Annotated in this window: 58 protein-coding genes and 1 tRNA gene (2 of these 59 running past the window's edge); 30 read left to right on the top strand and 29 right to left on the bottom strand. The window is 69.7% G+C overall.

Going from position 1 to position 54,302, the window contains the following annotated elements:
- From modC to JOE48_RS04660, 3 genes are all read left to right on the top strand, one after another.
- Window positions 1–529: the 3' portion of a molybdenum ABC transporter ATP-binding protein gene (gene modC / locus JOE48_RS04670; protein ID WP_210028320.1), read on the top strand. Its footprint begins 575 nt before the window's first position; 529 of the gene's 1,104 nt are visible here — the last part of the coding sequence; its start codon lies beyond the left edge, outside the window; it ends in the stop codon at window positions 527–529.
- Window positions 530–847: 318 nt separating this feature from the next.
- Window positions 848–1,315, top strand: a complete 468-nt coding sequence (locus JOE48_RS04665) for a nuclear transport factor 2 family protein (protein WP_210028313.1) — start codon at window positions 848–850, stop codon at window positions 1,313–1,315.
- Window positions 1,316–1,320: 5 nt separating this feature from the next.
- The gene (locus tag JOE48_RS04660; RefSeq protein WP_210028311.1) at window positions 1,321–1,869 is read left to right on the top strand and encodes a TetR/AcrR family transcriptional regulator; all 549 of its coding nucleotides are present in this window, start codon (window positions 1,321–1,323) and stop codon (window positions 1,867–1,869) included.
- Window positions 1,870–1,896: 27 nt separating this feature from the next.
- Here JOE48_RS04660 and JOE48_RS04655 read toward each other — a convergent pair whose 3' ends face one another.
- From JOE48_RS04655 to JOE48_RS04635, 5 genes are all read right to left on the bottom strand, one after another.
- Window positions 1,897–3,057: a M20 aminoacylase family protein gene (locus JOE48_RS04655; RefSeq protein ID WP_210028309.1), complete on the bottom strand. Its 1,161-nt coding sequence runs from the start codon at window positions 3,055–3,057 to the stop codon at window positions 1,897–1,899.
- On the bottom strand, window positions 3,054–4,337 hold the full coding sequence (locus JOE48_RS04650) for a GNAT family N-acetyltransferase (protein ID WP_210028307.1): 1,284 nt from the start codon (window positions 4,335–4,337) through the stop codon (window positions 3,054–3,056). Before JOE48_RS04650 ends, JOE48_RS04655 begins: the two co-directional genes overlap by 4 nt.
- A 131-nt stretch (window positions 4,338–4,468) precedes the next feature.
- On the bottom strand, window positions 4,469–4,870 hold the full coding sequence (locus JOE48_RS04645; RefSeq protein WP_312893072.1) for a lysozyme inhibitor LprI family protein: 402 nt from the start codon (window positions 4,868–4,870) through the stop codon (window positions 4,469–4,471).
- Complete coding sequence (locus JOE48_RS04640) at window positions 4,867–5,616, bottom strand: glycerophosphodiester phosphodiesterase family protein (RefSeq protein ID WP_210028299.1); 750 nt, start codon at window positions 5,614–5,616, stop codon at window positions 4,867–4,869. The genes JOE48_RS04645 and JOE48_RS04640 overlap by 4 nt, the downstream gene beginning before the upstream one ends.
- Window positions 5,617–5,618: 2 nt before the next feature.
- Window positions 5,619–6,092, bottom strand: a complete 474-nt coding sequence (locus tag JOE48_RS04635) for a RidA family protein (protein ID WP_210028297.1) — start codon at window positions 6,090–6,092, stop codon at window positions 5,619–5,621.
- 273 nt (window positions 6,093–6,365) lie between these two features.
- On the opposite strand from JOE48_RS04635, the gene JOE48_RS04630 reads away from it, so the two are divergent.
- The 5 genes from JOE48_RS04630 to JOE48_RS04610 all read left to right on the top strand — a co-directional run bounded on the left by JOE48_RS04630 (window position 6,366) and on the right by JOE48_RS04610 (window position 12,955).
- A complete protein-coding gene (locus tag JOE48_RS04630) occupies window positions 6,366–7,556 on the top strand; it encodes an aspartate aminotransferase family protein (RefSeq protein WP_210028295.1) in 1,191 nt (396 codons plus the stop codon).
- A 168-nt stretch (window positions 7,557–7,724) separates the two neighbouring features.
- A complete protein-coding gene (argF, locus tag JOE48_RS04625) occupies window positions 7,725–8,705 on the top strand; it encodes an ornithine carbamoyltransferase (protein ID WP_210028292.1) in 981 nt (326 codons plus the stop codon).
- 304 nt (window positions 8,706–9,009) lie between these two features.
- Entirely contained in the window at window positions 9,010–10,035 is a 1,026-nt protein-coding gene (locus tag JOE48_RS04620) for an Hsp33 family molecular chaperone (RefSeq protein ID WP_210028290.1), read from the top strand.
- A gap of 170 nt (window positions 10,036–10,205) precedes the next feature.
- The gene (locus tag JOE48_RS04615; RefSeq protein WP_210028280.1) at window positions 10,206–11,426 is read left to right on the top strand and encodes a hypothetical protein; all 1,221 of its coding nucleotides are present in this window, start codon (window positions 10,206–10,208) and stop codon (window positions 11,424–11,426) included.
- Window positions 11,427–11,707: 281 nt separating this feature from the next.
- A complete protein-coding gene (locus tag JOE48_RS04610; protein ID WP_210028277.1) occupies window positions 11,708–12,955 on the top strand; it encodes a hypothetical protein in 1,248 nt (415 codons plus the stop codon).
- A 56-nt stretch (window positions 12,956–13,011) separates the two neighbouring features.
- Here JOE48_RS04610 and JOE48_RS04605 read toward each other — a convergent pair whose 3' ends face one another.
- Window positions 13,012–14,493 (bottom strand): PLP-dependent aminotransferase family protein, encoded by a 1,482-nt coding sequence (locus JOE48_RS04605; protein ID WP_210028275.1) that lies wholly within the window; start codon window positions 14,491–14,493, stop codon window positions 13,012–13,014.
- Between the two features lie 101 nt (window positions 14,494–14,594).
- On the opposite strand from JOE48_RS04605, the gene JOE48_RS04600 reads away from it, so the two are divergent.
- The gene (locus JOE48_RS04600) at window positions 14,595–15,221 is read left to right on the top strand and encodes an FMN-binding negative transcriptional regulator (RefSeq protein ID WP_210028273.1); all 627 of its coding nucleotides are present in this window, start codon (window positions 14,595–14,597) and stop codon (window positions 15,219–15,221) included.
- Window positions 15,218–15,934 carry a GNAT family N-acetyltransferase gene (locus JOE48_RS04595; protein WP_210028264.1) on the top strand — a complete coding sequence of 239 codons (717 nt, stop codon included), beginning with the start codon at window positions 15,218–15,220 and terminating at the stop codon, window positions 15,932–15,934. Before JOE48_RS04600 ends, JOE48_RS04595 begins: the two co-directional genes overlap by 4 nt.
- Before the next feature lie 18 nt (window positions 15,935–15,952).
- Here the strand turns inward: JOE48_RS04595 and JOE48_RS04590 are convergent, their stop codons facing one another.
- Both JOE48_RS04590 and JOE48_RS04585 read right to left on the bottom strand, forming a co-directional pair.
- A complete protein-coding gene (locus tag JOE48_RS04590) occupies window positions 15,953–17,512 on the bottom strand; it encodes a GMC family oxidoreductase (RefSeq protein WP_210028262.1) in 1,560 nt (519 codons plus the stop codon).
- Window positions 17,509–18,933, bottom strand: a complete 1,425-nt coding sequence (locus JOE48_RS04585) for an alpha/beta hydrolase (protein WP_210028260.1) — start codon at window positions 18,931–18,933, stop codon at window positions 17,509–17,511. The genes JOE48_RS04590 and JOE48_RS04585 overlap by 4 nt, the downstream gene beginning before the upstream one ends.
- Window positions 18,934–19,056: 123 nt before the next feature.
- Here JOE48_RS04585 and JOE48_RS04580 point away from each other — a divergent pair, with 123 nt between their 5' ends.
- Window positions 19,057–19,806, top strand: coding sequence for a GNAT family N-acetyltransferase (locus tag JOE48_RS04580; RefSeq protein WP_245252708.1), 750 nt, complete (start codon window positions 19,057–19,059; stop codon window positions 19,804–19,806).
- A 16-nt stretch (window positions 19,807–19,822) separates the two neighbouring features.
- Here JOE48_RS04580 and xseA read toward each other — a convergent pair whose 3' ends face one another.
- The 6 genes from xseA to JOE48_RS04550 form a co-directional block, all read right to left on the bottom strand.
- Entirely contained in the window at window positions 19,823–21,517 is a 1,695-nt protein-coding gene (gene xseA / locus JOE48_RS04575) for an exodeoxyribonuclease VII large subunit (protein WP_210028258.1), read from the bottom strand.
- 50 nt (window positions 21,518–21,567) lie between these two features.
- The gene (locus JOE48_RS04570; RefSeq protein ID WP_210028250.1) at window positions 21,568–23,040 is read right to left on the bottom strand and encodes an MDR family MFS transporter; all 1,473 of its coding nucleotides are present in this window, start codon (window positions 23,038–23,040) and stop codon (window positions 21,568–21,570) included.
- Window positions 23,041–23,360: 320 nt separating this feature from the next.
- Entirely contained in the window at window positions 23,361–24,680 is a 1,320-nt protein-coding gene (locus tag JOE48_RS04565) for an MFS transporter (RefSeq protein WP_210028248.1), read from the bottom strand.
- Window positions 24,680–24,895 (bottom strand): Rmf/CrpP family protein, encoded by a 216-nt coding sequence (locus JOE48_RS04560; RefSeq protein WP_210028246.1) that lies wholly within the window; start codon window positions 24,893–24,895, stop codon window positions 24,680–24,682. Before JOE48_RS04560 ends, JOE48_RS04565 begins: the two co-directional genes overlap by 1 nt.
- Before the next feature lie 65 nt (window positions 24,896–24,960).
- On the bottom strand, window positions 24,961–25,218 hold the full coding sequence (locus JOE48_RS04555; protein ID WP_210028238.1) for a DUF6894 family protein: 258 nt from the start codon (window positions 25,216–25,218) through the stop codon (window positions 24,961–24,963).
- A 112-nt stretch (window positions 25,219–25,330) separates the two neighbouring features.
- Complete coding sequence (locus JOE48_RS04550; protein WP_210028236.1) at window positions 25,331–25,594, bottom strand: hypothetical protein; 264 nt, start codon at window positions 25,592–25,594, stop codon at window positions 25,331–25,333.
- Window positions 25,595–26,296: 702 nt separating this feature from the next.
- Between JOE48_RS04550 and JOE48_RS04545 the strand changes: the two genes are divergently transcribed.
- Window positions 26,297–26,662 (top strand): cytochrome c family protein, encoded by a 366-nt coding sequence (locus tag JOE48_RS04545; RefSeq protein WP_210028234.1) that lies wholly within the window; start codon window positions 26,297–26,299, stop codon window positions 26,660–26,662.
- A gap of 68 nt (window positions 26,663–26,730) precedes the next feature.
- Here JOE48_RS04545 and JOE48_RS04540 read toward each other — a convergent pair whose 3' ends face one another.
- From JOE48_RS04540 to JOE48_RS04530, 3 genes are all read right to left on the bottom strand, one after another.
- A complete protein-coding gene (locus JOE48_RS04540) occupies window positions 26,731–27,249 on the bottom strand; it encodes a MarR family winged helix-turn-helix transcriptional regulator (RefSeq protein ID WP_210028227.1) in 519 nt (172 codons plus the stop codon).
- 131 nt (window positions 27,250–27,380) lie between these two features.
- Window positions 27,381–28,289, bottom strand: a complete 909-nt coding sequence (locus tag JOE48_RS04535; protein WP_245253092.1) for a site-specific tyrosine recombinase XerD — start codon at window positions 28,287–28,289, stop codon at window positions 27,381–27,383.
- A 32-nt stretch (window positions 28,290–28,321) separates the two neighbouring features.
- Window positions 28,322–28,474 (bottom strand): histidine kinase, encoded by a 153-nt coding sequence (locus JOE48_RS04530; protein WP_192708576.1) that lies wholly within the window; start codon window positions 28,472–28,474, stop codon window positions 28,322–28,324.
- Window positions 28,475–28,729: 255 nt separating this feature from the next.
- Between JOE48_RS04530 and JOE48_RS30110 the strand changes: the two genes are divergently transcribed.
- The 3 genes from JOE48_RS30110 (at window position 28,730) to JOE48_RS04520 (ending at window position 30,680) form a co-directional block, all read left to right on the top strand.
- A complete protein-coding gene (locus JOE48_RS30110) occupies window positions 28,730–29,332 on the top strand; it encodes a shikimate kinase (RefSeq protein WP_245253091.1) in 603 nt (200 codons plus the stop codon).
- Between the two features lie 18 nt (window positions 29,333–29,350).
- Window positions 29,351–30,496 (top strand): 3-dehydroquinate synthase, encoded by a 1,146-nt coding sequence (gene aroB / locus JOE48_RS30105; RefSeq protein ID WP_312893070.1) that lies wholly within the window; start codon window positions 29,351–29,353, stop codon window positions 30,494–30,496.
- A gap of 108 nt (window positions 30,497–30,604) precedes the next feature.
- Window positions 30,605–30,680: transfer RNA gene (locus JOE48_RS04520), tRNA-Thr, on the top strand.
- A gap of 39 nt (window positions 30,681–30,719) precedes the next feature.
- Here JOE48_RS04520 and JOE48_RS04515 read toward each other — a convergent pair.
- The 8 genes from JOE48_RS04515 to JOE48_RS04480 form a co-directional block, all read right to left on the bottom strand.
- The gene (locus JOE48_RS04515; protein ID WP_210028225.1) at window positions 30,720–30,968 is read right to left on the bottom strand and encodes a DUF6894 family protein; all 249 of its coding nucleotides are present in this window, start codon (window positions 30,966–30,968) and stop codon (window positions 30,720–30,722) included.
- A 210-nt stretch (window positions 30,969–31,178) separates the two neighbouring features.
- Window positions 31,179–32,933, bottom strand: coding sequence for a complex I subunit 5 family protein (locus JOE48_RS04510; RefSeq protein ID WP_210028223.1), 1,755 nt, complete (start codon window positions 32,931–32,933; stop codon window positions 31,179–31,181).
- Window positions 32,930–33,331: a sodium:proton antiporter gene (locus JOE48_RS04505; protein WP_210035561.1), complete on the bottom strand. Its 402-nt coding sequence runs from the start codon at window positions 33,329–33,331 to the stop codon at window positions 32,930–32,932. The genes JOE48_RS04510 and JOE48_RS04505 overlap by 4 nt, the downstream gene beginning before the upstream one ends.
- A gap of 2 nt (window positions 33,332–33,333) precedes the next feature.
- The gene (locus tag JOE48_RS04500) at window positions 33,334–34,110 is read right to left on the bottom strand and encodes an MnhB domain-containing protein (RefSeq protein ID WP_210028221.1); all 777 of its coding nucleotides are present in this window, start codon (window positions 34,108–34,110) and stop codon (window positions 33,334–33,336) included.
- A complete protein-coding gene (locus JOE48_RS04495) occupies window positions 34,107–34,358 on the bottom strand; it encodes a DUF4040 domain-containing protein (protein WP_210028211.1) in 252 nt (83 codons plus the stop codon). Before JOE48_RS04495 ends, JOE48_RS04500 begins: the two co-directional genes overlap by 4 nt.
- Window positions 34,355–34,639 (bottom strand): monovalent cation/H(+) antiporter subunit G, encoded by a 285-nt coding sequence (locus JOE48_RS04490; protein WP_210028209.1) that lies wholly within the window; start codon window positions 34,637–34,639, stop codon window positions 34,355–34,357. Before JOE48_RS04490 ends, JOE48_RS04495 begins: the two co-directional genes overlap by 4 nt.
- Complete coding sequence (locus JOE48_RS04485; RefSeq protein WP_210028207.1) at window positions 34,636–34,887, bottom strand: monovalent cation/H+ antiporter complex subunit F; 252 nt, start codon at window positions 34,885–34,887, stop codon at window positions 34,636–34,638. The genes JOE48_RS04490 and JOE48_RS04485 overlap by 4 nt, the downstream gene beginning before the upstream one ends.
- Window positions 34,884–35,375, bottom strand: a complete 492-nt coding sequence (locus JOE48_RS04480) for a hypothetical protein (RefSeq protein WP_210028206.1) — start codon at window positions 35,373–35,375, stop codon at window positions 34,884–34,886. The genes JOE48_RS04485 and JOE48_RS04480 overlap by 4 nt, the downstream gene beginning before the upstream one ends.
- A 150-nt stretch (window positions 35,376–35,525) precedes the next feature.
- Here JOE48_RS04480 and JOE48_RS04475 point away from each other — a divergent pair, with 150 nt between their 5' ends.
- The 3 genes from JOE48_RS04475 to JOE48_RS04465 all read left to right on the top strand — a co-directional run bounded on the left by JOE48_RS04475 (window position 35,526) and on the right by JOE48_RS04465 (window position 39,169).
- On the top strand, window positions 35,526–36,095 hold the full coding sequence (locus tag JOE48_RS04475) for an NUDIX domain-containing protein (protein WP_210028197.1): 570 nt from the start codon (window positions 35,526–35,528) through the stop codon (window positions 36,093–36,095).
- 121 nt (window positions 36,096–36,216) lie between these two features.
- Window positions 36,217–37,935: an IlvD/Edd family dehydratase gene (locus JOE48_RS04470; protein ID WP_210028195.1), complete on the top strand. Its 1,719-nt coding sequence runs from the start codon at window positions 36,217–36,219 to the stop codon at window positions 37,933–37,935.
- Between the two features lie 64 nt (window positions 37,936–37,999).
- Window positions 38,000–39,169, top strand: a complete 1,170-nt coding sequence (locus tag JOE48_RS04465; RefSeq protein ID WP_210028187.1) for an acetyl-CoA acetyltransferase — start codon at window positions 38,000–38,002, stop codon at window positions 39,167–39,169.
- 155 nt (window positions 39,170–39,324) lie between these two features.
- Here JOE48_RS04465 and JOE48_RS04460 read toward each other — a convergent pair whose 3' ends face one another.
- The 3 genes from JOE48_RS04460 to JOE48_RS04450 form a co-directional block, all read right to left on the bottom strand.
- Entirely contained in the window at window positions 39,325–40,617 is a 1,293-nt protein-coding gene (locus tag JOE48_RS04460; protein WP_210028186.1) for an O-acetylhomoserine aminocarboxypropyltransferase/cysteine synthase family protein, read from the bottom strand.
- Window positions 40,618–40,675: 58 nt separating this feature from the next.
- Window positions 40,676–41,062 (bottom strand): response regulator, encoded by a 387-nt coding sequence (locus JOE48_RS04455; RefSeq protein WP_210028184.1) that lies wholly within the window; start codon window positions 41,060–41,062, stop codon window positions 40,676–40,678.
- An 87-nt stretch (window positions 41,063–41,149) separates the two neighbouring features.
- A complete protein-coding gene (locus JOE48_RS04450; protein ID WP_192708591.1) occupies window positions 41,150–41,806 on the bottom strand; it encodes an alpha/beta hydrolase in 657 nt (218 codons plus the stop codon).
- 272 nt (window positions 41,807–42,078) lie between these two features.
- Between JOE48_RS04450 and JOE48_RS04445 the strand changes: the two genes are divergently transcribed.
- The 11 genes from JOE48_RS04445 (at window position 42,079) to JOE48_RS04395 (ending at window position 52,876) form a co-directional block, all read left to right on the top strand.
- The gene (locus JOE48_RS04445) at window positions 42,079–43,248 is read left to right on the top strand and encodes a cysteine desulfurase family protein (RefSeq protein WP_210028175.1); all 1,170 of its coding nucleotides are present in this window, start codon (window positions 42,079–42,081) and stop codon (window positions 43,246–43,248) included.
- Between the two features lie 68 nt (window positions 43,249–43,316).
- Window positions 43,317–44,786 carry a Fe-S cluster assembly protein SufB gene (sufB, locus tag JOE48_RS04440; RefSeq protein WP_210028173.1) on the top strand — a complete coding sequence of 490 codons (1,470 nt, stop codon included), beginning with the start codon at window positions 43,317–43,319 and terminating at the stop codon, window positions 44,784–44,786.
- A gap of 10 nt (window positions 44,787–44,796) precedes the next feature.
- Window positions 44,797–45,054 carry a DUF1640 domain-containing protein gene (locus tag JOE48_RS04435; protein WP_210028171.1) on the top strand — a complete coding sequence of 86 codons (258 nt, stop codon included), beginning with the start codon at window positions 44,797–44,799 and terminating at the stop codon, window positions 45,052–45,054.
- Window positions 45,055–45,098: 44 nt separating this feature from the next.
- A complete protein-coding gene (sufC, locus tag JOE48_RS04430; RefSeq protein WP_210028169.1) occupies window positions 45,099–45,851 on the top strand; it encodes a Fe-S cluster assembly ATPase SufC in 753 nt (250 codons plus the stop codon).
- Between the two features lie 3 nt (window positions 45,852–45,854).
- Window positions 45,855–47,177: a SufB/SufD family protein gene (locus JOE48_RS04425; protein ID WP_210028167.1), complete on the top strand. Its 1,323-nt coding sequence runs from the start codon at window positions 45,855–45,857 to the stop codon at window positions 47,175–47,177.
- Between the two features lie 199 nt (window positions 47,178–47,376).
- Window positions 47,377–48,621: a cysteine desulfurase gene (locus tag JOE48_RS04420; RefSeq protein ID WP_210028165.1), complete on the top strand. Its 1,245-nt coding sequence runs from the start codon at window positions 47,377–47,379 to the stop codon at window positions 48,619–48,621.
- A 51-nt stretch (window positions 48,622–48,672) separates the two neighbouring features.
- A complete protein-coding gene (locus tag JOE48_RS04415) occupies window positions 48,673–49,056 on the top strand; it encodes an SUF system Fe-S cluster assembly protein (RefSeq protein ID WP_210028163.1) in 384 nt (127 codons plus the stop codon).
- A gap of 1,090 nt (window positions 49,057–50,146) precedes the next feature.
- Window positions 50,147–50,458: a hypothetical protein gene (locus tag JOE48_RS04410; protein WP_210028160.1), complete on the top strand. Its 312-nt coding sequence runs from the start codon at window positions 50,147–50,149 to the stop codon at window positions 50,456–50,458.
- A 288-nt stretch (window positions 50,459–50,746) separates the two neighbouring features.
- Window positions 50,747–51,001, top strand: coding sequence for a hypothetical protein (locus JOE48_RS04405; RefSeq protein ID WP_210028158.1), 255 nt, complete (start codon window positions 50,747–50,749; stop codon window positions 50,999–51,001).
- Window positions 51,002–51,164: 163 nt separating this feature from the next.
- A complete protein-coding gene (locus tag JOE48_RS04400; RefSeq protein WP_210035560.1) occupies window positions 51,165–52,100 on the top strand; it encodes an ABC transporter ATP-binding protein in 936 nt (311 codons plus the stop codon).
- A 14-nt stretch (window positions 52,101–52,114) separates the two neighbouring features.
- Window positions 52,115–52,876 (top strand): ABC transporter permease, encoded by a 762-nt coding sequence (locus tag JOE48_RS04395; protein WP_409518628.1) that lies wholly within the window; start codon window positions 52,115–52,117, stop codon window positions 52,874–52,876.
- Between the two features lie 4 nt (window positions 52,877–52,880).
- Here the strand turns inward: JOE48_RS04395 and JOE48_RS04390 are convergent, their stop codons facing one another.
- The gene (locus JOE48_RS04390) at window positions 52,881–53,645 is read right to left on the bottom strand and encodes an alpha/beta fold hydrolase (protein WP_210028155.1); all 765 of its coding nucleotides are present in this window, start codon (window positions 53,643–53,645) and stop codon (window positions 52,881–52,883) included.
- A 117-nt stretch (window positions 53,646–53,762) separates the two neighbouring features.
- On the opposite strand from JOE48_RS04390, the gene JOE48_RS04385 reads away from it, so the two are divergent.
- Window positions 53,763–54,302, top strand: partial view of an FkbM family methyltransferase gene (locus tag JOE48_RS04385; protein WP_210028148.1) — the 5' portion only. It continues 285 nt past the right edge of the window; only the first 540 of its 825 coding nucleotides appear in the window; it begins with the start codon at window positions 53,763–53,765; the stop codon falls past the right edge of the window.

The following is a 54,302-nucleotide window of genomic DNA, read 5'->3' as shown; positions in this document are numbered from 1 at the left end:
CGTCTCGGAAGTGGCACGGCTCGCCACCACGGTGGTCGTGCTGGAGGCAGGACGCGTGGCCGCCGCCGGCCCGGCGGAGGCGATCCTCCGCCGGGCCGACCTCGTGCCGATCCACGAGGCCGAGGCCGGCGCCCTGCTCGACATGGTCGTCGCGGATCAGGATCCGGAGACCGGCCTGACGCGCCTGACTGGGACCGCCGGGCAGTTGCTGGTGCCGGGGCTGTCGCGGCCGCCCGGCACGCGGCTGCGGATCCGGATCCCCGCGCGCGACGTGCTGGTCGCCACCGAGCGGCCCCGGGGACTCAGCGCGCGCAACATCCTCACGGGCCGTGTCAGCGGCCTGACGCCGTCCGGCACGGAGATCCTGGTGGAGATCGACTGCAGCGGGGCGCCGCTCGCCGCGCGCCTGACCACAGCAGCCGTCCGCGAGCTCGGCCTCGTGCCGAACAGCCCCATCTACGCAATCATCAAGAGCGTGGCTTTCGATCCCGCGGGGATCGGCACGCTGAAGGCTCCCGTCGCGATCTGAATGAAAGCCGCGCCGACCGATCCCGGTCTAACCGAGCTGCGTCAGCAGCGTGAAGGCGCCGAAGATCAAGACCGCACCGACCGAAGCCGCCAGCAGGATGAGAGCGGCGCGCGACTCCCGTATTTCCGGCGACATGGCCCCCCTCCGGTCTCGGCGCGCGTTGGTCCGCGGCACGACAGGTTTGAGATTCGCACCGTTCCGCCGGCCTGTCGACACGCACGGCACCAAACCACCCGACAGGGCGAACCATTTGACGCGCGCAGTCGAATCGGATCATGTTTGTACCGATCGGTACAAACATGCGCATGGACCAGCACGATGTCGGACCGCCCCCCATTTCCGCCCTTCACTGCCGAAACCGCGGTCCAGAAGGCCCGCATGGCGGAGGATGCCTGGAACGGGCGCGACCCGGAGCGGGTCTCGCTCGCCTACACGCCGGACAGCGTCTGGCGGAATCGCAGCGAGTTCCTCACAGGCCGTGAGGCCATCGTGGCGTTCCTCCAGCACAAGTGGGAACGGGAGCTGGAATACCGGCTGATCAAGGAGGTCTGGACCTTCGGCGGCGACCGGATCGCCGCGCGCTTCGCCTACGAGTGGCATGATGCCGAGGGCCGGTGGTTCCGGTCCTACGGCAACGAGAACTGGGAGTTCGACGCGCACGGGCTGATGCGGCGGCGGATCGCCAGCATCAACGACCTGTCGATCATGGAATCCGAGCGGAAATTTCACTGGCCGCTGGGCCGCCGCCCCGACGATCATCCGGGCCTCAGCGACCTCGGCCTCTGACGGCCGTGACCGGCCGGGCCGGGCTGCTCCCCGTGCTGGCGGAGGTTTTCCGCGAGCATGGCTACGAGGGCGCCAGCCTGTCGCTGATCAGCCGGGCGACCGGTTTGGGCAAGGGCAGCCTGTATCACCTCTTCCCCGGCGGGAAGGCCGAGATGGCGGCCTGCGTGCTGGCCGAGATCGACGGGTGGTTCGAGGCCAACCTGTACGCGCCGCTTCGCGAGGCGGAACGACCGGCCGAGGCGGTGTCGGGCATGTTCGACGCCGTGGAAGCGTATTTCCGCTCCGGTCGGCGGGTCTGCCTCGTGGGCGTCGTGGCGCTCGGCTCGGAGCGGGAGCGCTTCGCCGGGGCGGTGCAAAGCTACTTCGTGCGCTGGGTGGCGGCGCTGGCCGACGCCCTGAAGCGAGCGGGCCGGAACGACGCGGCGAGCGTCGCCCTGGCGGAGGAGGTCGTCGCCCAGATCCAAGGGGCGATCGTCCTGGCCAGGGCCCTCGGCGAGCCCGCGCTCTTCACCCGGGCGATGACCGCCTTGAGGGCCAGGGTCGCCGCGATCTGAGCGCCGCGGCGACCCTGCGTCTGCGGCTCAGGCGGCCGTCCGTCGCTCGACCATCCGGGCCAGGAAGGCGCTGCCGATCGGAATGATCGAATCGTCGAAGTTGTAGCCGGCATTGTGCAGGCCCGGGCCGGCGTTGGCGCCGAGCCAGACATAGGCGCCGGGCACCGCCATGGTCATGTCGGCGAAGTCCTCGCTGCCCATCTTGGGCACGACGTTCGCCTCGACCTTTTCGGCGCCCAACAGCTCGGTGGCGACCTCCGTGGCCGCCGCCGCCTGCTCGGGGGCGTTCTCCAGGACGGAGAACACGTCCTGCAGGTCGACGGTGACCTCGGCCCCGTAGGCGGCGGCGAAGCCCGCTGCCAGTTCGCGCATGCGGGTACCGGCGAGGTCCCGGATCTCCTTGTCGAAGGTGCGGATAGTGCCGGCGAGATGCGCCGTCTCCGGGATCACGTTGTAGGCGGAGCCCGCCTCGATCCGGGTGATCGACAGCACGATCGACTTCAGCGGGTCGGCGTTGCGCGAGACGATCGACTGGAGCGCCTGGGCAAGCCCGGTGGCGATGATGATCGGGTCGACGCCGCGATGCGGCTGAGCCGCGTGGATGCCCTTGCCGCGGATATGGATGTCGAAGAAGTCGGCCGCCGCCATGATCGGTCCAGGCCGCAGCTTGATCATGCCGTGGCCGCCGCCGGGCTGGTTGTGCAGCCCGTAGATCTCGTCGCAGGGGAAGCGCTCGAACAGCCCGTCCTTCAGCATGGCCCGGGCGCCGCCGCGCCCCTCCTCGGCCGGCTGGAACACGAACACCGCCGTACCGTCGAAGTCGCGGGTCTCGGCGAGGTAGCGCGCCGCACCGACCAGCATCGTGGTGTGTCCGTCATGGCCGCAGGCGTGCATCTTGCCGGCATAGGTCGAGCGGTAGGGGAGGTTGGTCTCCTCCTCGATGGGCAGGGCGTCCATGTCGGCGCGCAGGCCGATGCGCTTTCCGTTGTCGGTGCGGCCCTTGAGCAGGCCCACCACCCCGGTTCCGCCGACGCCCCGATGCACCTCGCAGCCGAAGGTCTCCAGAAGGTCGGCCACGATGCCGGCGGTCCGCACCTCCTCGAAGCCGAGTTCCGGGTGGGCGTGCAGATCGCGGCGCAGGGCCGTCAGCTCGTCGGCATAAGTCTTGATGCGGTCGATCGGGCTCATGTCTCGGGACCTTCGGGGGGGATTGTCTTGGGAGGCGATGCCTCGGGACGCGCCGCGCCGTCGCAGGCGCCGCCCGCATCCATACGCCGGAACGGCGTGAGCGTGTCGAGGACGTCCACCGCCTCGGCGACGTGGGCGCGCTCCCGCTGCAAGTAATCGGCCACCGCGCGGCGCAAGGCCGGGTCGGCGATGTCGTGCGCCGAGTGCATCAGGACCGGCCGGTAGCCGCGGGCGAGCTTGTGCTCCCCCTGGGCGCCCGCTTCGACACGCTTCAGACCGCGGGCAATCGCGAAATCGATCGCCTGATAGTAGCAGACCTCGAAGTGCAGGAAGGGGTGATCCTCGCTGCAGCCCCAGTTGCGCCCGTAGAGCGCCGTGTTGCCGATCAGATTGATCGCGCCGGCGATGTAGGCCCCTGCGCGCTTGGCCATCACCAGCAGCACGCGGTCGGCCATCCGCTCCGACAGGAGCGAGAAGAACCGGCGATTGAGGTAGGGCCGCCCCCATTTGCGGGAGCCCGTGTCCACGTAGAAGGCGTAGAACGCATCCCAGTGGGCTTCGGTGATGTCCGCGCCGGTGAGGTGCTCCACGGTGATGCCGGGTGCGAGCGCGTCGCGGCGCTCCTTGCGGATGGTCTTGCGCTTGCGCGAGGCCAGGACGGCAAGGAAATCGTCGAAGCTCGCATAGCCGTCGTTCTGCCAGTGGAACTGCTGGTCGGTGCGCTGAAGGAAGCCGGCTGCGCCGGCCCGGTCCCACTCGGCCTCGCGCATGAAGGTGACGTGGATCGAGGACGCCTTGGTCTCAGCCCGCAGGGCCCGCAAGCCCGCGACGAGGCCGGCGGTGGCCACGTCGGGATCGGCGCCCGGGGCGATCAGGAAGCGCGGGCCGGTCACCGGGGTGAACGGCACGCTCACCTGGAGCTTGGGGTAGTATTCGCCGCCGGCCCGCTCGTAGGCATCGGCCCAGCCATGGTCGAACACGTACTCGCCCTGGCTGTGCGTTTTCAGATAGCAGGGCACCACGCCGAGGCGCGCCCCGTCACGCTCCACGGAGACGTGGAGCGGCAGCCAGCCGGTCCTGCGGGACACGCAGCCCGAATCCTCCAGCGCCGACAGGAAAGCATGCGACACGAAGGGGTTATGGGTCTCGTCGCCGGCCGCCAGGGTCTCTGGGGAGAAGGCACAGGCATCCCATTCCGCCGCGCCGATGTCCTTCAATCCGGGCAGTGCCCGCACGGTGAGCGTCGGGGTCTCCGGCATCGGCCCGGGTGCTTGCTTCATGGGCGCGAGTCTAGCCGGTGTCCGGAGCGGAGCAAGCGGACGGATGCGCGCGGCGGCCATGGCAGCCTTTCAACCGGGCGCCTAACGAAACTGCTTTGACATGCTCTGGCCGGCGACGGAGCCCGGGCGCCTCACTCGCCGAACCGGCCGACGCAGGTGACGTCGCCCTCTTTGCAGGCCAGATACCCGTTCAGCATCGCGGTTCGCGCGGTTGTGACCCGAGCCAGGCACTCCGCCTGGACCTGAGGCTGCATGGAGCCGCCCGCGACGCCCATCGCCTCCAGGGCGCAGCTCGCGTCCCGGAATGGCAGCCACGCCTTCTGGACCGCGCGCAACCCATCCTTCGCCTTGGGGCCGATCTGCTTCATCAGCCGGGTATAGGCCTGGTTCATCGCCGCATCCGCGCGGTCGTAAGCGGCCCCGGCGCAGGCGTTCAGATCCATCTGGTTCGCGCCGGCGCAAGGGTCGGCCGCCCGGGCCGGTCCGGCGGCGATCAGGAGCGCGGTTAGGCCGCCGGACAGCGTTCGCTTCACGGCACGAACCCTTCGAACACCATCTGGTCGGCATGCTGGCCCGCACGGGCACGCTGGTCCTCGGTCCGGACCGTCCAGGTCATCACCGGGATCCGGCCGAGCAACCGGCACAGATAGGTCGGTGCGCAGGGCAGGTCGTCGACGCGCCAGGACAGGAAATCCGGCCGGGTCTCGGCGAAGTGCAGGAGGTTGGACAAAGCCAGGCGGGCGCTCGGCGGGAGCGCCGCGTAGATCGGATCGTCCTGCGTGGTCTCCGCCACGATCCCGCGCGGGATCGCCGGCGGGCAGAGGTCTCGCAGGACCGCAACCACCTGCGGATCGAAGGATTTCAGCGCCACCGGACCCTTGCAGGCCGCAACGACTTCGGCGGCGCGGGTGGCGAGCCGCAGGTCACCGTCGTAGCGGGACTTGACCTCGATCACCACGGGAACGGCGCCGTTCACCGCCGCCAGGAAGGCCGGCAGCGTCGGCATCGTCTCGGCGGTGCCGGCAATCCCGAGGCGCCCGAGCTCGGCCGCGGATTTCGACGCGACCGATTCGCTCGCCTCTGTCAGCCGCCCTAGGGCGGCGTCGTGGAACACCATCGCCTCGCCGTCGGCACTCAGCTGCACGTCGCACTCGATGGCGAAGCCGCCGGCTACCGCCGCCCGGGCGGCCGCCAGGGTGTTCTCCGGCCGGCCCGCCGCCCGGTCATGCAGCCCGCGATGGGCGATCGGTCGTGCGACGAGCCAGTCGGGCGCGGCCACTTCTACCGCACCTCGAACATCGCCTCGACCTCGACGGCGGCGTCGAGGGGCAGCTCCGCCACGCCGACGGTCGAGCGGGCGTGGCGCCCGCGATCGCCGAGCAGCTCGACCATCAGGTCGGAGGCGCCGTTCATGACACCGGCCACCGCCGAGAAGCCCGGGGTGGCATTGATGAAGCCGCCGAGCCGCACGCACTGGACCACCGCGCGGTCGAGGTCGCCCACCGCGGCCTCGAGTTGGGCGAGCACGTTGAGGGCACAGAGCCGGGCGGCCGCCTTGCCGGCCTCGGCCGAAACGTTGCCGCCGACCTTGCCCGTGTGTTCGGAAGCGAGCTTGCCGTCCGTGCCGAAGCAGATCTGGCCGGAGATCACCACAAGTGTGCCCGTGCGCACGAAAGGCACGTAGTTCGCCACCGGCGCCGCCGCCTTCGGCAGGGCAAGGCCCAGAGCCTCCAGGCGTTCCTTGACCGTGCTCATCGCGATCTCCCTCGCTGACCGAAATCCGCCCGAGGCTGGAGCATGGCCGCCCCCCGCCGCGCAAGGAAAAAGACCGGCCGAACGATCGGGCGATCGGCGCTTCGACGGCCTCGCGCAGAGCTGCCGCGCGTACCCGGCGAACATTGAAACGTTGACAGGGCCAGCCTCTTTCATAGTAATCGCGCGCGTGCCGCCCATCCCTGAGGCGGCACTTTCATTTGGAGCCGGCTAATGCTTGCTCCACGATTTTAGCGAGAAACGGAGATGGGACCCGTGACGTCAGCCCTTCTGCCGACCTACGTCCGCGCGCCGCTCGCCTTCGAGCGCGGCGAGGGCGCGTGGCTCGTGACGGAGGGCGGCGAGCGATATCTCGACTTCGGCGCCGGGATCGCAGTCAACGGACTCGGCCATGCCCACCCGCATTTGGTCAATGCCTTGACCGAGCAGGCGGCCAAGATCTGGCACACCTCGAACCTTTTCCAGATTCCCGGCGGCGAGCGCCTCGGGCAGCGCCTGGTCGACGCGACCTTCGCGGATGTGGTGTTCTTCTGCAACTCGGGGGCTGAGGCCAACGAGGCGGCGATCAAGATCGCCCGGAAGTATCACGCCACCGGCGGCCAGCCCGAGCGCTACCGGATCGTCACCTTCGCGGGCGCCTTCCACGGTCGCACGCTCGCGACCCTCGCGGCCGGCGGCCAGCAGAAATACATCGAGGGCTTCGGGCCCAAGGTCGAGGGCTTCGATCAGGTTCCGGCCGGCGACTGGGCGGCGCTCGAGGCGGTGATCGGCCCCGAAACGGCCGCGCTGATGATCGAGCCGATCCAGGGCGAGGGCGGCGTGCGGGAGATCCCCCATGCGGATCTACGCCGGCTCCGCGAGATCTGCGACGCTCAGGGCCTGCTGCTGATCATGGACGAGGTCCAGACCGGCGTCGGCCGCACCGGACGCCTGTTCGCCCATGAATGGTCCGGCATCACCCCGGACATCATGAGCGTGGCGAAGGGAATCGGCGGCGGCTTCCCGCTCGGCGCCTGTCTCGCGACCCGCGAGGCCGCCCGTGGCATGACCGCCGGCACGCACGGCACCACCTTCGGCGGAAACCCGCTCGCCATGGCGGTGGGCAACGCCGTGCTCGACGTCGTCCTGGAAGAGGTCTTCCTGGAGCGCGTCGCCCGGTCGGGCCTGATTCTCAAGCAGAAGCTTGCGGCCCTGCGCGACCGGCACCCGCACGTCTTCGAGGAGATCCGCGGCGAGGGGCTGATGCTCGGCCTCAAGCTCGGCGTGCCGAATACCGACTTCGCAGCCGCGGCCCGGGACGCGCATCTCCTGGTGATTCCGGCGGGCGACAACATCGTCCGCCTCCTGCCACCGCTCACCATCGGCGACGCCGAAATCGATGAGGCCGTCCGGCGGCTCGACGCGGCGGCATCCGGCTTCGAGGCCGTGCGCGGAGCCGCCGAGTAAGGTCAGAGTTCGGGTTTCAGAACACCGTCCTCCGCATCGCGGGGGGCGGCTCGAAGCGTTCCCGGGCGCGCGCAATCCCGCCGCGCCGGACGGAGACGCCCCTGCCAGGAGGTAGAGTGCGGTTCATGATCAGGTGATCGTTGAGCAGACTCTAGGTAACGTGACGCGATGAAAGCCCAGATTGACGGCCGGGCACAGGCCCCAGCCCCGCACCTGAACGGTGCCGGCCCTCGCCATTTCCTCGACCTCAAGGATTTCTCCGGGGCGGAGCTACGCCGGGTCCTCGATGCCAGCGCCGCCATCAAAGCGCGCCGCCGCAAGGGCGAGCAGGCGACCGAGCGGCCGCTCACGGGCAAGACCCTGGCGATGGTGTTCGACCGGCCCTCGACCCGGACCCGCGTCTCGTTCGACGTGGCGATGCGCGAACTCGGCGGTGAGACCCTGATGCTCACCGGCTCGGAGATGCAGCTCGGCCGCGGCGAGACGATCGGCGATACCGCGCAAGTGCTGTCCCGCTTCGTCGACGCGATCATGATCCGCATCCTCGACCACGGCCAGATGCTGGAACTTGCCGAGTACGCCACTGTGCCGGTGATCAATGCGCTGACCAAGGTCTCGCATCCCTGCCAGATCATGGCGGACGTGCTGACTTTCGAGGAGCATCGCGGACCGATCAAGGGCCGCACCGTGGCGTGGTCGGGCGATTCCAACAACGTGCTGGCCAGCTGGGTCCACGCGGCAGCGCGCCTCGACTTCACGCTCAACGTGGCGAGCCCGCCCGAGCTCGCACCGCCGCCCGCGCTGCTCGCCTGGGCCAAGCAGGAGGGCGCCGACCTCAACGTCACCACGAACGCCTTCGCGGCCGTGGACGGCGCGGATGCGGTGGTGACCGATTGCTGGGTGTCCATGGGCGACGACGACGAGGCCCACCGCCACAACCTGCTCAGCCCCTATCAGGTCAACGCCAAGCTGATGGCCGCGGCCAACCGGGACGCGATCTTCATGCACTGCCTGCCGGCCCATCGCGGCGAGGAGGTGACGGCCGAGGTCATGGACGGCCCGCGTTCCGTCGTGTTCGATGAGGCCGAGAACCGTCTGCACGCCCAGAAGGGCATTCTGGCGTGGTGCCTGGGCGCGGGTGGCCTCTGATCCGAGCGGGTCTCGTCCGGCCTCGCGCTCGTGAGGCCGGCGCCCCATATAGGCGGCAGCGGGTGGCACACGCCGTCCGCCTCCCCATCACGGCTGCCGCCAGGCGGTCATCCCGGCGACGGATGTGGCGCGCAGCGCCGTCTTTCCCGCACGGGCCGGGCGGGGTGAGGGATTCGGTCGCTCCGCCAAGGACATCGCCTCACCCCGCCCGCCCGTGCGGAGAACGAAGCCGCGCCCTGTCGGGACGGCCGCCTGATCCGGGAGCAGGGCGCCGCGGGCGCCGGACGCATCGATCGGAGCGGGTATGACCTCAGGAACGCAAACTCAGCCACAGCTCCAGACGGCCGGAAACGGCCACGCGGGGGAGGACGACGCCGTCCTGCCCTTCGCCGTGGAGGCCCTGGACGTGCGCGGGCGCGTGGTCCGGCTCGGCGACTCCGTGGACACGATCCTGCGCCGCCACGGCTATCCAGATCCGGTCGCCCGGCTGCTCGGCGAGGCGGCGGCGCTGACGGTGCTGCTCGGCTCCTCGCTGAAATTCGAGGGCCGGTTCCAGCTTCAGACCAAGACCGACGGCCCGGTGGCGATGATCGTGGTCGATTTCGAGGCGCCCGACCGCCTGCGCGCCACCGCCCGGTTCGATCCGGAGCGCGTCGCGGCCCTGGGCTCCGGCCCGCTCAAGGACTCCGAGCTGATCGGCACGGGTCATCTTGCCATGACGATCGACCAGGGCACGGCGGCCAGCCGTTACCAGGGTGTGGTCGCTCTGGAAGGCCAGAGCTTGGAGGAGGCCGCCCACCAGTATTTCCGCCAGTCCGAGCAGATCCCCACGCAGGTGCGCCTCGCCGTCGCGGAGGCCGTGGAGGAGGTGGCAGGCCGCTGGCGGGCCGGCGGCCTGCTCGTGCAGTTCCTGCCGCAATCGATCGACCGCGCCCGGCTCGCCGACCTGCCGCCGGGCGACATCCCGGAGGGGCATGCGCATCTCTCGGGCACCGCGCCCGAGGACGATGCCTGGGTCGAGGCCCGCTCCCTGGTCGCCACGATCGAGGATCACGAACTGGTCGATCCCAACGTCTCGAGCGAGCGCCTGCTCTACAGGCTGTTCCATGAGCGGGGGGTGCGGGTCTTCGAGCGTCAGTCGGTGCACGAGACCTGCCGCTGCTCCCGCGAGCGGGTGATGGGCATGATCCGTTCGTTCTCGCCGCAGGAGCGGCACGACATGGTGGCGGATGACGGGCGGATCGTCATCACCTGCGAATTCTGCTCTCGGCGGTACGACCTCGACCCTCTGGAGGTCGAGGCCGAGATCGCGGAGCAGCCTAAGCAGTAGAGAGCGAACTTGGCCGTGGGCGCGAAGCAATCGCCCCGCGCCCACGGCCAAGCTTTGTCCGCGTAACGCGCTAATACCCGTATTCGTTGCGCGAATTTTTAAGGAGCCAGACCAGAACCGTTTCCGGACCTTCGACGTTGCGTGGCAGATTCAACATCGGAGGAATTCCCATGCGGAAATTGTCCATCGGTCTGGCCGCGCTGCTGATCAGCACCTCGGCCTATGCGCAACAGGGCGGCGGCCAGGGCGGCGCCGGGATGAACGGCCGCGGCGGCCAGGGCGGAGCGGAGTCCGGCATGAAGGCTGGCGGCGGTGACCGCGGCGGCCCGCAGACCGGAAGCCAAGCCGGATCCGACCGGGGTGGCGCCGAGGCAGGCCGCTCCGCGCAGAACCGGGACGCGGGCGGCGAGGGCCGGATGGCCCAGGACCGCGGTCGTGCCGGTGCAGAGCGCGGGGACCGCGACGGCGACCGCGCCGAGCGCAACGAGCGGGGTGACCGCAACGGTGATCATGCGGCGCGCGGTGACCGCAACGGCGCGCGCGCGGAGCGCAACGAGCGCGGCGATCATCGCGGCGACCGCGCCGATGTCCGCGGCCGGACCGATGTGCGTTCGGAGCGGGTCGAGGGCGGCTTCCGCCGCGAGGGCCGCTTCGTGTTCATCGGCGGCCGCCGAGTCGTCTACGGCTCGCCGGAATATCGCCGCCTGATCGTCACCGAGAACCGCGGCCCGCGCGAGCGCTACGTCGTCATCCGCGGCCAGCGCGTGCTCTACGGCTCGCCCGAGTACAAGCGCCTCGTCAGCGTCCGCGAGACTGGCCCGCGTGAGCGCTATGTGGTCGTCCGCGGTCACCGAGTCCGGTACGGCTCGCCCGAGTATCGGAGGCTCGTCACGGTGCAGGAGGACCGATTCGTCACGATCCGCGGTCAGCGCGTGCGCTACGGCTCCGACGAGTACCGGCGCCTGAGCGGCGGCGGCGGCACCGTCAGCGCCAGCTTCCGCTCCGAGCAGCGCGCCGGCGCGCGCTTCGACAAGCACGGCGGGCGGGACGGCATCCGCAACGCGTCGCGCAACGAGGGCCGGCAGGATGGTCGCAACGAGGGTCGTATGGACCGCGGCCAGGATCGCGGGATGGACCGCACGGCCGGCCAGGATCGCAAGACCGACGGCATGCGCAACAGCGACATGCGCGGCGGCCAGCAGGACGGCATCCGCAACGCTTCGGATCGCGGCGGTCAGCAGGGTGGCATGAAGGCTGGCGGCAACGAGGGCGGCCGGACGGGCGGCGCCGAGCGTGGCGGCATGAGCGGCGGAAACATGAGCGGCGGAAACATGGGCGGCGCCCAGGGCGCCGGCCGCTCGGGTGGCCAGACGGGTACCGGCCGCAACTGAGTCAGACCGGAATAAGCGGTCGGGTGGGGCCTCGGCGGCCCCTCCCGACCGCCTTGCATATCGGGGAGATTAATTCCGGGCTCCGCTTGTGAAATCCCGGTATGACGGCCCGGACAGACGGACCACCCGGGACCTGCGGGTTGCCCACCGCCCGGACCTCACACGCGGTCCCTCTGAACCAATGGGGGCCCGATCTCGACGCATCGGCCTGGAGTCTTTATCCGGCTCCGCGCGGCACCGGCGCGGTGGCCCGCCTCCGAACCGGCCGCCCGGGCGTCACGATGAGCCAACTCACCTCCGAGATTCTCCTCGTCCCGCGGGGCGAAGCCGGCCATTTCCTGTCGGCGGCCCTCGGCTGGATGGGGAAGCGCGCCACCGTCACGGCCGATCCGGGCGAGGCGAACCACGTGCTCTGCCTGCCCGTCCTCGATTTCGTCCGCCTGGGTTTCCCCGAGGCGAACGGGCGGCTGGAGCTGCTGCAGCCGGGCGATGCCGAGAATCTGCGCGCTGGACGCGCGGCGCTCCTCCTCGACCTCTCGAACGAGGGCCCGGGGCTCCACGCCCCGACCTTCGAGGCGCTGCATCGCAACCTCGACGGGCTCGGGATCCCCCGCGACCGGGTCATCCTCGTCTCGCAGAACAGGATGCTGCGCCTGGATTACGAGGGGCTCTACGGCGAGGGGCTGCGCTTCTGGACCTTCGAGTTCTTCCCACTGCAGGTCGCCCTCTGGCTCGACGCGGAGACGGGCCCGCGGCTGTTCCCGCAGCATCCGCTCGACCGCACCGGCTACGCGCCCTTCGCCCGGAATCTCGGGCCCGCGCGCTTCCTCTGCCAGAACGCGGCCCTGCGTTGGCACCGGGTCCTGCTGTACCGCTGGTTCCAGCTCAACGGCATGGACCGGGACGGACTGATCTCGTTTCACGGCATCGGGGAGGACAACCCGAAAGCCGGCGGCATCAACGTCTTCCACGCCCCGCCGGAGATCGAGGCCGCCTTCGGGCCTTTGCTCGCCGATGTCGGCGCCTGGATCCCCCGGCAGGCCCGGCGGATCGATCCTCCCGCCGGCGGCACCGACATGGTGATGACCCTGGACACCCGGGCCTACTCGGATTGCGACCTTACCGTCATCTCGGAGACCGACTTCTTCGAGGGTGGGGTCGAGCGCGTCACGGAGAAGTCGCTCAAGGCCGCCGCGACCGGGCTGCCCTTCGTGATGGTCGGCGCGCCCCGGGCCGTCGCGCGGCTGTCGGAACTGGGCTTCCACACCTTCGGCAGCCTTGTCGATCATGACTACGATCTGGTCACCGATCCGGCCGAGCGCCTGCCGCGGGTGTTCCGATCGATCGAGCGGGCCTGGGCCGACTGCAAGCGCGACCGCACCGCCTGGCACCGCCGGGCACGGGAGCAGGCCGAGGCCAACGTCGCGCATGCGCGGAGCGGACTGCTGCCGCAGCTCGACCGGGTGATGGTGGCGCCGCTGCTCGAGCGGCTGGCCCGGTTCACGGAGACGGGCGCCCTCGTCCACTGACACCCCTGTTTGGACCGCGGCCCGACAGGCGCCGTCGCCGCGCGACGTGCACCGCCTCACGTCGCCAGCCGCAGCGTCTCCGCCATCCGCCGCACGGCCGGCTCGATCGCGCGCTCCGGCACCGCGGCGTAGCCGAGAAGCAGCCCCGGCTCCGGCGTACCGGCATGGTAGGCCGACAGCGCCACCGCGGAGATTCCGGCTCGACCGAGCGCGGCAGCGGCGGCGCTATCGGCGAGGGACGGCGTCCAGGCGGGTCCCGGCCGGGCGATGAGGTGCATCCCGCCCTCCATCGGAGCCACAGCGATCACGTCCGCTGCGTGGCGCCCGGCGGCCTGCACCAGCGCTTCCTGGCGCAGGGCGTAGAGGCGGCGGGTCCGCCGCAGGTGACCGGCGAGATGCCCGTCCTCGATGAAGCGGGCCAGCGCCCACTGGCCGATCCCGGGCGGAGCCGGACCGGTTTCGGCGAGGGCTTGGTTGACCGGCGCCACGAGGCCGCGCGGCAGGACGAGGTAGCTCAGGCCCAGGGCGGGCAGCAGGAGCTTGGAGAAGCTGCCGACATAGATCACCCGCCCGCCGCGATCGAGGGCGCGCAGCGGCGCGAGCGGGCGCCCGGCATAGCGGTACGCCCCGTCGTAATCGTCCTCGACGATCCAGCCCGAGACCGCATCCGCCCAGGCCAGGAGATCCAACCGGTTCTCGAGGCTCATGGCGTAGCCGAGGGGGTAATGCTGGGCCGGCGTGACCACGGCGAGCCGGGCCGCAGGCGCCGCGGCCGCCCCGCGGCTTGCCGAGAGGCCGCCCGGCCCGATCGGTATCGGCGCGACACGCAGGCCCGCGCCCGCCAGCGCCCGGGCGATCCCGGGAAAGCCCGGCTCCTCGACCCAGGCGGTTCCGCCCGGGTCGAGGAGCAACTCGGCCAGAAGGCGCAGGCTCTGGCGGATGCCTGCCGTGACGATGACGTCGTCGGCCTCGCAGACGACGCCGCGGGCCTGCGCGAGGAAGGCGGCGATCGCGCTGCGGAGCGCCGGTGAGCCGCGCGGGTCGATCCGCTCGGCCGGACCGTGGCGCCACTCTGCCTGGAGCAGGCGCGCCCAGACCTCGTAGGGGAATGCGTCCACGGCCGGACGGCCGAGCGCGAAGGCGTCGGGGACCCCGGGTCCCGCCATGTAGCGCTGCGGCGGTGAACGGACGCGCTCGGCCCCGCGCCGCGACAGCGTCGGTGCCGGCCCAGTAGCCATGCGGGTGACCGGCCCGGAATGCGGGACCGCGTCGTCCGGCAAGATCGCGGCGACGCGCGTGGCCGAGCCGGGCCGCGCCGTCAGGTAGCCTTCCGCGGTGAGCTGTTCCAGCGCCAGCACCACGGTCCCGCGGGCGCAGCCGAGATCCGCCGCGAGAACGCGCGAGGCCGGCAGCCGTGCACCGCGTGGCAGGCGGCGGTTGAGGATGGCCGTGCGCAGGCCCTCACGGAGCTGCACGTGCAGCGGCAGCGGCGCCGCCGGATCGAGACTGACGGTCAGCGGAAGCGGCCCCCTGGGCATCGTGCAAACTGGTCCAGTCGGGTTCGAAGAATTGGACCTTTCGCCTGGTCCGCCGACGGGTCAAGCAGAGCCGTATCCAAGTGCCAGACAGGACAGGCGCGATGTACCAGCCGCCGCATTTCCGGGAGGACAGTCAGGCTGCTCAGCACGCGCTGATCCGCGCCCATCCGCTGGGCCTTCTGGTCACCGCCGGGCCGGGCGGCCTCATCGCCAACCCGATACCATTCCTCCTCGATGTGGTCGGGGAGCACGGCACGCTGAGGGCCCACCTCGCCCGCGCCAACCCGCAAGGGCGCGAGCTTGCCGCGGTGGAGGAGTGCCTAGTGGTATTCCAGGGACCTCAGGGCTACGTCACCCCCAGCTGGTACGCGAGCAAGCGCGAGCACGGGCGGGTGGTGCCGACCTGGAACTACGCGACCGTCCATGCCTGGGGCCGACCCCGTGTGATCGAGGCGGCGGACTGGCTGCACCGACAGATCGCCGACCTCACCGCCCTGCGCGAGGCTCCGCGGGCGGCGCCCTGGGCCGTGTCGGATGCGCCCGAGCCGTTCGTCGCCGCGCAGGTCCGGGCGCTCGTCGGCGTCGAAATCCCGATCACCCGCATCGAAGGGAAGTGGAAGATGAGCCAGAACAGGCCCGGGGCGGACCGCGACGGCGTCATCGCCGGCTTCCAGGCGGAGGGCGAACAGGTTCTCGCCGACCTCATCGCCGAGCGAAGCCCGACATGAGCGCGCGCCTCAACGCCTTCGGCCAGCCGATCGGTCCGGACCTATCAGATTGGACGGCGCGCCCGCGGCCGCCGCGGTCGCCTCTGGAGGGCCGCACCTGCCGGGTCGTGCCCTTGGTCGCGGAGGCTCACACGGCCGCCCTGTTCGCGGCCTACAGTGCAGCGCCCGATATGCGCGGCTGGACCTATCTCGGCGACGAGATGCCCGCGAGCGAAGCCGTCTACCGCGGACGGCTCGCGACGATGGAGGCCAGTCAGGATCCGCTCTTCCACGTGGTGCTCGACCGCGCGAGCGGAGAGGCTTTGGGGATCGCCTCATACCTGCGGATCGACCCGGGCAACGGGGTGATCGAGGTCGGCCATCTGCATTTCGGACCGAAGCTTCAGCGCGCGCCCGCCGCCACGGAGGCGATGGCGCTGATGATGGCCCGGGCCTTCGACGAACTGGGCTACCGCCGCTACGAGTGGAAATGCGACAGCCTCAACGCCCCGTCCCGGGCGGCCGCCCTGCGCCTCGGTTTCACCTTCGAGGGCATCTTCCGCAATGCCCTCGTGGTAAAGGGCCGCTCCCGCGACACGGCCTGGTTCTCGATCACCGATGCCGAGTGGCCACGGGTCCGCGCCGGCTTCGCGGCCTGGCTTGATCCCGCAAATTTCGACGCGGAGGGCCGGCAGCGGCGCGGTTTGGCGGAACTCCGCGACGCGGTTCGATAAGCGTGATCGGTCGGCGCGTCAGCGCCGCCCCGACACTCCGGCCGCCAGGAACGCCTCGGCGGTGCGCAGGCTCAGCGCCATGATGGTGAGCGCCGGGTTGGCGGCCAGCGAACTCGGGAAGGTCGAGCCGTCGCAGATCCACAGGTTGTCGATGTCGAAGCTGCGGCCGGTGGGATCGACAACCGCGCTCGATCGGTCGCGCCCCATCCGGCAGGTGCCGATCGTGTGGGCGACCCGCTCCAGCACCCAGATGTCCTCGGCGCCCGCCGCCTCCCACAGGCTCCGCATGACCTTCGTCGCGTGCGCGTTCAGGCGGTTCTCGTTGGTGCTGTAGCCGAAGCTGATATGGGCCTTGCGCATCCCGCGCGCGTCGGTCTCGTCCGACAAGCTCAGGATGTTCGCGTCGCAGGGCAGGGTCTCGCCGTTGATGCCGATGCCCGCGAGGTTGTTGTAGCGATCGAGGTAGTCGAGCAGGGGCTTGCCCCAAAGGCCGCGCCCGCGCGCGACTGCATTGCCGAAGGTCACCGGCACCACCCCGAGGCTCTGGACGAGGTAGCCGCCGGCGAAATCGGCACCGGCCCGGATGAAATCCTCGGTGATCAGGGCGGACGGGTAGCCCCGGTTCATCCGCACCTCGTGCGGGAACGTGCCCCAGACCTGCGTGGCGACATGGCCCATGTAGTTGCGCCCGACTTGGTCGCTCGAATTGGCCATCCCGAGATGCAGGAGCAGGCGCGGCGTCTCCACCGCGCCGGCGCAGAGGAACACCGCGGCGCAGCGCTGGCGCAGGTCCTGGCCGCCTTGCCGGTAGACCACCGCGGTGACCCGGCCGTCGGCACCGCGCTCGAGGCCGTGCACGAATGCCTCGGGCCGGATCTCAGCGCCATGGGTCACGGCCAGCGGCAGGTAGCTCACGTCCATGCTCGCCTTGGCGCCGTTGCGGCAGCCCTGGTGGCAGTAGCCGCAATTGATGCAGGCGTTGCGGCGCGGCCCGCCCTCGGAGTCGAAGTCGCGGGAGACGACCGCGGCGGGGGCATCGGCCCACCGGATGCCGAGCGTGTCGCAGGCCTCGGCCATGATCCGCGCCGGGCCGTTGCGCGGCACCGGGGGGAGGGGATACCGGCGCTCGGGATCCCACGGATAGGCCTGCGCTCCCGAGACGCCCAGGAAGCGCTCGACCCGCTCGTAGTACGGAAGCAGCTCGTCGTAGGTGACCGGCCAGTCGACGCCCTCGCCGGTCTCCGTGTGGAGCCGCAGGTCACGGGCATCGGCCCGGGGCACGAAGGCGCCCCAATGCAGCGTCGAACCACCGACCCCGGTGCCGCTGTTGTTGCCGCCGAAGGCCTCCGGCGTCGAGCCGCTGCTCAGGCGCTCCTCAGTCCAGTAGATCTCGTCGGCGAGCGTCTCGTCGAAGGCGAAGCGCTCCGGCGTGAAATTCGGTCCGGCCTCCAGGGCGACGACCTTCAGGCCGGCCGCCGCGAGCCTGGCGAGGAGCGGGGCGCCCCCGGCCCCGGTCCCGACGATGACCGCGTCGACGACATCGTCCGCGCGGTAGGTGCGCATCCCGGCGAGGTTCATCGTGCCGCCTCCACCTGCGCGGGTCGAGGCTCCCAGGGCTCCGGCGCATCGAGCCCGACGTCATGGAACCCGGGCAGCCCCTCGGCGATCGCGCCCGGCCGGTCGCCGCCCGCGCCGATCCCCGAGAACCCGATCCGCGCCAGAGCCGCCGGCTGAGCCAGCCAGAGCTTGGTGGCGTCGGCGCGCAGATCCTCGAACCAGAACCGCATCCGGTCGGCGTCCAGCCGGCCGCCGAGACTCTCCGGCACCGTCATATCCCCGCGCTGCGTGAGCACGAGAAGCGCGGCCTGCGCCTCCATGTCGAGGGCCAGGAACGGCCGGTTATGTACGGCTCGCGCGGCCGCATCGAGCGTGCGCAACGCCGCGGAATAGGCCTCCGCGTCCGGGGGCAGCGCCGCGTAGCGCCATCCGTCGCCGGCGCCCTCGGCCAGACGTCTGTCGAGCCGGCCTGCCGCATCGATGCCCGGGACCGGCAGGACATGGACGAGGACGGCGCGCAGCAGCGCGAGTTCCACCGGATCGACGGCGTTCGGGCAATAGGCCGGATCATCCGGCTCGGCGCGGGCGTCGAGGACCGAGCGCAAACGGCTGTTGACCCGGTCCGAGGCGATCAGCGCCCGGTAGGCCGGTGGCACCGCAGAGGCTGTTTGCGCCGATCCGCGCGGCCAATCGCCGACATGATCGAGCACCCGTTCGGCCAGGATCTCGGGTCGCTCCAGCGGCAGGAGATGACCAACGCCGTCGACGGTGACGCGGCGGTGAAACGCCAGATGCGGCGTCATCAGTGCCTGCTGCGCATCCGGCCCGAGATCCGCGTCCTCGGAGCCTGCCAGGATCAGCGCCGGCGTGCGCAGGACCCCGATGCGGCGGCACCAATCCTCGCGCGCCCCGGATTCGAGCCACGCCTTCCACGCATCGGGCGATGCCTGCAGAACGTCCGCCACGGCCCGGGCTTCCGTGTCGGAATCCAGTGCGGCGCCAACGTTCTCGCGCACGAAGGCCTGCGCCTCCCGGCGGCGCGTCTCGGGATCCGCATCGATCCAGGCGATCATTTGTGCTCGGCGATCCTCCGGGATCGGCTCCGGGCTCGGCGGGGAGCCGGAGACGAGAACCAGATCGGTCAGCCCGGCAAGGCCCGGCTCACCGTCCTCGGCGCGGCGCGCCAGGGCCAGGGCCACCTTGGCGCCCATGCTGTGACCCGCGATCGCGTAATGCGTGGGCGCCCGGCCGCGCACAGCCGCAGCCACGTGGTCGGCCATGGCGGCGACGGAGAAGCCCGTCTTGCCGGCTTCCTGGCCGAATCCCGGCAAGTCTACGGGCACGCACGTCAACGCGCCGTCGAGGGCGCGCGCGAGCGGCGCCCAGCTTCGCGCGCTGCCACCCAGAAAATGCAGGCAGAACAGGATTTCAGGTTCAGACATCGCCGAGACATCGCGCGAGCCCGAGAGGCTTCAAGCGTACGCGACGCCGCATGGCCGAAGACTTCCCGGAGCGCCTGTTGGCCGAGTCCGGGCCGCGTGCGATCACCGCCGCCGGAGGATGCCATGATCGCGGACCGCGAGCTCGCCTGGCGCGTCGAGGAAGCCTGTCTCAACGCCTGGCCGAGCCCGCGCCAGCTGCTGGTTCAGGGCTATCTTCTGCGCGCCGCCGGAGGGCCGTCGAAGCGGCAGAACTCCGTCAATCCCCTGCGCGGTAGCGGGCCGCCGGAGCCGGCCATCGCGGCCGCGCGCGCGATCTACGGCCGTCTCGGGCAGCGAGCGATCTTCCGGATCCCGGAGATCGCGCCGCAGATGGAACCGCTTCTTGCGGGATCCGGCTACGCGGTGGTCGATGAGACCTGCACGCTCTACCGCGACCTCGACGGCCTCTCGGCGGTTCCGGATCCGTCCGTCGCGGTCGCTTCGGAGCCCGGAGCCGAGTGGCTGGCCCTGCGCGACGCGGTGAACAGGGCCGATGCCGGCGCCGCGCAGGTGTTCCGCGACACGGTCGCGGCCCTGGTCCAGCCGCGCGCCTTCGCGGCGGCCGCAGCGGAGGCGGGTATCGCGGCGATCGCCTTCGGCGTGCTTGATCGCGAGCTTCTGGTCATCGAGTCGGTGGTCACGCCCGAGGCCCTGCGCGGCCGGGGCCACGCCAAGCGGGCGGTCACGGCGCTGTTGCGGTGGGCGCGGCAGGCGGGTGCACGGTCGGCCTGCCTGCAGGTGGTCGCCACCAACACGCCGGCGCGGGCGCTCTACGGCGGGCTCGGCTTCGGAACGGAACTCTACCGCTACCATTACCGCGTCGGGCCCGCCTGAGCCCGCGCGGCCCGCGTCAGGCGTCGAACAACGAACCCTGTCGCACCGGCGCGGCCGGCTTCGCGGGCGTCCGCCGCTCCGCGGCGCGAGAGGCTGACGGCGTCCGCGGGCCGACCCGACGCGCGGCCTTGCCGGCCGAGGATGAATCGGCTCCGTCGTCGGGAATCGCCTCGACGCTGCCGTCGGCGAATTGAAGGCGAAGTCTCTGTGCCGCCGCCGCATCCGCGGCATGCCGCACCGGGAGGCCGGCGGCGTCCCGCACGAGCACGTAGCCTCGTTCGAGCACGGCGCGGTAGCTGAGCGAGCCGAGCAATCCCGCCAAGCCCTCCAGCCGGTCGCGCCGGCGCTCGACACTGCGCGTCCCCGCCTGAATGAGGCGGTCCGAGAGGGCGAGCAGACGGTCGGCGCGGCGCGCCTGAAGCGCCCGGGCCCGTTCCAGGCTGGCGTCCCGGGCGACGACGAGGCGGCGGGCGAGCTGGACAAGCGCCTCGCCCTTGCGCTGCACGTCGTTGCGCAGTGCTTGGAGCGGCCGGTGGTCGATCCGCGCCAGCCGCGCGCGGGCGTTGGCGAGCGCCACATCGGGCGAGCGGCGGGCCATCCGGTCGAGGAGCAACTGAAGCCGCGCCCGGTGACGGCTTGCGCCCGCCGCCAGGGCCGGGGCGAGGCGGGCCTCGGCGAGATCGAGCCGCTGCCGTTTGGCGGCGAGCAGGGCGTCGGCGCTCGGCAGCGCCCGGCCGAGTGCCCGCAGGTCGACCCGATCGCGCTCGATCCGGCGGCCGACCGCCCCGACGCTCCGGGCGGAGAGATCCGCAACGGTGGCGATCAGGTCGGCGCGGACCGGCACGGCCATCTCGGCGGCGCCCGTGGGTGTCGGGGCGCGTCGATCGGAGACGTAATCGATCAGCGTCGTGTCGGTCTCGTGCCCGACCGCCGAGATCAGTGGGATCGCGCTCTCGAAGGCGGCGCGGACCACGCATTCCTCGTTGAAGGCCCAGAGATCCTCGATGGAGCCGCCGCCGCGGGCGACGATCAGCACGTCCGGGCGCGGGACCGGGCCGCCGGGCTTCAGCGCGTTGAAGCCGCGGATCGCGGCCGCGATCTCCTCGGCAGCCCCGTCGCCCTGGACCCGGACCGGCCAGACCAGGACGGGGCGGGGAAAGCGGTCCTCCAGCCGGTGGAGGATGTCGCGGATCACCGCGCCTGTCGGCGAAGTGACGACGCCGACGACCTGCGGCAGGTAGGGGATCGCGCGCTTGTGTTCCGGGGCGAACAGCCCCTCGGCGGCGAGTTGCTTCTTGCGCTCCTCCAGCAGCGCCATCCAGGCGCCGAGGCCCGCCGGCTCCAGGCTTTCGACCACGATCTGGTACGAGGACTTGCCCGCGAAGGTGGTGATGCGGCCGGTGGCGATGACCTCCAGCCCCTCCTGGGGACGCTGGCGGAGGCGCCCGAACACCCCCTTCCAGACGACCGCGTCGATGCGCGCCTGACCGTCCTTCAGGGAGAAATAGGCATGGCCCGATCCGTGCTGCCCGCGATAGCCCGAGATCTCGCCGCGCAGGCGCACATGGCCGAACGCGTCCTCCAGCGTCCGTTTGAGCGCGCCGGCGAGGTCGCCCACCGTCCATTCGGGCTGATTGGCATTGAGCACGCTGGTCGGCGGAATATCCGCCGCTTGGCTGGCTGCTGGACGCGGGGGCGGCACGAGGGGCATGGCCGGACGCTAGAGCATGACGCGGCCGCACGGAAGCGCCGGCCGGGGGCTTACTCCACCGCGAGTTCGCGCGGGCGATCCGAGAGCGCCACGGGCGGAACCAGGAGTGACAGGAGCAGGGTCAGCACGGCGACCGCGAAGACCGTCCAGAACGTGCCGTGGAGGGCGTGCTGGAGTCCGTCGCGGATCGCGTCGCCCCCGGGGCCGAGGCTTGCCGGGTCGTCGAGCAGGCGCCGCAGCTCGTCGGAATTGACCGTCGGTCCGCTCGCGGGATGCGCCAGCCGGTAATTCAGCACGGCGCCGAAGACGGTGGCCCCTAATGTCGAGCCGAGGTTGCGCGCGAAGATGTTCGAGGCCGTCGCCGCCCCGCGCTGCGCCCAGGCGACGCTGTCCTGGATGATCACGATGGCGGCGGTCGACAGGAACCCCATGCCGAGGCCCATCACCACCGAGCCGCAGGCCGCGACGACCGGTGAGCTCGAGGGACCCAGGGCCACGAACGCGGTCGCACCGAGCGGCAGCAGGGTCGCGCCGACCAGCAGGATCGGGCGCAGTCCGAAGCGCACGAAGCTGCGCGCCGCCGTGGTGGCGCCGATCGGCCAGCCGAGCACCATGAGAGTCAGCGTCAGGCCGGCGATCAGGGGCGATTGCCGCAATACACCCTGGACGTACATCGGCAGGAACGCCGTGAGCCCGATCACCGTCATGCCGGAGAGGAGGGTCGCGGTGTTGGCGGTGGCGATCGGCCGCTGCATCCACAGGCGGATATCGAGCATCGGATCGGGAGCCCGCCGCTCCTGAAGCACGAACAGGATCGCGGCAACCACGAAGCCCATAGCCGGCCACAGAGCCGCGGCGGCCGAGTCCCCCGCCGCGGTCAACGCGATCATCAGAGCCGCGATGGCGGCGGTGAACAAGGCAGCGCCCAGGGCGTCGATCTGGCGGCTGCGACGCTCGACGCCCTCATGCAGGAAGCGGAGGAACAGGCCGGCCGCGATCACGCCGATCGGCAGGTTGATCCAGAAGATCCACGGCCAGCTCAGATGGCCGATGATCAGGCCGCCGACCAGCGGTCCAGCCACCGAGGAGATGCCCCAGACGCTTGCGAGGTAGCCCTGGACGCGGCCGCGCTCCCGCGCCGAGTAGAGATCGCCGACCACCGTCAGACTCACCGGCTGGATCGCGCCTGCGCCGACGCCCTGGACGAGGCGGAACAGGATCAGGGACGGCATCGACCAGGCGAGGCCGCAGAGCAGGGACCCCATCAGGAAGACCGCGATGCCGAACAGCAGCACCGGCCGGCGGCCGTAGAGATCCGACAGCTTGCCGAACACCACCGTCGTGGCGGTCTGGGTCAGGAGGAACGAGGCGAAGACCCAGGCATAGAGGTGGAGGTCGCCGAGCTGGCCGGCAATCTGCGGCATGGCCGTCGACACGATAGTCGCCTCAATGGCGATCATGAACATCGCTGCCATCACCGCGGCGAGGACCAGCGGGCGGCGCGTCTCAGCGGGAATCGGCATGGACGCGGTCTAGTCCTGGCCGTGCCAGCGACCTAGCGTCGAACCACGCGCAATCCGTCGCCCCGCGCGAGTGTCGTGCGGGAACGCACATGAACGGCGTCAGGCCTCCCGCGGCGTCTTTCCGGGGCGCCAAAGGCGAGCCTGGAATCCCGAACCGCAAACTGCGCCAGCACTCGGCACCTCGGCGGGTCTGGATCCCGGGCTCCGCCGCGCGGCCCCGGGATGACGGGGTGGCGGCTGAGCCGACAGCGCAGCGGCGTCCAATGAGCGACCTGCCGGCGTCGACCGGCGGACCCGAGAACGGCATTTCCTGCCTGCCGCTACGCCTCGGTATCGGCGTCGAGATCGCGCCCGCGGGTTTCCGGCAGCAGCAGCGCGGCGACCGTCCCGACGAGGCTGAAGGCCGCGAGGTAGTAGGCGGGCGCGAGCCGGTCTCCGGTCGCGGCGATCAGCCAGTTCACGAGATAGTTGGTGCTGCCGCCGAACACCGAGACCGCCACCGCGTAGACGATCGACAGGCCGGCGCTGCGCACCGCCCGCGGCAGCGCCTCGGGGATGCCGACGATCACGGCCGCGGCGTTGATCGAGGACAGGGCCGAGAGCAGGAACGTCACCGCGTAGACACTTGCCGCGCTCGGAGCGTGCAGCACCCAGGCGAAGGCCGGGACGGCGAGAACCAGGATCAGCGCCCGCGGCCAGATCATCACCGGCCGTCGCCCGACACGATCTGCGAGCCAGCCGCCGAGCAACGGGAACACCACCGAGGCGAGGCCCAGCGCGATCGGCACCGCGGTGGACGCCGTCTCGCTCAGGCCCAGCGTCGCGCCGGCATAGACCGGCATGTTGGTGCCGACGGCATTCGAGACCGTGGAGGCCGATATGACCAGGAAGGTGAGGCCGAGAAGCCGACCGTGCTCGCGCAGGAGCCGCCGGACCACGGCGAGCGTCGAGGCGGCCGCGTGCGGATCCTCCGCGGCGCCAGCCGTCTCCGGAAGATGGCTGCGGATCACGAGGCCCACCGGGACCACGCACAGGCCGAGCGCGAACATCAGCCGCCAGCCCCATTCCGCCATGGCGCGGTCCCCGACCGTCAGCGCCAGCGTGGTCGCCACGAGACCGGCGAACAAGGCGGCGCAGCCCTGGCTGGCGATCTGCCAGCTCGTTACGAAACCGCGCCGCTCCGGGGGCGCCGCCTCCAGCAGGTAGGCCGTCGACGGGCCGACCTCGCCGCCGAGCGCGAGGCCCTGAACGAGCCGGCCGGCGATAACGATGACCTGCGCCCAGCCGCCGATCGTCGCGTAGGACGGGCAGACCGCCAGCATCAGCATGCCGACCGCCATCAGCGCGATGGTGATCAGCATCGCGGGCTTGCGACCGGCGCGGTCCGCGAAGGCGCCGATCAGCGCGCCCCCGATCGGCCGCATGACGTAGCCGATGCCAAATAAGGCCAGCGAGGCGAGCAGGCTGTGGGTCGGGTCGTTGGCCGGGAAGAATGCCTCACCAATCGCCTTGGCAAAGAAGGCGTAGACGGTGAAGTCGTAGAATTCGAGGGCGTTGCCGAGCACCACGGCGCCCACCGCCTTGCGGTTCAGGGCCGGGTGCCTGGGTGCGCCGACGCTCGTTCCGGTCCGCGCATCCATCAGCGCACCAGACCGGACGGCGTGTGGACCGGATCCTTGGCGATCCCACCGGTGACGGGCTCGACGCCGGCCGTCAGGGCTTCATTGTAGCCGGCGAGCCAAAGTTTGCGCGCCTCCGTCCCCTCGGCGTAGGGGCAGGCCTCGCGGGCGAGGCCCTTCAGGGGCGCGGCGCGGCCGAGCGCATGTGCGTCGAGATCGTTGGGGGGCGTATCCATCCTGTCACGGATCCTCGTCCATAGCGTCCGCCGCGATGTAGGGCGCGGTTGCCGGACCGCCGCTGTCAGTGAACCGTGGGATCCTCCGGCGGAGGCGGCGTGACCGCCTCGCTGAACGGAAATTCCAGGACCACCTCGCCCGCGGCATCGGTCACGACCAGGCAGGCGGTCATCAGCCGAGACTGCTCCTGGGGGGAGCGAAGGGCGGCGCGGATCGTGGCACGGGCCCTCTCCCAGGCCTCGTCCGGATCGCGCAGCTCGATCCCGGTGGGATCGGTGATCACGTCCTCGCCGATCTGGGTGTGGAAGAAATAGCGTGGCATAGGCTTCGTCACCGGCTCAGAAGCGCGCCTCGACGGGTGCGGACCTCCCAGGTGGTGATCGAAGCCGCCCGGAACAGCACCCGCTTTGACGGGCGCGTCCCTGAACGGCAGCTCAGCCGTTGGCGGCCTTCGGCTCCGGCGTGGAGGGAACGGGCCGGAGCGTCCGAACCTGCGCCGAGGTGGCGCCCGAGCGGTGATGCTTCTCCATGGTCATGAGCGGTCTCAGCTCGGGCTCGGCGAAGTCCATCAGCTTGGCGTTGCGCCAGCGCGGCTTGCCGGCGCCGCGCCCGAACCAGCGCGGTCGCTCTTCCTCGACGAGGAGGATGAGGCGGCCGGTCCAGGTTCTCCGAAACCAGAAGCGTCCGGTCAGGCTCATAGTCCGGTTCCCAGCACACGATATGCGGAGCGATCGGGTCGATCCCCGCCGTAATCGAGCACCTCGATACCGGATTTCAATGACGAGATAGCGGTGAAGTCTACGGCTTAGCGGGTCGGCCACCACTATCCACAGGGAGGTGTCACACGCCCATGCGCCGCCTGCTCAGCGCGTCAGATGGCGCAATGTCAGCGCCAGCACGACGAGCCAAACGATGCCCGTCACGCCGTAGACGAAGCCGCGCAGCAGCGTCGCTTCCAGCGCCGGATGCGTCGCATTCTGAGCCGAGTTCCGGTCCGCGCATCGCGCCAGCGCGGCCTGCGGTGCGGCTCGGCCGTGGCCGCGCGCGGTGACGGCGCGACGAGCAGACGCGTCAGGCTTTCTGGGAGCGGTGTCTGGTTCGTCGGCACGGCAGCGGCGAACTTACAGGGCCTGGGCTCCCGTCGACAAGCACCCGGACCACGCGGTCGCGATCGCGGCCTCGCCCGGCATCTCGAAGCTTCCAAGTGCCGCAGGGAGCCAATGCCGAAGCTTCCGTGTTGAGGCAGACGGCGGCCGGACGCGGGCGCCGATCCAGCGCCCGGTGCGCAGCTTCAGGAGACTAGGCCGTTGCACCGTGCGTGGGGATTCATTTAGAGCTGTTCCAGGCAGGCAAGCTCTGCCTTCAGCGCTGCCGCGCCGGCGGCCAACAGGAGGAAATCCATGCGTTCACTCGTTCTCGGCGCCGTCCTTGCCGCCCTGATCCCGCTGTCAGTTCAGGCCCAGGAGGCCGGCGACGCGGCCGCCGGCGAGAAGGCATTCGCCCCGTGCAAGGCGTGCCACAACTTTCAGAAGAACGGCGTGGGTCCGGACCTGAAGGGCGTCGTCGGCCGCAAGGCGGGCACCTACGAGGGCTACAGCTACTCCGCCGCGCTGAAGAATTCCGGCATCACCTGGGACGAGGCCAATCTTCACGAGTGGCTGAAGAACCCGAAGGCGAAGGTGCCGGGCACCAAGATGATCTTCCAGGGCTACCCGGACGACAAGAAGATCAACGACGTGATCGCCTACCTCAAGACGCAGTCCTGAGGTCGGACCGGCCGCGTGCCGAAACCCCGGGGCCGGCCTCAGGCCGCCCCGGGGCCCGTCAGGATCGGCTAGTCCGGAATAAGCCCGGACTGAAGGCCCAGCCTGAGGGTGACGAGATCGTGCAGCAGGTTCTGGCGGCCCTTCGTGTCGAGTCCGGTCCGGCCGCCCGCCTCGTCGGGGATGCAGGCGAGGACATCACGCAGCGTCTCGCCGGCCGGGGTCAGGAAGATGCTGACCTGCCGCTCGTCGACACGGTCCCGGGCACGCCGGACACGACCTGACGCTTCGAGACGCTTGAGCAACGGCGTCAGCGTCCCCGAGTCGAGGAACAGACGGTTGCCGATCTCCTTCACCGACAGGCCGTCCTGCTCCCACAGCACGAGCAGCACGAGATATTGCGGGTAGGTCAGCTCGTGCCGGCCGAGGAGCGTGCGATAGGCGCGGCCGAAGGCGTGCGCGGCAGCGTAGACCGCGAAGCACAGCTGGTTGTCGAGGCGCTGCCGGTCCTGCTGCGATGGCTCGTCGGTCGTCGCATGCCCCGCCGGGTTCGGCTCAGCGCCGCTCTGCGAAGCAGTCGGGCCTGACATCGGAATGATCTCTCTCTGGTAAAGTCGGTCTCACATACCGGTATGGCGAAACGCCACTCTTAGGCAGTTCGCTAAACCTGTACAATTGGTGCGGACGACAGAGCCCCACGACATTCGCCGCGGAGTTGCGTTCAGCCGTCCATCAACGGGTGCAGATCGCGTACCATCGCCTTCAGGCGCTCATCGAGGACGTGCGTGTAGATCTGCGTCGTGGAGATGTCGGCGTGGCCGAGCAATTCCTGGACGATGCGCAGATCGGCGCCATTCTGCAGCAGATGGCTGGCGAAGGCATGGCGCAGCACGTGCGGGCTGACGCGATCGGGCCGCAGCCCAGCCGCCACCGCCGCCGCCTTGAGATCCCGGGCGAAGGCCTGCCGGGTCAGATGGCCGCTGTCGCTGTCGGCGGGAAACAGCCAGGCGGATTCCTCCGGCACGGCCGCAAGGTGGGCCGCCATGGCGGCACGGGCCGCCTCCGTGAGGGGCACGAGGCGCTCCCGGCCGCCCTTTCCCTTGATGAAGAGATAGCGCTCACGGCTGACCCCCGCGGCCCGGGGCAGGGCGACAAGTTCGGAGACGCGCAGGCCCGTCGCGTAGAGGAGTTCGAGCAGGCCGAGCATCCGCCGCGCCCGGCGGGCCGGGCCCGGCGCCTGCTCGGCCGCGACCGCCTCCTGCGCGGTGGCGAGCAGGCGGTCGACCTCCGCGACGGACAGGATCTTGGGCAGCACGCGGCCCCGGCGCGGCCCCGAGACCGCGACGCTGGGATCGGCGCGAGCGTCTCCCTCGGCGTAGAGGAACTTGTGGAAACCGCGCACGCAGGACAGGCGCCGGGCCGCCGAGGACGCCTTCAGCCCACGGCTTTCGAGATCGATCAGGAAGGCCCTGAGCGTGCCGGCATCCACATCGGCCAGCGCGATGCCGGCGCGGCCGAGATAGCCGAGATAATCGTTGAGGTCGCGCCGGTAGGCCACCAGGGTGTTGCCGCTGGCGCCGCGCTCCGCCGCCAGCATATCGAGATAATCGACAGCCTCGGGGCAGGGCATCCGGACGGCGCCCACACCGGCGTCGGCCTCGCTCAACGGTTGCCCGGCTGAAGCTTCGAGGCCGGGATCGTGACGGTCATCTCCCGCGGGGTCGGCTGGACGAAGTTCGCCAGCGTGAACATCGCCGCGAAGACCAGGCCCGCCAGGATCGCGAGGGTGGCAAAGAAACGAAGCAGGGTCGGCACGTCGGTCGAACCTCGGGCGGACGGGCGCGGTCGGCGGGGGTCGGGGCAAGCGGAGGCCTGCTCCGAGTTGCCGCGGGTGCCCGGTTTCCATCACGCGAACAAGGCGCTGACAAGGCCCACAACGACACAGCGATGCGTTTCGCAGGGCGCATGAATCGCGCTAAGAGCCTGACACAGGATGATAGCCCGTCCCGTGCCACGCGCCCGGGACCGTCGGGGAGGCGGGGACGCCACACGGATGCGGTGCAGCTTTCGATGATCGCGGAGGACGAGGCTGGTGAACCGATCGAGGCGCGTCTGCGCCGCGCACTGGGCGTGCGCTCGATCGTGCTCGTCGGCCTGATGGGCGCGGGCAAGAGCACCGTCGGCCGACGCCTCGCCAGCCGCCTGGGCCTGATCTTCAAGGATGCCGATCACGAGATCGAGGCGGCCGCCGGCCTGACGATCCCCGATATCTTTGCGATCTACGGCGAACCGAGCTTCCGCGACGGCGAGGAGCGTGTGATCTCGCGGCTGCTGCGGGCCGGCCCGCTGGTGCTGGCCACCGGCGGGGGCGCCTATCTGCGCGAGGCCACGCGTGCGCGCATCGCCGAATCCGCCGTGTCGGTCTGGCTGAAGGCCGATCTCGACGTGCTGATGCGTCGGGTGCGCAAGCGCGGGAACCGGCCGCTGCTCCAGACCGAGGATCCCGAGGGGACGATGCGCGACCTGATGGCGGTTCGCCACCCGGTCTATGCCGCGGCCGACGTGATGGTGATCTCCCGGGAAGTGTCCCACGACCGCGTCGTCCAGGACGTCCTGGAGGCGCTCGACGCGCATCTCAACGGCGAACGCACAGTCCATGTCGCCGCCCAGTAGATTTGAGCGAGCCCGCCTGTGACCGAGTCTTCCACCCTTCCGGACCCGCTGACGGTCCACGTGCCGCTCGACGGCGGCCGCGCCTACGACATCCGGATCGGGCGCGGCCTGATCGGCAGCGCCGGCCAGCAGGTGGCCGCACTCGGGGGGCGCCGCGCAGCCATCGTCACGGATGAGAACGTCGGCGCGCTCTATGCCGAACGCCTGACCGCGAGCCTGGAGCGGGCCGGCCTGCAGGCGGGCGTCGTGACGGTTGCGCCCGGCGAGGGGTCGAAATCCTACGCGGGCTACGCGCAGGTCTGCGATGGCCTGCTGGCCCTGAAGGTCGAGCGCGGCGACCTCGTCGTGGCCCTGGGCGGCGGCGTGGTCGGAGACCTCGCCGGTTTCGCGGCCGCGACCTTGCGGCGGGGCGTGCGCTTCGTGCAGGTGCCCACGAGCCTGCTCGCCCAGGTCGATTCCTCCGTCGGCGGCAAGACCGGCATCAACGCGCCGCTCGGCAAGAACCTGATCGGCGCCTTCCATCAGCCCCGCCTGGTTCTGGCGGATACCGCAACCCTCGACACATTGTCCGAGCGCGAGATGCGCGCCGGCTACGCCGAGGTCGCCAAATACGGGCTAATCGCCGATTCCGGCTTCTTCGACTGGTGCGAGGCCAACTGGCGCGGGATCTTCGCAGGCGGGCCGGAGCGCGAGGCGGCGGTGGCGGCCTGCTGCCGCGCCAAGGCCGCGGTGGTGACCCGGGACGAGCGAGAGGACGGCGAGCGGGCGCTCCTGAACCTCGGCCACACCTTCGGTCATGCCCTCGAACGCCTGACCGGCTACGACCCGGCGCGGCTGGTTCACGGAGAGGGCGTGGCGATCGGGCTGGCGCTGGCCTTCCGGTTCTCGGCGCGGCTCGGCCTCTGCGCCGGGCAGGATGCGGGGCGCGTGGCCAACCATCTCGCGCTCGCGGGCCTGCCGACCCGTCTTCAGGCCGTCCCCGGCGGGTGCGGCGATGCCGAGACGATCCTCGACGCGATGGCTCAGGACAAGAAGGTCCGCGACGGCGCGCTGACCTTCATCCTCGCGCGCGGCATCGGACAGAGCTTCATCGCACCAGGGGTGGACCGGGCGGAGGTTGCGGCGTTCCTGCGCAACGAGCTCGGTGCCGAGCCTCGCGCCTGACGCTGATCGCGACGTGACCGGCCTTGCCTAACGCGGGTCGGCCCGGTATGAGCCTGCCTCAGCCGGCGCGGCCAGATCCGCGCCGTTTACGGCCCTGGTCGGGCCTGGGCCGCAATAGCTCAGCTGGTAGAGCACCTCATTCGTAATGAGGGGGTCGGGGGTTCGAATCCCTCTTGCGGCACCACTTTTCCGCTCCGCTCCCGCGCGCCGAGAACCGCGCCGCCTACGAGGCCGTTTGGTCCAGCCTGCTGGCAGCGAATGTGAGCGTCGCGGTATAGACTTCCCGGCCCATCTCGTCGCGAACCAGCACGGAGACGGCCTGATTGTCACTGTCGACAGGCGTGATCCAGCCGGCGACATCCGGCAGGCTGGCAAGCACCTTCTCCCGAGCGGCTTCGAAATCCGCGCACTCGGTGCCCTCCTCGTCGGGGAGAAGTTCACCATCGTGGATGTCGAAATAGAAGCGAGGCATTGCGAACGCCCCTGTTGCGTTATTGAACCGCGATCCGTCGACGGCGAATCACATTTTACACATCCTGGCGAAACAAGTAAGTGACAGACAGGTGCGGTCGTTCGACGTCCGACGTGCTGGAAGGCGCATGAGCATGTCGAGCAGGCGCGGGAATCCAGCGGAGCCTGCGCGGTGTACCGCCGCCCGACGCATCCTGGTCTTCTGTGGCCCTCACGCCAATGCCAGCATGGCCACGATGATCGCCACGCCGACGGCCAGCCAGGCGGCGTAGTCGCCGATCAAACCGCTGTGCAGGGCTTCCAGAGCGCGCGTCGGCGCCGATTGCGTCGCGCCGACCGATCGGACCACGAACGCCGGCAGCCTGTCACGAAGGAGGCCGTAGGCCGCGCCTGCCAACGCCGCCAGCACGGACATCCAGGGCAGCCAGCCTGGACCCTCGGCGACGGTGTCGACGGCAGGGCGGTGCATGAAGGCCGACGCCGCCCGGGGCAGGGCATGCTCGATCAGATGCGCCGGCAGACCGACATCGAGGACGAGCAGGGCGCAGCAGGGTGCCAGCATCAGCCAGAGGGGGCGGTTTGCCTTCTCGCGCTCGTCCTCGCTCGGAGCCCCGGCCTCGTCGCCGGAATCCGGGCCGAGCCCGAGGAAGATGCGGCCCGCCGCCCGCAGGACCGCGGCGCCCGTCAGCGCCGCGCCGATGGCGCCGGCTGCCAGAGCGATCCCGTGGCCCTGCTGCGCCAGCGCCCCCTGAACGCCGCGCGTTCCCTGGTCGAGCACCCCGATCGGCAGGCCGCAGAGCAGCAGCCCGGCAATCGCCATGGCGATCCCGGCCGGCCCGATGCCCAGCCCGAGGCCGCGGAGGGCAATCTCGTCGATGCTCGCCCGCGTGGCCAGTAGGATGCCGGCAACCATGAACAGGGCGCCCTTCACCAGCCCATGACCGACCACGTAGACGAGCATCCCGCCGGTTCCATCCGCCGAGAGGGCGCCGATGCCGGTGAGCATGATCCCGGCATGGGAAATCGTCGAGAAGGCCAGCATCCGCTTGAGGTGGCGCTGCAGCAGCGCCATCCAGCCGCCGAGCAGAGCGGTGAAGCTGCCCAGCGCGGTCAGGAGCACCGGCAGTCCGTGCTGGACCTGATCGGAGCCCGCGAACACGACGGCACTGACCTTCGCGAGGCCGAACAGCCCGAGCGACACCATCGATCCGGAGAAGATCACCGAGACCGGGCTCGGCGCCACCGCGTGGGCGTCGGCGAGCCAGAACTGGAACGGCACGATCGCGCCCTTGATCATCAAGGCCGCCGCAACGAGGCAGAAGGCCCCGGCCACCACCGGATCACGGCCGCCCCGCGCCACCGCAGCCGCGATCCCCTCGAAGTCGAGGGTGCCGGTCTGCGCGTAGATCAATCCGATCCCGCCGAGCATCAGGAAGCCCGCGAGACTGTTGATCACCGTGAAGTTGATGGCACCCGAGAGAGCAGACTCCTCCAGATGGTAGGCCGTGAGGGCGAAGGCGGCGACGCTCATCACCTCGAACCACACGAACAGGTTGAACATGTCGCGGGTGAAGCAGAACCCGACCATGGCGGCCAGGAACAGCAGCATCAGGATCTGGAAGTGTCCGTGGGTCCGGCCGAAGAAGCCCCAGGCGAACACGAAGGTCAGCGCGTAGAGCAGGCCGATGAAGGCCGCGACCCAGCCGCTGGCCTCGTCCACCGAGAAGCCGATCCCGAGGTGGACACCGTCGCGCGGCTCCCAGCCGCCGAACCAGTAGACCAGGGGCCCATCGGCGGCGTGCGCGGCGATGAAGGCGGACAGGATCGCGACGCCGAGCGCCGCGAGGGTCGCCAGGATGTCGGGGACCCGGCCCGGCAGCAGATGGGCGGTTGCCAGCATCGCGGCACAGACCACGAGCGGGATCGCAACCGGCAGCGGAAGAAGGACGGCGGGAAAGGCAGTCACGGCGCCGTCCGCTCCTCGTCCTTGCCCCGGCTCGATCCCTGGCCACGCCCGGATTTGCTGCCCGCGCGCATCGGCCGGAGCTTTTCCGGATCGAGGCTGCCGCCGCGTTTGTAGGCCTGGATCGTCAGCACGAGGAGCAGCGCCGTCAGGGTTGCGCCGACCACGATGTCGGTGAGCACCAGCGCCTGCATCACCGGGTCGACGGCGGGCGTGCCCGGCGGGTGGTCGTAGAAGATCGGCGCGATGCTGCCCCAGCGATAGCCGAGACCGAGCAGGAGCACGTAGGTCGCCGATTGGCAGACGCCGAGGCAGCCCACGAGGTGGATGAAGTTGCGGCTGGTGGCGATGCCGTAGAGGCCTATTCCGAACAGCCACGCGGCGACCGCATAGGGCAGCATGCTCACGCCGATTCCTCTCCCGGCTCGTCGGGCTCGTCCGCCTCGCGGGTCTCCTCCATGAATTCGAGGAAGAGCTGGGTGAAGCCGCCCGCCACCGCCATCGCGACGCCGAGGTTCTCCACCAGCATCAGGCCGCCGGAGAACGGGTCGCGGAAGGTGCCGAGCGGCAGGACGTTCTGCATGAAGGCGGCGCCCGTGAGCATCGGCGCCAGCCCGCACAGGGCGAAAAGCAGCGCGCCGCCGCCTTCCAGCGCGTCGAGCCAGGGGCTGCGCACGGCGTCGCGCCAGCCGACATAGCCCTCGCCGAGGTAGATCAGCAGGGTTCCGGAGGCGAGGATCACGCCGCCCTGGAAGCCGCCTCCGGGCGTAACGGTGGCGTGCAGCACCACGTAGAGGCCGAACAGGGCGGTGAGCGGTCCGGCAATCCGGCAGGCGAGCACCACGGCTTCGGAGCGCGGGATCACCGCCCGACCGGGCCGGCGCATGGCGCGGCCGGTCTTGCCCTCACCGCGTCGTCCGCGCAGCAGGATCACTGTCCCGGTGATGGCGGCGAGCAGCATGAACTCCTCGCCAAGGGTATCGAGGCCGCGCAGGTCGAAGTTGATCGCGCTCACCATGTTGGCGACGTGCCGCGCCTCCGGGGTGATCGCATTGATGCGTTCCCCGTACCGGGCAATCGTCGCGCCGAAGGGCGGCAGCCCTGCGATGACCGAGGCGGCGCCGGGCAGCAGGATCAGGGCCGCCAATGCCAGCAGCGCGACACGCGCGCGCGGGCTCATGACTTTTCCTCAGGGGGCTGCGTGCGCACGGCCATCAGCGCCACGAGGAAGAGCAGCGGCACCGCCGCCGAGCCGACCGCCAGCTCCGACAGGGCGACGTCGGGCGCCTGGAGGGCGTCGAACAGAATCGTCAGAACGAGGCCGTTGACCGCGATGGCGAAGATCTGCCGGGTGGGATCGCGGACCAGGACGACCGCGGTGCCGGACGCGGCGGTCAGCAGGAACAGCAGCGGCAGGATCACCGTCATGCCGAACGCCCCTCGCGCATCAGCAGGGCCCGGCCGGACACGTGCGACAGCACCGCGGCCCAGGCGAGAAACACCACCATCATCACCAGGATCTTCAGCGAGCGTCCGGAGATGCCGTCGGCCAGGAAGGCCGCCGCCGTGACGAGGCCCGAGGCGGCGACGTTGAGGAAACTGAGCGCGTGCAGCCGGTCGAGGGCTCGGGGCAGGCGCCACAGGGCAAGCGCCGCGAGCCACGTCACCGCCACCGCGAGGGCCAGCAGCACCCCGATCGCGACGTTCATATCCAGCGCTCCAGGAAGACCGCGAACAGCATCGAGCCCGGCAGGTTGAGCAGGACCAGCGTGAGGGCGAGATCGGTGATCGAGGCTTGATCGGTGGCGAAAGCCATGAGCGTCAGGATCAGCACCGTGACGCTGCCGGCGAGCTGATAGGCGGCGAAGCGCTGGCCGGGCCGCCCGCGCCACGCCAGCGCCGCCGCGAGGATGAGCGGCGGCAGCAGCGCCAGGATGGCGGCCGTCCAGAGGTTCATCGGCCGTCGTTCTCCAGGGCGTGCATCGCCACCGTGCCGTGCTCGCGGTCGAGGGTGAGCACGTAGCTGTCCGGCGCGAGCGAGGCGGCCAGCAGCCCGACGGCCCGGGTGGCCGGAGCCGTGTCTCCCTCCGGCGTGGCCCAGGACACCTCGGACGCGCTGCGCTCGCGCGTCGCTCCGCCACCAGCGCGCCCCAGCACGGCTTTGAGCAGGTGGATCCCGACCTTGGCGGTCTGGCGCGGCACGTCGCGGATGGCCGGACCGAGCGGCCGGAGCGAGGATCCGCCGAGAGGGAAGCGGATGCCGCCGCGCCGCCCGACGCCCCACCACCAGAGCGTCGCCAGGCTGGCACAGCCGAGGGCGGCCATGCCCTCGTTGACGCTCACCGACCCGGCGAAGACCATGTAGGTGAGGGCCAGCGCGATCCAGATCGCGACGCCGTCACGCGTCGACCGTCTCCTGATCCCGCTGATCGGTCCTGCCCGCATCGATCCTGACCGGAAGGCGTCGTGGGAGCGTGGCCATACGCCCGATCCGACCGAAACGTGGCACGGAGCGGAGCCGTTCCCGGAACCCGAGGACACGCCTTCGTGTAAGCACAGCGCGGCGGGCGGCGGTTCCGCGGGCGAGGGCGCATCATGAAGGCCGAGATCCTCAGCATCCGCTTCGTCCACGAGGGCTGGAGCCGTTTCGGCCTCGCGCAGGTGCGCCTCGCCGACGGCGCCGTGGTCGAGCGGGAGATCGAGGATCACGGCAACGCGGTCGGGATCCTGCCCTACGACCCCGAGCGGAAGGTCGCGACGCTCGTGCGCGAGCTGCGGGTGCCGCCCCTGTTCGCGGCCGGCGAGCAGGTCCAGCTGGAGGCCCCGGCCGGCCTGATCGACGACGGCAGCCCGGAGGAGAACGCCCGCCGGGAGGCGCTCGAGGAGGTCGGCCTGCGCCTGCACGGTCTGGAATTCATCGGCGCCACCTATTCCTGTGCGAGCCTCACCACCGAGAAGATCCACCTCTTCCTCGCGCCTTACGGCCGGGCGGACCGGGCGGAGGCGGGCGGCGGTGCCGCGGGCGAGCACGAGAACATCCGGGTCGTCGAGATGCCGCTCGCCGCGCTGGCCGCCCTGGCCGACCGGGCCGAGATCACCGACCTGAAGACACTCACCCTGGTCCTGGCACTGCGCGCGCGCCATCCGGAGCTGTTCCGCGCGTGAGAATCCGCTATCGCGTACTCGCTCGGGGGTTGCTGACAGCCGGGGTGCTGGCCGGGGTTGCGTGGATCGCCTTCCACCTGCGCTGACCGCCCGCGGCGCTTACGTTCCAGGGATCGATGGCATGAGCGAAGACGCCGGACACGCCGAGCCACACGGGCTCGACCGCGGCCTGACCAATTACGGCGACCGTGACTTCGCCCGCTATCTGCGCCGCTCCTTCGCCCGCTCGATGGGCATCTCGGTCGGCCTGCTGAACAAGCCGGTGGTCGGCATCGCCATGACGCCGTCGGGCTTCAACAACTGCCACCGGGGCATGCCCGAGCTGGTCGAAGCGGTCTCGCGCGGCGTGCTGGCCGCCGGCGCCCTGCCGCGGCCGTTCCCGACCGTGTCGCTCGGCGAGGTTTTCCTCAACCCGACCAGCATGATGTATCGCAACCTGATGGCCATGGACACGGAGGAGATGATCCAGGCCCAGCCGATGGATGCGGTCGTGCTGATCGGTGGCTGCGACAAGACCGTGCCGGCCCAGCTCATGGGTGCGGCCTCCGCCGACCTCCCGGCGATCCAGCTCGTCACCGGTCCGATGTCCACCGGGCGCCATCGGGGGCAGAGGCTCGGCGCCTGCACGGATTGCCGTGGCTTCTGGGCGAAGTACCGGGCCGGCACCGTCGATGCCGAGGAGATCGCCGAGGTCGAGGGGCGGCTCTCGGTCACGGCCGGCACCTGCGCGGTGATGGGCACGGCCTCCACCATGGCGTGCATCGCGGAGGCGCTCGGCATGTCGCTGCCGGGCACGGCCGCGATCCCGGCGGTGCATTCCGACCGCTTGGTCGCCGCCGAGGAGACCGGACGAGCCGCGGTGCGCCTGATCCAGTCGAAGATCGCGCCGTCGCAGGTCATCACCGAGAAGTCGGTCGAGAACGCCATCCGGGTTCTGATGGCGGTTTCGGGTTCAACCAACGCGATCGTCCACCTCACGGCGGTGGCGGGGCGGCTGGGAATCCGGATCCCCTACGCGCGCTTCAACCAGATCTCCGACGAGACGCCGGTGCTGGTCGATCTGAAGCCTGTCGGCGAGGGCTACATGGAGGATTTCCATGCCGCCGGGGGTATGGGCGCGCTGCTGCGCGAGCTGCGACCGCTCCTGCATCTCGACACCGTGGACGTGGAGGGCCGTACCCTCGCGGAGCGGCTGGACGAGCCGGTCGGCTGGGTCGATCGCGCGGTGATCCGCGCCTTCGACAACCCGGTCTCACCTGTCGGGGGGCTGGTCGCGCTCACCGGCAACCTCGCCCCCGAGGGTGCGATCTTCAAGCGCGCGGCGGCGACCCCGGAGCTGTTCGAATCCGAGGGCCGGGCGGTGGTGTTCACCGGCCTGGAGGACCTGAGCCGGCGGATCGACGATCCCGACCTCGACGTCGCGGCGGGCGACGTGCTGGTTCTGCAGAATGCCGGGCCACACGCCGCCGGGATGCCGGAAGCCGGCTATCTGCCAATTCCCAAGAAGCTGGCCCGGGCCGGCGTGAAGGACATGGTGCGCATCTCCGACGCGCGGATGTCCGGCACGGCCTTCGGGTCGATCGTGCTGCACATCGCCCCCGAATCCGCCGTCGGCGGGCCGCTGGCCGCGGTGCGCGACGGCGACCGGATCCGACTGTCGATCCGCGACAAGCGGATCGATCTGCTCGTCGAGCCCGACGAGATCGCCCGGCGCCTCGCCGACCATCAGCCGCCGCCGGCCCCGACCCGGGGCTACAAGGCCCTGTACCGGCGCACCGTCACACAGGCGCCGGAGGGCTGCGATTTCGACTTCCTGATGGGGGAGGGCGGTCAGGGCTGATCGGCACGCTTGATCGCCGGCGAGTCCGGGCCCATCGTCCGGCCCAGACTCGGGAGGTCACCGGATGACGCGCGCCTGCATCGTGGGCTGGGCCCACACTCCGTTCGGCAAGCTCGAGGAGCCGGATGTCGAAGGCCTGATCGCCCGCGTCTCGGGGGAGGCGCTGGCCCATGCCGGCGTCGAGGAAGCCCAGGTCGACGGCATCTACGTGGGCTCGATGAACACCGGCTTCTCGAAGCAGGGCTTCGAGGGTTCGCTGGTGGCGGTGAACCGGCCGGGTCTCGCGCACGCGCCGGCGACCCACCTGGAGAACGCCTGCGCCACCGGCTCGGCGGCGCTCTACGCTGCCCTCGACTTCGTCGACAGCGGCCGGGGCCGGATCGCTCTGGTGATCGGCGCCGAGAAGATGACGGCCAAGACCGTGGCCGAGACCGGCGACATTCTGCTGGGCGCCTCATACCGGAAGGAGGAGGCCGAGATCGAGGGCGGCTTCGCCGGCGTGTTCGGGCGGATCGCGGCGGGCTACTTCCAGCGCTACGGCGACCGCAGCGAGGAGTTGGCCCGGATCGCCGCGAAGAACCATCGCAACGGCGTCGGCAATCCCTACGCGCAGCTGCGCAAGGATCTCGGCTTCGAGTTCTGCAACCGGGTCTCGGACAAGAACCCCTACGTGGCGGCGCCCCTGCGGCGCACCGACTGCTCGCTGATCTCGGACGGGGCTGCGGCTCTGGTGGTGGCCGATACCGAGACCGCGGAGGGGCTGGAGCGGGCGATCGGCTTTCGCGCCCGGGCCCATGTCAACGACATCCTGCCGCTCTCCCGCCGGGACCCGACGGAGTTCAAGGCAGCGCGCATGGCCTGGGAGAAGGCGCGGGTGCAAGCTGGCATCGGCAACGACGATCTGTCCTTCGTGGAGACCCACGACTGTTTCACCATCGCCGAGCTGATCGAGTACGAGGCGATGGGGCTGGCCGCGCCGGGCGAAGGTTTTCGCGTGGTCCGCGAGGGGCTGGCCGAGAAGGGCGGCCGGCTGCCGATCAACCCGTCCGGCGGACTCAAGGCCAAAGGCCACCCCGTGGGGGCCACCGGCGTGTCGATGCACGTGATGGGCTGCCTGCAGCTCGTGGGCGAGGCCGGCGAGATGCAGGTGCCCGGCGCGGAACTCGCCGGAATCTTCAACATGGGCGGCGCCGCGGTGGCCAACTACGTGTCGATCCTGGAGCGTCGGCGCTGAGACGCTCCCCGGGTGCGACCACTCTCCGCCGGCCGTGGCCGTCCTTGCGCGCGGAGCGAAGCAATCCAGCGGCGCCCCCACCCATCGCGGTCGCGCAGCCCTGGGTCGCTTCGCTGCGCTCGCGATGACGGGAACGAGGGTACAGGCGCGCCCGTTCAGCCCAGCCGATCCAGCGCCTGCTGAAGATCCGCGATCAGGTCGGCCTCATTTTCGAGCCCGATCGACAGCCGTACGGTCTCCGGCCCGACCTGCGCGGCGGCCTTCTCGTGCTCCGGCAGCTGCCGGTGCGTGGTCGAGGATGGGTGGATCGCCAGCGACTTGATCTCGCCGATATTCACGAGGTGCGAGATCAGCTCCAGCCCGGCGATGAGCTTGAGCGCCGCCGGCTCGCCGCCCTTCAGCGCGACTGTGAAGATCGAGCCCGGACCGTCCGGCGTGTAGCGCCGGGCGAGGTCCTCCCCGGGTTGCCCCGGCAGCAACGGGTAGCTCACCCAATCCACCGCCGGATGATCCTTTAGGAAGGCCGCGACCGCCCGCGCGTTGGCGCAGTGCCGCTCCATGCGCAGGGGAAGGGTCTCGATGCCCATGAGCGTCAGGAACGCGTTCATCGGCGACAGGCCCGGTCCGAGATCGCGCAGGCCGAAGAACCGGCAGGCCGCCGCGAACGGCGCTTCCGGGAAAGCCTTCGTGAGGACGAGCCCGTCGTAATCCGGCCAGGGCTCGGTGATCAGGTTGTAGCCGCCGGCCTTGGTCCAGTCGAACGTGCCGGCATCGCAGATCACGCCGCCGATGGTCTGGCCGGAGCCGCTCAGGAACTTCGAGGTGGAGTGCCAGACGATGTCGGCGCCGTGCTCGATCGGCCGGATCAGCGCCGGCGAGGCGAGGGTGTTGTCGACGACGAGCGGCAGGCCGTGGCGGCGAGCCACCGCGGCGATCCCGTCGAGGTCCACCACCGAGCCGCACGGGTTGACGATTGATTCGCAGAAGATCGCCCGGCAGTCCGGCGTGATCGCCGCCTCGTAGTCCTCTGGGGCCATGCCTCGGGCGAAGCGGGGCTTCAGGTCGTAGCGCCCGTCGAGGCGCCGCATCAGGCCCAGCGACCCGCCGAACAGGCGCGGGGACGCGACATAGGCGTCGCCGCTCTTCATCAGCGTCATCAGGACCAGCTGCATCGCGGATTGTCCGGAGGACACCGCCACCCCGGCCCTGGCGCCTTCGAGATCGGCGATCCGGCGCTCCAGCGCGGCCACCGTCGGGTTCGAACCGCGTGAATAGGAGAAACCCGTCCGGCGCCCGGCGAAGATGTCCGCCGCCTGCTCGGTCGAGTCGAAGACGAAGCCGTTGGTGAAGTAGATCGGCTGGACTCGCGCGCCGGTGGCGGGGTCCGGTGCCGCCCCGGCATGGATCGCCCGGGTCGCGAAGCGATGTGGTCGGTTCTCGTCCGTCATGGCTCTGGGTCGGGTTCCCGGTGTCCGGACCACGGGTGAACCCGAGCCGATCGGTCGGTCAAGCCGCGCGGCTGATGAAGGCCTGCAGGGTCCGGAGCAGGGTCGTCGGCTCGTAGGGCTTCGGGATGAACCGCGCGCCCTCCGGCATGTCGTTGGGTCCTGGGGTACCCATGCCCGACACCACCAGCACCGGTATCGACGGCCAGCGATGCGCCACGAGGCGCGCGAGGGCAAAGCCGTCCATCGAGCCCTGCGGCATGTCGACGTCGGTCATCAGGACGCCGACGTCGTCGCGGTTCTCCAGCACCTTGAGGGCTTTGTCGGCGTGGCTCGCCTCCACCACGGTGAAGCCGGCATCCGCCAGGGTGTCCGAGGCCTCCATCAGCAGGAGGCCGTCATCTTCCACCAGAAGTACCACGGGTTGGTCGGACGGGCTCTCTGACATCAGACCTGCGGAGGTGAGTCTCAAATTCCGAAGCCCGCGCCGTATTCCTCCGGGGCTCCCCGCGTCAAGGCGCGGGGCCCGGCTGCGTCAGGCTGCCTCTTCGCGCTTGCCGAGGCGCTTATCGAGATAGGTGTCCACCGTCTGGGTCAGTTCCTCGACCTTTCCGTCGAAGAAATGATTGGCGCCCTCGACCATCTGGTGCTCGATGATGACGCCCTTCTGGGTCTTCACCTTCTCGATCACCGGCATGACCTCGCGCGCCGGCGCGACCCGGTCCTCGGAACCGTGCACGAACAGGCCCGACGAGGGGCAGGGCGCCAGGAAGGTGAAGTCGTAGCGATTCGCCATCGCGGCGATGGAGATGAAGCCTTCGATCTCCGGCCGGCGCATCAGGAGCTGCATGCCGATCCACGAGCCGAACGACACGCCGGCGATCCAGCAGGACTTCGCCTCCGGATTGACCGACTGCACCCAGTCGAGCGCGGCGGCCGCGTCCGACAGCTCACCCGTCCCGTGGTCGAACGAGCCCTGGCTCCGTCCGACTCCGCGGAAATTGAAGCGCAGGGCTGCGAAGCCGCGATTGGCGAACGTGTAGAAAAGATTGTACACGATCTGATTGTTCATCGTGCCCCCGAATTGGGGATGCGGATGAAGGATGATGGCGATCGGCGCGCCGCGCTTCTTGGGAGCTTGATAGCGGCCTTCCAGGCGGCCGGCCGGGCCGGTGAAGATGACTTCGGGCATCGCTCGTCTCTCACTCTCGAGACCACGCGCCAGCGTTCGGCCCATCGGCGCAGCAGCCTTGACTCGTCGCGCGACCATCATAAAAGCAGTCTTAGAACGGTTCTAGTCGATTAGAACTGTTCTAAAGAAGCCGTCTGAAGTGTCGCAATGGCTGCCACGCCGATCGAGCTTGGTCGGCGGGATCTCATTCTCTCGGCGCGCCTTAGCACGGCGAGCCGGTGCGCGCGCAAGGAATTGTGACGCGCCGCAGCAGAGGATTCAACGGAACGCGGATGAGCCGGGCACGCGCCTATCTCGACTACAACGCCACCGCTCCGGTCCGTCCGGCCGTCGTGGAGGCGGTCGCGCGCGCGTTGGGCCTTCCCGGCAACCCGTCCTCGATTCATGCGGAAGGGCGTGCGGCCCGCACCGCCCTCGAGGCTGCGCGCGCCCAAGTCGCCGCGCTCGTGAACGCGCGGCCCGAGCAGGTGATCTTCACCAGCGGCGGGACCGAGGCGGCGAACACCGCCCTGTCCGGTGCGCTGCGCCGTGGCGGCCAGCCGCGCCCGACCCGCCTTCTTCACACGGCGACAGAGCATCCCTGCGTGGCCGCGGGCCACCGCTTCGCGGACGCCGCAGTGGATCAGCTGCCGGTGACCCGGGATGGCTTGGTCGACCTCGCCGCCCTGGAGGCGCGCCTCGCCGACCTGGCAGAGGAGACCGTGCTTCTGTCGGTTCATGCCGCCAACAACGAGACCGGCGCCGTGCAGCCGCTCGCCGAGGTCGTCGCCCTGGCGCGGGCGCATGGCCGGACGCTCGTCCACAGCGACGCCGTGCAGGCGGCCGGCAAGATCCCCCTCGATATGGCGGCGCTCGGCCTCGACGCGCTTACCCTGTCGGGCCACAAGTTCGCGGCGCCGAAGGGCGTCGGCGCCCTGGTGCTGGCGAACGGCGTGACCCTGGAGAGCGCTTTCCTGCGGGGCGGCGGCCAGGAGCGCCGGCAGCGCTGCGGCACCGAGTGCCTGCCGGCGATCGTCGGCATGGGGGAGGCGGCCCGGATCGCGCGCGCCTCCCTCGACGAGGAGGCGAGCCGCCTTTCGGCGCTTCGGGACCGGATCGAGGCCGGCGTGCGCGCCCTGGCGCTTGACGCCGTGGTGTTCGCCGCCGGGGCACCGCGCCTTCCCAACACCCTGAGCTTCTCGGTCCCGGGGCTCGACGCGCCCTCGGCCCTGATCGCCCTCGACCTCGCCGGGGTGGCGGTGTCGTCGGGCTCGGCCTGCTCGTCGGGCAAGGTCGCGCGCTCGGCGACGCTCGCGGCGATGGGCGTGGATTCGGGTCTTGCCGGGGGGGCGCTGCGCGTCAGCCTCGGCTGGAACACGGTGGACGCGGATGCGGCATGCTTCCTCGACGCCTGCGAACGGGCCTTGCAGCCCCTATATAGACGGCGAGGACAGGCGGCCTGAGAGCCGCATCCCCGCTTTCCGACAGACGCTTCCCGGTCCTTGACGCCGGCGATGCCTAGGAGACGCTGATGCCTGCTGTGCAGGAAACCATTGACCGGGTCCGCTCGATCGACCTCGACCAGTACAAGTACGGGTTCGAGACCACCATCGAGATGGAGAAGTCCGCGAAGGGCATCTCCGAGGACGTCGTCCGCTTCATCTCGGCCAAGAAGAACGAGCCCGCGTGGCTGCTGGAATGGCGCCTCGACGCCTACCGGCGCTGGCTGACCATGCAGGAGCCCGAGTGGGCGCGCGTCTCCTACGACAAGGTCAACTACAACGACATCTACTACTACGCGGCGCCCAAGCGCCCGGCGGCGATGTCGCTCGACGAGATCGACCCCGAGATCCTGAAGACCTACGAGAAGCTCGGCATCCCGCTGCGGGAGGTCGAGGTGCTGGAGGGCATCGCCCCCGAGCGCCGCGTCGCGGTCGATGCCGTGTTCGATTCGGTCTCGGTGGCCACCACCTTCAAGAAGGAACTCTCGAAGGCCGGCGTGATCTTCATGCCGATCTCCGAGGCCGTGCAGGAATATCCCGAGCTGGTGCAGAAGTACCTCGGCTCGGTCGTTCCGGCGACCGACAACTTCTTCGCGACGCTCAACTCCGCCGTCTTCTCCGACGGATCGTTCGTCTACATCCCGCCGGGCGTCCGCTGCCCGATGGAGCTGTCGACTTATTTCCGCATCAACGAGCGCGACACCGGCCAATTCGAGCGCACGCTGATCATCGCCGACAAGGGGTCTTACGTCTCGTATCTCGAGGGCTGCACCGCTCCGAAGCGCGACGACAACCAGCTCCACGCCGCGGTGGTCGAGTTGGTCGCACTGGACGATGCCGAGATCAAGTACTCGACGGTCCAGAACTGGTACCCGGGCGACAACGAGGGCAAGGGCGGGATCTACAACTTCGTGACCAAGCGCGGCGATTGCCGCGGCGCCCGCTCGAAGATCTCGTGGACGCAGGTCGAGACCGGCTCGGCGATCACCTGGAAGTACCCGTCCTGCATCCTGCGCGGCGACGATTCCCGCGGGGAGTTCTACTCGATCGCGGTGTCGAACGGCATGCAGCAGGTCGATTCCGGCACCAAGATGATCCATCTCGGCAAGAACACGACGAGCCGGATCATCTCGAAGGGCATCTCGGCCGGCCGCTCGCAGAACACCTACCGGGGCCTCGTCTCGGCTCACAGGAAGGCTTCGAACGCCCGGAACTTCACGAACTGCGACTCTCTGCTGATCGGCGACCAGTGCGGCGCGCACACCGTGCCCTACATCGAGTCGAAGAACGCCTCGGCTGTGTTCGAGCACGAGGCCACCACGTCGAAGATTTCCGACGAGCAGAAGTTCTACTGCCAGCAGCGCGGCCTCTCCGAGGAGGAGGCGACCGCGCTGATCGTCAACGGCTTCGTCCGCGACGTGCTGCAGCAGTTGCCCATGGAGTTCGCCGTCGAGGCCCAGAAGTTGATCTCGATCAGCCTTGAGGGCTCGGTGGGCTGAGCCGACGACCATGACCTACGCGTTCGACACCCTTAAGTTCACGCCAAGGCTGGAACAGGTTGGCGTCGGACGCGAACAGGCCGTGGCGCATGCGGAACTCTCTTGGGACATGACCCTTGCCGATACCGCGACCAAGGCGGAACTCGCGGAGCTGAAGAAAGATCTTGAGTCTTCGCTCCGCGAACTCGAACCGCGTATGACTGGGAAGATCGGCGCCATCGTCGGCGCGCCCGTCGCAGTCATTGTGGCCCTTCAGAAATTTCTTTGACGGCTTCGGCCAGTCAACACGTCTAAGCTTGGGACTACCGAGACATGCTGGAAATCAAGAACCTCGTCGTGCAGATCGAGGATAACCGTATCCTGAACGGCCTGAACCTGACCGTGAATGACGGCGAGGTCGCCGCCATCATGGGGCCGAACGGTTCGGGCAAGTCGACCCTCTCCTACGTCATCGCCGGCAAGGAGGACTACGAGGTCCTCGACGGCGAGATCCTGCTCGACGGGCAGAACGTGCTGGAGATGGCCGCCGACGAGCGCGCCGCAGCCGGGATCTTCCTGGCTTTCCAGTATCCGCTGGAGATCCCCGGCGTCGGCACCATGACCTTCCTCAAGGCCTGCCTGAACGCGCAGCGCAAGGCGCGCGGCGAGGCCGAGCTGTCGACCCCCGACTTCATCCGGGCGGTGAACGGCGCGGCCGACAAGCTCGAGATCAACAAGGAGATGCTCAAGCGCGCCCTCAACGTCGGCTTCTCCGGCGGTGAGAAAAAGCGCATGGAGATCCTCCAGATGGCGCTGCTGCAGCCGAAGTTCTGCGTGCTCGACGAGACCGATTCCGGCCTCGACATCGACGCCCTGCGCATCGTCTCCGAGGGCGTGAATGCGCTGCGCGACCAGGGCCGCGCGTTCCTGGTCATCACCCACTATCAGCGGCTGCTCAACCACATCGTGCCCGACACCGTGCACGTCATGTCGAAGGGGCAGATCGTGAAGACCGGCGGCAAGGAACTCGCCCTGGAGCTCGAAGCCTCCGGCTACGCCGAGTACCGCACCAGCGAGGCCGCCTGAGCCATGGCCGACGTCACCAACCTCCGCTCCCCCGCCGAGGCCGGCCTGTCGAAGCTGTTCGAGACCGCCCGCCAGAGCTTCGCCAGCGACGCGACGATCGCCCGCGAGGAGGCCTTCCGCTTCTTCGAGGCGACCGGCCTGCCGAGCCGCCGGGTCGAGGCCTTCAAGTACACCGATCTGCGGGCCGCCATCAGCGAGGCCGCTCCGCCGGCCGAGGCCCCGAGCCTCGAGGCCGCCAAGGCGGCGGTCGGTGCGGCCAAGGGCTTTGCCGGGCTCGAGGCGGCGCGCCTGACCTTCGTGAACGGCCATCTCGTCCGCGAATTGTCCGACCTCGACCGGATGCCGGCCGCAGTCACGGTCGTGCCGCTGAACGACGCGCTGAGCCAGGGCGACGCCGTCCTCAAGCAGCTCGCCCCCGTGCCCCAGGCCCGGGAGAATCCGGTCTATCAGCTCAACACCGCCTTCCTGGCGGACGGCGCGGTGATCCGGGTCGCTCCCGGCGCCAAGCCTGAGCAGCCGATCCACCTGCGCTTCGTCGCCACCGGCGACAAGCCGTTCTCGACGGCGACCCGCGTGCTCGTCGAGCTCGGCGAGGGCGCGGAATTCAGCCTGCTGGAGAGCCACGAGGGTCCGGACGGACTCACCTGCCAGCCGAACGACGCCCTCGACGTGGTGGTCGGTCCGCGGGCTGCCTTCCGGCACACCCGCCTCAACAAGGAAGGCGACGCCACGATCGCGCTCTCGACCCTGTCGCTGAAGGTCGAGACCAAGGCGCAGGTCGAGACGGTGAATCTCGTCACCGGGGCGGTGCTGTCGCGCCATCAGATCTACGTCCACGTCGCCGGCGACGATACCAACGTCGTGGTGAACGGGGCGGCGATGCTGCGCAACGGCCAGCTCGCCGACTCGACGCTGCTCGCCGACCATGCCGCGGTCGGCGGCGTCGGCCGCGAGCAGTTCAAGTGGATCATCGACGGCGACGCCACCGGCGTGTTCCAGGGCAAGATCATCGTTCGTCAGGTCGCCCAGAAGACCGACGGCAAGATGAAGTCCGACTGCCTCCTCCTCACCGACGAGGGGCAGATGATGAACAAGCCGGAGCTGGAGATCTTCGCCGACGACGTCGCCTGCGGCCACGGGGCCACCTGCGGCGCGCCGGACCCGGACCTGCTGTTCTACCTGATGGCCCGCGGCCTTCCCCGCCCGATCGCCGAGAGCCTTCTGGTTCAGGCCTTCGTCGGCGAGGCGGTGGAATCGGTCACGCACGAGGGCGCCCGCGCGGCGCTGATCGGCGAGATCGAGGCCTGGCTGAAGGCGCGGGGCTGACCCTTCAACCCTCCCCCTCTGCGGGGGAGGGTGCCGAATGGAGTGAGGCGGGAGAGAGGAGCGACGGTGCCGAACAGAGTTCTGTTCGCGACATCTGCTCAGCCCTTTCCGGCAGCCGGGCTCCCCTCTCCCGACCCTCGCTGACGCGAGGGCCACCCTCCCCCGCAAAGGCGGGAGGGAGACCCGCGAGCGTGACCCGATGAACGCACCCGTCCTCACCCCCACCTACGATGTCGAGGCGATCCGCAGGGATTTCCCGATCTTGGGCCAGCAGGTCTACGGCAAGCCGCTCGTCTACCTCGACAACGCCGCCTCGGCGCAGAAGCCGCGTCAGGTGATCGACGCGATGGTCTCCTGCATGGAGACCGGCTACGCCAACGTCCATCGCGGCCTGCACTACATGGCGAATGCCGCGACCGAGGGATTCGAGGGCGCGCGCGAGACCACGCGCCAGTTCCTCAATGCCGCCTCGACCGACGAGATCATCTTCACCCGCAACGCCACCGAGGCCTACAACCTCGTCGCCTCGTCGATGGGCTGGGGCGGGCTGATCGGGGAGGGGGACGAGATCATCCTCTCGATCATGGAGCATCACTCCAACATCGTGCCCTGGCACTTCCTGCGCGAGCGCCGCGGCGCGGTGATCAAGTGGGCACCGGTGGACGACGAGGGCAACTTCCTGGTCGAGGAGTACGAGAAGCTGTTCTCGCCCCGCACCAAGATGGTGGCGATCACCCACATGTCGAACGTACTCGGCACGGTGACGCCGGCCGCCGAGATCGTCCGCATCGCCCACGCCCACGGCGTGCCGGTGCTGCTCGACGGCGCGCAGAGCGCGGTCCACCAGCCCGTCGATGTCCGGGCACTTGATTGCGACTTCTTCGTCTTCACCGGCCACAAGGTCTACGGCCCGACCGGGATCGGCGTGCTCTACGCCAAGAAGGAATGGCTGGACCGCCTGCCGCCCTATCAGGGCGGTGGCGAGATGATCCGGACCGTGAGCGAGGATGCGATCCTCTACAACGATCCGCCGCACAAGTTCGAGGCCGGCACCCCGGCCATCATTGAGGCGGTGGGCCTCGGGGCCGCGCTGGAATACATGATGAGCCTCGGACGCGACGCGATCGCCGCGCACGAAGCGAAGCTGACCGCCTACGCACAGGAGCGCCTCGGCGCGATGAATTCCCTGCGCCTGATCGGCACGGCTGCAGGAAAGGGCGGCGTGATCGCCTTCGAGATGAAGGGGGCGCACGCCCACGACATCGCCACGGTGATCGACCGCCAAGGCGTGGCGGTGCGGGCCGGGACGCATTGTGCGATGCCGCTGCTCAAGCGTTTCGGCGTGACCTCGACCTGCCGCGCCTCGTTCGGCCTCTATAACACGACGGCGGAGATCGACGCTCTTGCCGAGGCGCTTGGCAGGGCGGAAATGCTGTTTACCTGATAGTCTGGTTGAAGCTGGTGCCGCCGACGCGGACCTGCGGAGAGTGAAGCGATGACCACCGACGCCACCATCACCGGCGGCATGAACGCCCCCGCCGTCGCCGGAGCCTCGGCGATCCCGCCGGCGGAAATGGATCGCCTGACCGACGACATCGTCGCGGCGCTGAAGAGCGTCTACGATCCGGAGATCCCGGCCGACATCTACGAGCTCGGCCTGATCTACAAGGTCGACATCGACGACGACCGCAAGGTCGCCATCGACATGACGCTCACGGCGCCGGGCTGCCCGGTGGCGGGCGAGATGCCTGGCTGGGTGGAGAACGCGGTGGGCGCCGTGCCGGGCGTGCAATCCTGCGCGGTGACGATGGTGTTCGATCCGCCGTGGGACCAGAGCCGCATGTCGGACGAGGCACGTGTCGCCCTCGACATGTGGTAGGCTGGCCTCAAGGGACCGGGCGGCCCGGATCCAGCGGCATCGGTGGCGGCCTGGCGAGCCGGGCCGCGACCTCTGATAAATCGGCGGCATCAGGCGCGCTCCGATAGGGTTCGGCCTCCATGCCGTCGCCCGCGTGCATGTAGAGCGGGATCCAGCGAAACCGCGTTTCCGCCCGCCGCAGGCAGCGCAGGATTGAGCCAGATACGCCCCGACGCACCTGTGAGTGTCGAGTCCGCCTCTGGCAAGTCGATCCAGTCAACGCGGCAAGTGTCGCGGGTTTGTAATAGGGCGCAGGACTGGCTCAGACCTACGAGCACACCGACAGCGCGACGATTGTCTGCGGCAATCTACGTAGCCGTTAAGGCCGCGGTAACCCTGCCAGCGCAGATCGGATCGGCCGCTTTCGTTGCGGTCCCCCATCGGCGCGGTTGGTGAAATCGGATGAGTTCGGGCTACGTCGTCGCGGCATTCCTGGAATTGGCCGGACTTGTCGGCCTCGTGGTCGCGATCATCAGGATGCGGACGGAACGACAGGCAAAGGCCGCCGAACTGCGTGGCTTCCTGCGCTCCGGACAGAGCGCATCCTCAAGCCTCGGCACCGCAGAAAAGCGGCGGACGACCCTGTTCGGTTCGCGCCTGAGCGCCATCCCGGTCGTGCCGAGCCGCGGTTACGCCGGACCACAGCGGGATTCGGCCGCCCGCTCGGCCCTCGGCCGGGCTATCATACGCACCGCTCACAGGACCAGTTCCGATCTCACCGCTCCACTCAGCGCAGGATGATGTCGAGGCCGCTGCCGAACAGGACGACGGCGCTGAGGGTGAACATGAACTTCAGGTCTTCGAGACGGGCGCTCATGGTCTTTCCTCTTGCGTTCGTCGGCTTCGTCGCTGCTCGATGCCCGATTATCATCGCATTAACGGAATTTCCGCGAGCCCTTTCAGCTTCCGTTAGGGATTTACGAGCGGTTTCCATTCGGTAAGGTTATCCGTTCGTTAATCGCGCCCCCGCCGCCAAGGGGTTTTCGGTACGGCCGTGGCTCACCGCGGCGTGGCGGGACACCGGCGCACACCCTCCGGAAGGAGCGCACCTATGCTGCAGCAACGGACGGGTCCGATCCGGCGCGCGGTCGACTGGATGTTCCGTGATCGCACCACGGGCGCGATCACCATCGCGCAATGGCCGAACCTGCCGCTTTGGCTCTTCGCTGGGCTCAGCGTGGCCGCGTGGCTGGCGCGGCGTTCCGAGGTGGTTGGCTCTTGGTTGTCGATCGCCGCGGACCTCGCTTTGACCTGGTGGGCGCTCGACGAGGTGCTGCGCGGCGTCAATCCCTGGCGGCGGCTGCTCGGTGCGGCGACCCTCGCCGGCCTCGTGACTCTGATCACGCTTCGGCGAGCGGCATAGGGCGGGGTCAATCCAATCGCGCTACTGACAATTGCACGTACTCATGCGCCTTTCCGATCCGCGGTCAGTCAAGTTGCAAACGGATATTGGGTCCTGCACTGGTAAATACCCTCTCGATTGGGTCAGCACGCGCTCAGTTCTCATCGATCGGCCACGGTACAAACATAACGGTAGGTTGCACCGGCCGAGAAATTGTGAATGGTCACGCCAGGCACCACGTGGCGTGGTGCAGCCCCGCAATGGTGCGCGTACCCGCGCCCGGCCGATGGTTGGTGTTGAAGGCCCCTCATGACGGACGCGGGTGGATTCGATCCCAAAGACTCCGCTTCGCGCGCGGATGAGCGGGAGAGGCTGCTCGGTCAGATCGCCGAAGCCCTGAACATCCCGGTCACGACCTTCCGCGGCAAAAGCTCTCTGATCGCGCGCGGCCGGGGGCCGAATGCGTCGGAATGCGCCGCGCTTTTGGCCGCCTTCACGCGGATCGACGATCCGGATGTCCGGAAGGAGTGCCTCGCCCTCGTGGAACGCTACACCGACGCATGAGGCCCTGTGCATCCGGCGGTGCGTTCGCGCACACGCGGGCTGTGAGCGCCGGACACACGGCATGCTATAGCGCCCGCCGTCTCCGAGGCGGGCCTCCATCGGCGCGCCGCATCTTCGGGGTTGGGTCGGTCTCGGCCCCGCGCGCCCCTGCTCCGTTCAGGCCCTGATGCCGATCATCACCATCTCGTCGCTGTCGAAGACCTACAAGTCCGGCTTCACAGCCTTGCGCGACATCAACCTGGCCATCGAGCGCGGGGAGATTTTCGCGCTCCTGGGCCCCAATGGCGCCGGCAAGTCGACCCTGATCAACATCGTCTGCGGCATCGTCACGCCGAGCTCCGGCAGGGTACTGGTCGACGGACACGACATCGCCGGTGACTACCGCGCCGCCCGGCGGGCGATCGGTCTCGTGCCGCAGGAGCTGACGACCGACGCCTTCGAGACGGTGCTGAACACCGTGAGCTTCTCCCGGGGCCTGTTCGGGCTTCGTCCCGATCCCGGTCATATCGAGCGGATCCTGCGGGCGCTGTCCCTCTGGGACAAGCGCGACAGCCGGCTGATGACCCTGTCGGGCGGCATGAAGCGTCGGGTCCTGATCGCCAAGGCCCTGTCGCACGAGCCCCGGGTGCTGTTCCTCGACGAGCCGACCGCCGGCGTCGACGTCGAGCTGCGCCAGGACATGTGGCGCCTCGTGCGCGACCTGCGCCAGCAGGGCGTCACCGTCATCCTCACCACCCACTATATCGAGGAGGCCGAGGAGATGGCGGACCGCATCGGCGTGATCCGCCGGGGCGAGATCATCCTGGTGGAGGAGAAGGCCGCGCTGATGCGCAAGCTCGGGCGCAAGCAGCTCACCCTGCATCTCCAGAAGCCGATGACGTCGATCCCGCCGGAGCTGTTCGATTACGAGCTGGCGCTCGCCGGGAATGGAAGCGAGCTCATCTATACCTACGACACCCGGGCCGAGCGCACCGGCATCACCGGGCTGCTGACCGGCCTGGCGGCGGCGGGCATCCGGTTCAACGACCTCCACACTGAGCAGAGTTCGCTGGAGGACATCTTCGTGGGCCTCGTCCGCGAGGAAGGAGCACGGGCATGATCAGCGCCACGAACATGAACTGGCCGGCGGTCCGGGCGATCTACCGGTTCGAGATGGGCCGGTTCTGGCGCACCGCCGGGCAGAGCATCCTGGCCCCGGTGATCTCGACGACCCTGTACTTCGTGGTGTTCGGGGCCGCGATCGGCTCGCGGGTCTCGGCTGTCGACGGCGTCCCTTACGGGCTGTTCATCGTCCCGGGCCTGATCATGCTGTCGCTGCTCACGCAGAGCATCGCGAACGCCTCGTTCGGCATCTACTTCCCGCGCTTCGCCGGGACGATCTACGAGATCCTGTCGGCGCCGATCTCGCCGCTCGAGGTGGTGCTGGGCTTCGTCGGAGCTGCAGCATCGAAGTCGATCCTGATCGGCCTGATCATCCTGGCGACGTCCGCGCTGTTCGTGCCGCTGCGGATCGACCACCCGTTCTGGATGATCGGCTTCCTGCTGCTCACCGCCGTGACCTTCAGCCTGTTCGGCTTCGTGATCGGCCTGTGGGCGGACGGGTTCGAGAAGCTGCAGCTGGTGCCGCTCCTCGTGGTCACGCCCCTGACCTTCCTGGGCGGCAGCTTCTACGCCATCAGCATGCTGCCGCCGTTCTGGCACGCGGTGAGCCTGCTCAATCCGGTCGTGTACCTGATCAGCGGCTTCCGCTGGGCGTTCTTCGGCAAGGCCGACGTGAACATCGCGGTCAGCCTGGGCATGACCGCTCTGTTCCTGGTGATCTGCCTCGGCCTCGTCACCTACATCTTCCGCACGGGCTACCGGCTGAAGAGCTGACGCCTCAGGGCTGCGCCGCGAGGAAGGCCAGCACGCCGTCCCGGTGCGGCTTGGCGCCGACCGCGGTCGAGTGGTCCTTGCCCTCGATCTCCAGCGCTCGCGCGTCCGGGATCAGGGCGGCGAGCCCCGGGCCGGAGCCCGCCACGGTGTCGAGGGTCCCGACCGAGACCAGAACCGGCACCTCGATCTGCGCGAGTTCGGCCCGGCTGAGCGTCTGGCGCGAGCCGCGCATGCAGGCGGCGAGCGCCCGCAGGTCGCTCCGTGTCTGCTCGGCGAAGATGCGGAAGGCCGCGGCGGTGGGGTTTGGAGCCGGGGTCCCGGGAGCTGCCTCCAGAGCCTCGGCGATGCCGGACGGCAAGCCCTTGCCCTCGACCAAGTGCATCCCGAGACCGCCGATCAGCGCCGAGCGGACCCGATCCGCGTGGTCCAGGGCGATATGGGCGGTGATCCGTCCGCCCATCGAGTAGCCCATGACGTGGGCGCGCGCGATGCCGAGATGGTCGAGGAGCCGGATCGCGTCGCCGGCCATTGCCTCGGAGCTGTAGGCGGCCGGATCGTAGAGCTTCTCGCTCTCGCCGTGGCCGCGATTGTCCAGCGCGATCGCGCGGTATCCAGCCTGGGTCAGGGCCCGGACCCACTGGGTGTTGACCCAGTTGACCGCGTGATTCGATGCGAAGCCGTGGATCAGCAGGATCGGCTTGCCGGCGCCGTCCGCCGGCGGGACGTCGATGTAGGCGATCCGCACGCCGTCGGAATTGAAGGACTCCATGCCGCGCAATCCATGCTCCGTAAGCTCGGCCACCCGCTTAGACCACGCGCACGCGCCGGGGCAACGCGCAGCGTTGCGCTTGCGGGTCGGGGCGCCGGCTGGCAAACCGCGCCGGTCATGACGGACACGCAGCCCTACGGCACCTACGAACCGTCCGGCCTCGTGGCGGCGATCACCCGCCGCACGAACCGGATCCCCACCGATTCCTGGTACGGCCGGCGCCTCGCGCTGTTCCTGCGCCGGATCGCGATCTCGCGGCTCGGGGGCAAGCCCCTCGACGTGACCCGCTACGGCGCGCGGATGCGGCTGCACCCGTACAACAACAACTGCGAGAAGAAGGTGCTGTTCACGCCGCAATTCTTCGATCCGGAGGAGCGCGCGCTTCTGCAGGCGCGTCTCACGAAGGACTGCGTGTTCCTCGACATCGGCGCCAATATCGGCGCCTACGCCCTGTGCGTGGCGGCCTTCGCGGGTCCGGCGGCGCGGATCATCGCGGTCGAGCCGCAGCCCGACGTGTTCGACCGCCTGACCTACAACATCGCCCAGAACCCATTCCACACCGTGAAGGCGGTCGCCTGCGCGGTGGCCGACAAGGCGGGCGAGCTCACCCTGTTCATCGATCCGCGCAACCGCGGCGAGTCGAGCCTGCGCATTGTC

Origin of the sequence: Methylobacterium sp. PvR107 (assembly GCF_017833295.1) — a bacterium.
Classification (GTDB): Bacteria; Pseudomonadota; Alphaproteobacteria; order Rhizobiales; family Beijerinckiaceae; genus Methylobacterium.
Note: the sequence above shows the minus strand (reverse complement) of the source record. Positions and strands in the feature narration are given on the sequence as shown.

Excerpts from the sequence above, each read along its gene's own strand:
- JOE48_RS04620 (WP_210028290.1), top strand. The coding sequence starts at position 9,010 with ATGACCTCAGGAACGCAAACTCAGCCACAGCTCCAGACGGCCGGAAAC.
- JOE48_RS30110 (WP_245253091.1), top strand. The coding sequence starts at position 28,730 with ATGATCGCGGAGGACGAGGCTGGTGAACCGATCGAGGCGCGTCTGCGC.
- JOE48_RS04495 (WP_210028211.1), bottom strand. The coding sequence starts at position 34,358 with ATGACGGTGATCCTGCCGCTGCTGTTCCTGCTGACCGCCGCGTCCGGC.
- JOE48_RS04555 (WP_210028238.1), bottom strand. The coding sequence starts at position 25,218 with ATGCCACGCTATTTCTTCCACACCCAGATCGGCGAGGACGTGATCACC.
- JOE48_RS04600 (WP_210028273.1), top strand. The coding sequence starts at position 14,595 with ATGTACCAGCCGCCGCATTTCCGGGAGGACAGTCAGGCTGCTCAGCAC.
- JOE48_RS04460 (WP_210028186.1), bottom strand. The coding sequence starts at position 40,617 with ATGACGGACGAGAACCGACCACATCGCTTCGCGACCCGGGCGATCCAT.
- JOE48_RS04480 (WP_210028206.1), bottom strand. The coding sequence starts at position 35,375 with ATGCGGGCAGGACCGATCAGCGGGATCAGGAGACGGTCGACGCGTGAC.
- JOE48_RS04410 (WP_210028160.1), top strand. The coding sequence starts at position 50,147 with ATGCTGCAGCAACGGACGGGTCCGATCCGGCGCGCGGTCGACTGGATG.
- JOE48_RS04435 (WP_210028171.1), top strand. The coding sequence starts at position 44,797 with ATGACCTACGCGTTCGACACCCTTAAGTTCACGCCAAGGCTGGAACAG.
- JOE48_RS04565 (WP_210028248.1), bottom strand. The coding sequence starts at position 24,680 with ATGGATGCGCGGACCGGAACGAGCGTCGGCGCACCCAGGCACCCGGCC.
- JOE48_RS04580 (WP_245252708.1), top strand. The coding sequence starts at position 19,057 with ATGATCGCGGACCGCGAGCTCGCCTGGCGCGTCGAGGAAGCCTGTCTC.
- JOE48_RS04470 (WP_210028195.1), top strand. The coding sequence starts at position 36,217 with ATGAGCGAAGACGCCGGACACGCCGAGCCACACGGGCTCGACCGCGGC.
- JOE48_RS04405 (WP_210028158.1), top strand. The coding sequence starts at position 50,747 with ATGACGGACGCGGGTGGATTCGATCCCAAAGACTCCGCTTCGCGCGCG.
- argF (WP_210028292.1), top strand. The coding sequence starts at position 7,725 with ATGAAAGCCCAGATTGACGGCCGGGCACAGGCCCCAGCCCCGCACCTG.
- JOE48_RS04455 (WP_210028184.1), bottom strand. The coding sequence starts at position 41,062 with ATGTCAGAGAGCCCGTCCGACCAACCCGTGGTACTTCTGGTGGAAGAT.
- JOE48_RS04515 (WP_210028225.1), bottom strand. The coding sequence starts at position 30,968 with ATGCCTCGCTTCTATTTCGACATCCACGATGGTGAACTTCTCCCCGAC.
- JOE48_RS04650 (WP_210028307.1), bottom strand. The coding sequence starts at position 4,337 with ATGAAGCAAGCACCCGGGCCGATGCCGGAGACCCCGACGCTCACCGTG.
- JOE48_RS04540 (WP_210028227.1), bottom strand. The coding sequence starts at position 27,249 with ATGTCAGGCCCGACTGCTTCGCAGAGCGGCGCTGAGCCGAACCCGGCG.
- JOE48_RS04550 (WP_210028236.1), bottom strand. The coding sequence starts at position 25,594 with ATGAGCCTGACCGGACGCTTCTGGTTTCGGAGAACCTGGACCGGCCGC.
- JOE48_RS04615 (WP_210028280.1), top strand. The coding sequence starts at position 10,206 with ATGCGGAAATTGTCCATCGGTCTGGCCGCGCTGCTGATCAGCACCTCG.
- JOE48_RS04425 (WP_210028167.1), top strand. The coding sequence starts at position 45,855 with ATGGCCGACGTCACCAACCTCCGCTCCCCCGCCGAGGCCGGCCTGTCG.
- JOE48_RS04605 (WP_210028275.1), bottom strand. The coding sequence starts at position 14,493 with ATGCCCAGGGGGCCGCTTCCGCTGACCGTCAGTCTCGATCCGGCGGCG.
- JOE48_RS04415 (WP_210028163.1), top strand. The coding sequence starts at position 48,673 with ATGACCACCGACGCCACCATCACCGGCGGCATGAACGCCCCCGCCGTC.
- JOE48_RS04570 (WP_210028250.1), bottom strand. The coding sequence starts at position 23,040 with ATGCCGATTCCCGCTGAGACGCGCCGCCCGCTGGTCCTCGCCGCGGTG.
- JOE48_RS04590 (WP_210028262.1), bottom strand. The coding sequence starts at position 17,512 with ATGAACCTCGCCGGGATGCGCACCTACCGCGCGGACGATGTCGTCGAC.
- JOE48_RS04445 (WP_210028175.1), top strand. The coding sequence starts at position 42,079 with ATGAGCCGGGCACGCGCCTATCTCGACTACAACGCCACCGCTCCGGTC.
- sufB (WP_210028173.1), top strand. The coding sequence starts at position 43,317 with ATGCCTGCTGTGCAGGAAACCATTGACCGGGTCCGCTCGATCGACCTC.
- JOE48_RS04505 (WP_210035561.1), bottom strand. The coding sequence starts at position 33,331 with ATGCTGCCCTATGCGGTCGCCGCGTGGCTGTTCGGAATAGGCCTCTAC.
- JOE48_RS04390 (WP_210028155.1), bottom strand. The coding sequence starts at position 53,645 with ATGGAGTCCTTCAATTCCGACGGCGTGCGGATCGCCTACATCGACGTC.
- JOE48_RS04595 (WP_210028264.1), top strand. The coding sequence starts at position 15,218 with ATGAGCGCGCGCCTCAACGCCTTCGGCCAGCCGATCGGTCCGGACCTA.
- JOE48_RS04475 (WP_210028197.1), top strand. The coding sequence starts at position 35,526 with ATGAAGGCCGAGATCCTCAGCATCCGCTTCGTCCACGAGGGCTGGAGC.
- JOE48_RS04490 (WP_210028209.1), bottom strand. The coding sequence starts at position 34,639 with ATGAACGTCGCGATCGGGGTGCTGCTGGCCCTCGCGGTGGCGGTGACG.
- JOE48_RS04450 (WP_192708591.1), bottom strand. The coding sequence starts at position 41,806 with ATGCCCGAAGTCATCTTCACCGGCCCGGCCGGCCGCCTGGAAGGCCGC.
- JOE48_RS04420 (WP_210028165.1), top strand. The coding sequence starts at position 47,377 with ATGAACGCACCCGTCCTCACCCCCACCTACGATGTCGAGGCGATCCGC.
- JOE48_RS04585 (WP_210028260.1), bottom strand. The coding sequence starts at position 18,933 with ATGTCTGAACCTGAAATCCTGTTCTGCCTGCATTTTCTGGGTGGCAGC.
- JOE48_RS04665 (WP_210028313.1), top strand. The coding sequence starts at position 848 with ATGTCGGACCGCCCCCCATTTCCGCCCTTCACTGCCGAAACCGCGGTC.
- JOE48_RS04535 (WP_245253092.1), bottom strand. The coding sequence starts at position 28,289 with ATGCCCTGCCCCGAGGCTGTCGATTATCTCGATATGCTGGCGGCGGAG.
- JOE48_RS04500 (WP_210028221.1), bottom strand. The coding sequence starts at position 34,110 with ATGAGCCCGCGCGCGCGTGTCGCGCTGCTGGCATTGGCGGCCCTGATC.
- JOE48_RS04655 (WP_210028309.1), bottom strand. The coding sequence starts at position 3,057 with ATGAGCCCGATCGACCGCATCAAGACTTATGCCGACGAGCTGACGGCC.
- JOE48_RS04465 (WP_210028187.1), top strand. The coding sequence starts at position 38,000 with ATGACGCGCGCCTGCATCGTGGGCTGGGCCCACACTCCGTTCGGCAAG.
- JOE48_RS04635 (WP_210028297.1), bottom strand. The coding sequence starts at position 6,092 with ATGAGCACGGTCAAGGAACGCCTGGAGGCTCTGGGCCTTGCCCTGCCG.
- JOE48_RS04610 (WP_210028277.1), top strand. The coding sequence starts at position 11,708 with ATGAGCCAACTCACCTCCGAGATTCTCCTCGTCCCGCGGGGCGAAGCC.
- JOE48_RS04545 (WP_210028234.1), top strand. The coding sequence starts at position 26,297 with ATGCGTTCACTCGTTCTCGGCGCCGTCCTTGCCGCCCTGATCCCGCTG.
- JOE48_RS04395 (WP_409518628.1), top strand. The coding sequence starts at position 52,115 with ATGAACTGGCCGGCGGTCCGGGCGATCTACCGGTTCGAGATGGGCCGG.
- JOE48_RS04485 (WP_210028207.1), bottom strand. The coding sequence starts at position 34,887 with ATGAACCTCTGGACGGCCGCCATCCTGGCGCTGCTGCCGCCGCTCATC.
- sufC (WP_210028169.1), top strand. The coding sequence starts at position 45,099 with ATGCTGGAAATCAAGAACCTCGTCGTGCAGATCGAGGATAACCGTATC.
- xseA (WP_210028258.1), bottom strand. The coding sequence starts at position 21,517 with ATGCCCCTCGTGCCGCCCCCGCGTCCAGCAGCCAGCCAAGCGGCGGAT.
- JOE48_RS04560 (WP_210028246.1), bottom strand. The coding sequence starts at position 24,895 with ATGGATACGCCCCCCAACGATCTCGACGCACATGCGCTCGGCCGCGCC.